The 57,671-nt window shown below is 66.3% G+C and carries 41 protein-coding genes and 1 tRNA gene (1 of these 42 running past the window's edge); 11 read left to right on the forward strand and 31 right to left on the reverse strand.

Going from position 1 to position 57,671, the window contains the following annotated elements; translation table 11 throughout:
* Positions 1 to 1,194: PIN domain-containing protein (locus ROZ37_RS10555; RefSeq protein WP_312659307.1), on the forward strand; the 1,194-nt coding region annotated here is incomplete at its 5' end.
* A gap of 102 nt (positions 1,195 to 1,296) precedes the next feature.
* On the opposite strand, the gene ROZ37_RS10560 is transcribed toward ROZ37_RS10555, so the two are convergent.
* The 7 genes from ROZ37_RS10560 to ROZ37_RS10590 all read right to left on the reverse strand — a co-directional run bounded on the left by ROZ37_RS10560 (position 1,297) and on the right by ROZ37_RS10590 (position 11,661).
* Positions 1,297 to 4,704: a DEAD/DEAH box helicase family protein gene (locus tag ROZ37_RS10560; protein WP_312659308.1), complete on the reverse strand. Its 3,408-nt coding sequence runs from the start codon at positions 4,702 to 4,704 to the stop codon at positions 1,297 to 1,299.
* Positions 4,701 to 6,425, reverse strand: coding sequence for a DUF262 domain-containing protein (locus tag ROZ37_RS10565; protein WP_312659310.1), 1,725 nt, complete (start codon positions 6,423 to 6,425; stop codon positions 4,701 to 4,703). Before ROZ37_RS10565 ends, ROZ37_RS10560 begins: the two co-directional genes overlap by 4 nt.
* Positions 6,426 to 6,427: 2 nt before the next feature.
* Complete coding sequence (locus tag ROZ37_RS10570; protein WP_312659311.1) at positions 6,428 to 7,582, reverse strand: restriction endonuclease subunit S; 1,155 nt, start codon at positions 7,580 to 7,582, stop codon at positions 6,428 to 6,430.
* Positions 7,579 to 9,117: a class I SAM-dependent DNA methyltransferase gene (locus ROZ37_RS10575; protein ID WP_312659312.1), complete on the reverse strand. Its 1,539-nt coding sequence runs from the start codon at positions 9,115 to 9,117 to the stop codon at positions 7,579 to 7,581. Before ROZ37_RS10575 ends, ROZ37_RS10570 begins: the two co-directional genes overlap by 4 nt.
* A gap of 152 nt (positions 9,118 to 9,269) precedes the next feature.
* Entirely contained in the window at positions 9,270 to 10,331 is a 1,062-nt protein-coding gene (trfA, locus tag ROZ37_RS10580) for a plasmid replication initiator TrfA (protein WP_312659313.1), read from the reverse strand.
* Positions 10,324 to 10,515, reverse strand: coding sequence for a hypothetical protein (locus ROZ37_RS10585; protein ID WP_312659315.1), 192 nt, complete (start codon positions 10,513 to 10,515; stop codon positions 10,324 to 10,326). Before ROZ37_RS10585 ends, trfA begins: the two co-directional genes overlap by 8 nt.
* Before the next feature lie 909 nt (positions 10,516 to 11,424).
* On the reverse strand, positions 11,425 to 11,661 hold the full coding sequence (locus tag ROZ37_RS10590; RefSeq protein WP_312659316.1) for a DUF6471 domain-containing protein: 237 nt from the start codon (positions 11,659 to 11,661) through the stop codon (positions 11,425 to 11,427).
* A 187-nt stretch (positions 11,662 to 11,848) separates the two neighbouring features.
* On the opposite strand from ROZ37_RS10590, the gene ROZ37_RS10595 reads away from it, so the two are divergent.
* From ROZ37_RS10595 to ROZ37_RS10605, 3 genes are read left to right on the forward strand one after another with little or no spacing between them, the layout of a single operon-like run.
* A complete protein-coding gene (locus ROZ37_RS10595; RefSeq protein ID WP_312659317.1) occupies positions 11,849 to 14,551 on the forward strand; it encodes a Mu transposase C-terminal domain-containing protein in 2,703 nt (900 codons plus the stop codon).
* A gap of 14 nt (positions 14,552 to 14,565) precedes the next feature.
* On the forward strand, positions 14,566 to 15,585 hold the full coding sequence (locus ROZ37_RS10600; protein ID WP_312659318.1) for an ATP-binding protein: 1,020 nt from the start codon (positions 14,566 to 14,568) through the stop codon (positions 15,583 to 15,585).
* Positions 15,582 to 16,859 carry a TniQ family protein gene (locus ROZ37_RS10605; protein ID WP_312659319.1) on the forward strand — a complete coding sequence of 426 codons (1,278 nt, stop codon included), beginning with the start codon at positions 15,582 to 15,584 and terminating at the stop codon, positions 16,857 to 16,859. The genes ROZ37_RS10600 and ROZ37_RS10605 overlap by 4 nt, the downstream gene beginning before the upstream one ends.
* 219 nt (positions 16,860 to 17,078) lie before the next feature.
* Here the strand turns inward: ROZ37_RS10605 and ROZ37_RS10610 are convergent.
* The 10 genes from ROZ37_RS10610 to ROZ37_RS10655 all read right to left on the reverse strand — a co-directional run bounded on the left by ROZ37_RS10610 (position 17,079) and on the right by ROZ37_RS10655 (position 27,213).
* Positions 17,079 to 17,154 (reverse strand) — tRNA-Ala (locus tag ROZ37_RS10610).
* A gap of 82 nt (positions 17,155 to 17,236) precedes the next feature.
* Positions 17,237 to 18,268: an L-threonylcarbamoyladenylate synthase gene (locus tag ROZ37_RS10615; RefSeq protein ID WP_312659469.1), complete on the reverse strand. Its 1,032-nt coding sequence runs from the start codon at positions 18,266 to 18,268 to the stop codon at positions 17,237 to 17,239.
* Positions 18,269 to 18,401: 133 nt separating this feature from the next.
* The gene (locus ROZ37_RS10620) at positions 18,402 to 19,589 is read right to left on the reverse strand and encodes a 5-(carboxyamino)imidazole ribonucleotide synthase (RefSeq protein WP_312659320.1); all 1,188 of its coding nucleotides are present in this window, start codon (positions 19,587 to 19,589) and stop codon (positions 18,402 to 18,404) included.
* Positions 19,590 to 19,925 carry an SMR family transporter gene (locus ROZ37_RS10625; RefSeq protein ID WP_312659321.1) on the reverse strand — a complete coding sequence of 112 codons (336 nt, stop codon included), beginning with the start codon at positions 19,923 to 19,925 and terminating at the stop codon, positions 19,590 to 19,592.
* A 17-nt stretch (positions 19,926 to 19,942) separates the two neighbouring features.
* A complete protein-coding gene (purE, locus tag ROZ37_RS10630; protein WP_312659322.1) occupies positions 19,943 to 20,440 on the reverse strand; it encodes a 5-(carboxyamino)imidazole ribonucleotide mutase in 498 nt (165 codons plus the stop codon).
* Between the two features lie 3 nt (positions 20,441 to 20,443).
* Positions 20,444 to 21,316, reverse strand: a complete 873-nt coding sequence (gene folD / locus ROZ37_RS10635; protein WP_312659323.1) for a bifunctional methylenetetrahydrofolate dehydrogenase/methenyltetrahydrofolate cyclohydrolase FolD — start codon at positions 21,314 to 21,316, stop codon at positions 20,444 to 20,446.
* Positions 21,317 to 21,451: 135 nt separating this feature from the next.
* Entirely contained in the window at positions 21,452 to 23,092 is a 1,641-nt protein-coding gene (locus ROZ37_RS10640) for a methyl-accepting chemotaxis protein (RefSeq protein ID WP_312659324.1), read from the reverse strand.
* 203 nt (positions 23,093 to 23,295) lie between these two features.
* Positions 23,296 to 23,895, reverse strand: coding sequence for a c-type cytochrome (locus ROZ37_RS10645; protein ID WP_312659325.1), 600 nt, complete (start codon positions 23,893 to 23,895; stop codon positions 23,296 to 23,298).
* Positions 23,892 to 24,527: a response regulator transcription factor gene (locus ROZ37_RS10650; protein WP_312659326.1), complete on the reverse strand. Its 636-nt coding sequence runs from the start codon at positions 24,525 to 24,527 to the stop codon at positions 23,892 to 23,894. The genes ROZ37_RS10645 and ROZ37_RS10650 overlap by 4 nt, the downstream gene beginning before the upstream one ends.
* Positions 24,502 to 27,213 carry a PAS domain S-box protein gene (locus ROZ37_RS10655; RefSeq protein ID WP_312659327.1) on the reverse strand — a complete coding sequence of 904 codons (2,712 nt, stop codon included), beginning with the start codon at positions 27,211 to 27,213 and terminating at the stop codon, positions 24,502 to 24,504. Before ROZ37_RS10655 ends, ROZ37_RS10650 begins: the two co-directional genes overlap by 26 nt.
* A 242-nt stretch (positions 27,214 to 27,455) precedes the next feature.
* Between ROZ37_RS10655 and ROZ37_RS10660 the strand changes: the two genes are divergently transcribed.
* The 6 genes from ROZ37_RS10660 (at position 27,456) to aceF (ROZ37_RS10685) (ending at position 39,747) form a co-directional block, all read left to right on the forward strand.
* Positions 27,456 to 28,634, forward strand: a complete 1,179-nt coding sequence (locus tag ROZ37_RS10660; protein WP_409449954.1) for an ABC transporter substrate-binding protein — start codon at positions 27,456 to 27,458, stop codon at positions 28,632 to 28,634.
* A 503-nt stretch (positions 28,635 to 29,137) separates the two neighbouring features.
* Positions 29,138 to 31,807 carry a pyruvate dehydrogenase (acetyl-transferring), homodimeric type gene (gene aceE, locus ROZ37_RS10665; RefSeq protein WP_312659329.1) on the forward strand — a complete coding sequence of 890 codons (2,670 nt, stop codon included), beginning with the start codon at positions 29,138 to 29,140 and terminating at the stop codon, positions 31,805 to 31,807.
* Between the two features lie 21 nt (positions 31,808 to 31,828).
* The gene (gene aceF, locus ROZ37_RS10670) at positions 31,829 to 33,553 is read left to right on the forward strand and encodes a dihydrolipoyllysine-residue acetyltransferase (protein ID WP_312659330.1); all 1,725 of its coding nucleotides are present in this window, start codon (positions 31,829 to 31,831) and stop codon (positions 33,551 to 33,553) included.
* Between the two features lie 12 nt (positions 33,554 to 33,565).
* Positions 33,566 to 35,377 carry a dihydrolipoyl dehydrogenase gene (lpdA, locus tag ROZ37_RS10675; RefSeq protein WP_312659331.1) on the forward strand — a complete coding sequence of 604 codons (1,812 nt, stop codon included), beginning with the start codon at positions 33,566 to 33,568 and terminating at the stop codon, positions 35,375 to 35,377.
* 145 nt (positions 35,378 to 35,522) lie between these two features.
* The gene (gene aceE, locus ROZ37_RS10680; RefSeq protein WP_312659332.1) at positions 35,523 to 38,213 is read left to right on the forward strand and encodes a pyruvate dehydrogenase (acetyl-transferring), homodimeric type; all 2,691 of its coding nucleotides are present in this window, start codon (positions 35,523 to 35,525) and stop codon (positions 38,211 to 38,213) included.
* 103 nt (positions 38,214 to 38,316) lie between these two features.
* Positions 38,317 to 39,747, forward strand: coding sequence for a dihydrolipoyllysine-residue acetyltransferase (gene aceF / locus ROZ37_RS10685; RefSeq protein WP_312659471.1), 1,431 nt, complete (start codon positions 38,317 to 38,319; stop codon positions 39,745 to 39,747).
* A 658-nt stretch (positions 39,748 to 40,405) separates the two neighbouring features.
* On the opposite strand, the gene ROZ37_RS10690 is transcribed toward aceF (ROZ37_RS10685), so the two are convergent.
* The gene (locus ROZ37_RS10690; RefSeq protein WP_312659333.1) at positions 40,406 to 41,689 is read right to left on the reverse strand and encodes a DcaP family trimeric outer membrane transporter; all 1,284 of its coding nucleotides are present in this window, start codon (positions 41,687 to 41,689) and stop codon (positions 40,406 to 40,408) included.
* A 361-nt stretch (positions 41,690 to 42,050) separates the two neighbouring features.
* Between ROZ37_RS10690 and ROZ37_RS10695 the strand changes: the two genes are divergently transcribed.
* Complete coding sequence (locus tag ROZ37_RS10695; RefSeq protein ID WP_312659334.1) at positions 42,051 to 43,067, forward strand: SGNH/GDSL hydrolase family protein; 1,017 nt, start codon at positions 42,051 to 42,053, stop codon at positions 43,065 to 43,067.
* Here the strand turns inward: ROZ37_RS10695 and ROZ37_RS10700 are convergent.
* The 13 genes from ROZ37_RS10700 to rlmB all read right to left on the reverse strand — a co-directional run.
* Complete coding sequence (locus ROZ37_RS10700) at positions 43,042 to 45,792, reverse strand: molybdopterin-dependent oxidoreductase (RefSeq protein WP_312659335.1); 2,751 nt, start codon at positions 45,790 to 45,792, stop codon at positions 43,042 to 43,044. The genes ROZ37_RS10695 and ROZ37_RS10700 overlap by 26 nt on opposite strands.
* A 28-nt stretch (positions 45,793 to 45,820) precedes the next feature.
* Positions 45,821 to 47,581, reverse strand: coding sequence for a protein kinase domain-containing protein (locus ROZ37_RS10705; protein ID WP_312659336.1), 1,761 nt, complete (start codon positions 47,579 to 47,581; stop codon positions 45,821 to 45,823).
* Positions 47,582 to 47,601: 20 nt separating this feature from the next.
* Positions 47,602 to 48,813, reverse strand: coding sequence for a nitrate/nitrite transporter (locus tag ROZ37_RS10710; protein WP_312659337.1), 1,212 nt, complete (start codon positions 48,811 to 48,813; stop codon positions 47,602 to 47,604).
* A gap of 184 nt (positions 48,814 to 48,997) precedes the next feature.
* Positions 48,998 to 49,342, reverse strand: coding sequence for a nitrite reductase small subunit NirD (nirD, locus tag ROZ37_RS10715; RefSeq protein ID WP_312659338.1), 345 nt, complete (start codon positions 49,340 to 49,342; stop codon positions 48,998 to 49,000).
* A gap of 11 nt (positions 49,343 to 49,353) precedes the next feature.
* Positions 49,354 to 51,828, reverse strand: coding sequence for a nitrite reductase large subunit NirB (gene nirB / locus ROZ37_RS10720; protein WP_312659339.1), 2,475 nt, complete (start codon positions 51,826 to 51,828; stop codon positions 49,354 to 49,356).
* A 527-nt stretch (positions 51,829 to 52,355) separates the two neighbouring features.
* The gene (locus tag ROZ37_RS10725) at positions 52,356 to 52,772 is read right to left on the reverse strand and encodes an HD domain-containing protein (RefSeq protein ID WP_312659340.1); all 417 of its coding nucleotides are present in this window, start codon (positions 52,770 to 52,772) and stop codon (positions 52,356 to 52,358) included.
* 15 nt (positions 52,773 to 52,787) lie between these two features.
* The gene (locus tag ROZ37_RS10730) at positions 52,788 to 53,630 is read right to left on the reverse strand and encodes a dihydroorotate dehydrogenase (protein ID WP_312659341.1); all 843 of its coding nucleotides are present in this window, start codon (positions 53,628 to 53,630) and stop codon (positions 52,788 to 52,790) included.
* Positions 53,630 to 54,745 carry a 3-phosphoserine/phosphohydroxythreonine transaminase gene (gene serC, locus ROZ37_RS10735; protein ID WP_312659342.1) on the reverse strand — a complete coding sequence of 372 codons (1,116 nt, stop codon included), beginning with the start codon at positions 54,743 to 54,745 and terminating at the stop codon, positions 53,630 to 53,632. Before serC ends, ROZ37_RS10730 begins: the two co-directional genes overlap by 1 nt.
* Entirely contained in the window at positions 54,723 to 55,229 is a 507-nt protein-coding gene (locus tag ROZ37_RS10740; RefSeq protein ID WP_312659343.1) for a hypothetical protein, read from the reverse strand. The genes serC and ROZ37_RS10740 overlap by 23 nt, the downstream gene beginning before the upstream one ends.
* A gap of 96 nt (positions 55,230 to 55,325) precedes the next feature.
* Positions 55,326 to 56,483: a pyrroloquinoline quinone biosynthesis protein PqqE gene (pqqE, locus tag ROZ37_RS10745; protein ID WP_312659344.1), complete on the reverse strand. Its 1,158-nt coding sequence runs from the start codon at positions 56,481 to 56,483 to the stop codon at positions 55,326 to 55,328.
* A complete protein-coding gene (pqqD, locus tag ROZ37_RS10750; protein ID WP_312659345.1) occupies positions 56,452 to 56,742 on the reverse strand; it encodes a pyrroloquinoline quinone biosynthesis peptide chaperone PqqD in 291 nt (96 codons plus the stop codon). The genes pqqE and pqqD overlap by 32 nt, the downstream gene beginning before the upstream one ends.
* A gap of 62 nt (positions 56,743 to 56,804) precedes the next feature.
* Positions 56,805 to 56,879: a pyrroloquinoline quinone precursor peptide PqqA gene (pqqA, locus tag ROZ37_RS22105; protein ID WP_409449956.1), complete on the reverse strand. Its 75-nt coding sequence runs from the start codon at positions 56,877 to 56,879 to the stop codon at positions 56,805 to 56,807.
* Positions 56,880 to 57,372: 493 nt separating this feature from the next.
* Positions 57,373 to 57,671 carry the final stretch of a 23S rRNA (guanosine(2251)-2'-O)-methyltransferase RlmB gene (gene rlmB, locus ROZ37_RS10755; protein ID WP_312659472.1) on the reverse strand. 424 nt of this gene lie beyond the right edge of the window, so the window shows 299 of its 723 coding nt (coding positions 425-723); the start codon falls outside the window, past its right edge; its stop codon occupies positions 57,373 to 57,375.

The following is a 57,671-nucleotide window of genomic DNA, read 5'->3' on the forward strand; positions in this document are numbered from 1 at the left end:
CCAATTGCCGTTGCACAATCGGCTGAAAAAGCAGCTGGAATCGTCATCAGGGCGGCTCAGGTCGGATCTTTTCAGCATCGATTTTTTTCCAGGCGGCCGGAAACCGAAGGTGAAGGCGGAATTTTCAACACCCTGCTAGGGCACTTGGAGGTACTCACGCATCTTCCGAGGGTCCTTGTCGCTACGGCGACGAGGGATGCGGTTGCGCGTAAGCTTGAAGAGACCTCCATTTTCAGAAAATCTGGAACCATGTTCACCGAAGCGGGGCAGCTCGGATTCCAAGAAAATACGGAGGAAGATTGGCGCCGCGAGCAAAATCTCCTCCACACGATGGCCCAAGCTATATCCGACTACTGCACGGTTATGCCCGCCTATGGGCCCGAAGTCGTCGAGCCTAATCTGTTCCGAATGAGCAAGGTACTCAGTGCAGAGGAATACTCGGTGGTGCTGCTCTGTTTAGAAGAAAAAGCCAGCCTGCTGACACTCGACGACCGTTTCCGGAAGGTGGCCTCCCTATTCGGCCTGAAGTCGGCTTGGCCGCAAGAGCTCCTCTTCTACATGGCATCCAACGAGAAAATTCGTCATCTCGATTACTCGTTGGCCATCCTCAAGATGCTTTTCTGGCGACGGACGTTCGTGTCACTCAGCGTACACGAGCTGACGGCCATGATGGACCAAGGCAACTCCTGGCTGAGCGTTGGCGTCAACACTTTGCGGGACTATCTTTGCGACCCCACGGTCGACTTCAAATCCGCAGCTCCTGTAGTCCTGAACTTCATCGGTTGGTTTTATCAACGCGGAAACTGCGAGCTTGGGGTTGCCCTTGAACTCGTGGAGTACCTCGTTGAGCCTTTACTTCGTCACAAGGATTGCCCCCGTGGGTGGCTGCGCGTTTGCACATCTCACCTCTGGCACACGCTTGGATTCGCATCAGACCAACAAGAAGAGTGCCGTTATGTGGCGCACTTTGTCTATCGTGCAGCGGAGCGAGTTGAGCATCCGATGAAACGCGTGGCCGTGAAGGCCACCGTACTATATGGCATGACAACACCACGGTTTGTTGCCGGTGTGCTTGATGAAGAAGCACCGCCTTCGAAGGAGCAGGTTCAGGACGATAAACGTAGGAGCACACTTGACGACGTTTCTGTTACCTCCGCCGCAGAAGACCCGAACCCTGGGCTTCCCCCGCTCTAGCTCTTTCGCGGGTGCAGCAGCTACTTTGCCGCCCGAGCGTGCCGCTTCGCGTACTGCCGAGCGCTCGTAATAAGGTCTTGAGCCATAGTCTCATTATTAGAGTTAAGCGACCGCGCGCTCCCGAATCCCCTCCAACACCTGCACAATCTGCGTAACCGTCGCCGGCGGAAAAATCCCCAACGGCCCTTGCGCATTGATATCGGTAAACGGCGACTGGAACAGGCGGTCCGGCTCCATCACGCCGTTTTGGGTCAGTTCCTGAACGATGAGATTGATGAACTCAATCTGGTTCGGCGTCGTCGTGGTGCCTTGAATGAACTCGCTGAAAGCCTGCATGGCGGCCTCCTGGTCCAGGCCGACCAGGGAACGGATAAAAATTCCCAGCCCGTGGCTCTTGTGCTTCGCCTCGCTGATGAGCTCCGCCGAGCCGCCGGCCTGCAGCAGCATCCTTTCGAGTTCATCCAGGTCGGTCGGCGTCAGGGGCTGATTGCGGCGGAGGCGCTGGAGTGACAGGTGCGATTCGTGGGCTTTGAGGAAGGCCCGCGCCTTGTCCTTGAATTTGGCCATGTTCAGCCCAGCCGTCACCTGCGGGAGGTCTATGGTCGCTGTTTCTCCGAGTTCGTCCTCAAAATTCGTGTAGACGATGTACTTCTCGCCCTTCGGAATCAGCTTCACCAATGCGCGCAGGCGACGACGGACGGTTTCCAGCATGGGGACGGTGACGTCCTCCCACCACTCCTCGCTCACGACCGCCTGAATGAGCACCATCTCGGCCTTGATGGCCGGAATTGCCGCCTGCTCCTCCAGCGCGCTCGCGACCGTCTGGATGCGTTCCTTCAGGGCTGCGAAATCGGGAAGGGCCTGCAGGACTGCGAGCTGAGTGCGCAGCACCAGCATGTCGAACCGCTTCGCTTCCTCGTCCTCATCGACCAGTTCCGTCGGCAAGCCCGCGACCTTGGTCGTCAGCTCATGGTGTTCGTCCGGGCCCAGCTGCTTCCAGGCGTCGCCTTGCGCGTACTTCTCCACGTAGCGGCGCTGCGGGCGAACGATGAAGTTATCCACCTTCATCGCCGCGACGTTCTGGTGCAGAAGCCCGGCGGTTTCTTGGCGCAGTTGAGCGTCCGTGAGATGGCCGCCATACAACGGAGGCGGCTGCTCGCCGGTTGTCGTACCCTGCGCGAGCTTGCTGTCGAGCGCGCCAATCAGCTGCAAGCGCGCCTTGAACAGCCTCGTGCTGAGCGGCTCGCTCGCCGAACCCTCCGAGCCCTTCGGGTTCTGGCTGAAAAACTCCAGGTTCTGGCAGAAATCGAAGATGAAGAAGTTCTTCTTGTCGTCGCCGGGCCCGAACAGGTCCTTACACAACCGCGTGCCACGTCCCAGCATCTGCCAGAACTTGGTCTTCGAGCGGACAATCTTGAAGAAGACAAGATTCACCACCTCAGGCACATCGATACCGGTATCGAGCATGTCGACCGAGATGGCGATGTGCGGCATCTTGTCCTTGGCGGAGAAGTCGTCGATAAGGCTCTGGGCGTATTCGGTCTTGTAGGTCACGACCCTCGCGAAGTGCCCCGCGTAATGCGCGTAGTTCGCGTCGAAACGCTTGGCGATGAAGTCGGCGTGGTCGTTGTTCTTGGCGAAGATAATGGTTTTTCCGAGCCGGTCGCCGCCTGCTACCTTCTGCCCCTTCGTCATCAGGGTTTCGAGGACCTTGTCGACCGTGTCCTCATTGAACAGCCACTTGTTGACCGCCTCGGCGTTCACCTCCTCGGGCACCGTGCCGTCCTCGTTCCACTCGAGGGCGTCCCATTCCTCCTTCTCCTCCTCGGAGAGGTCCTCGTACTTGATACCCTGCCGCTGGAACTTCAACGGCACGGAGATTGCGACCGGCGGCACCAAGTGTCCGTCGGCGACGGCCTCGTCGAGACCGTAGGCGTCGGTCGGCACGCCGGTTTCGAGCTCGAACAGGCCGTAGGTGTTGTGGTCGATTTCGTCCTTCGGCGTGGCGGTTAGCCCCACAAGCAGGGAATCGAAATAGTCGAAGATGGCGCGGTACTTCTGGTACACCGACCGGTGAGCCTCGTCGATGATGATGAGGTCGAAGTGCCCGACGCCGAAGCGCCGCTGACCGTCGAAGGCCTCATCGATGAGGCCCATCATCGTCGGATAGGTGGAGACGTACACGCGCCCCTCCGTCACCTTCTCGGTGACCAGATTGACCGGTGCGGCGTCGGGCAGGTGCGCCTTGAACGCATTCACCGCCTGATTGACCAGCGCCACGCGGTCGGCCAGGAAAAGGACGCGCTTCACCCAGTTGCAGCGCATCAGCACGTCGGCCAGTGCGATGACCGTTCGCGTCTTGCCGGCCCCCGTCGCCATCACCAGCAGGGCCTTGCGCAGCTTGTCGACTTCGAAGCTTTCGCCAACCCGGCGCACGGCACGAGTCTGGTAGTAACGCTCGATGATGCTGCCGTTGATGACTGCCTCGGCGAGCTTCTTGCGGCTGGCGCGGCGCTGGATGACGAGTTCGAGTTCGGGCTTCTTGTAGAAGCCCTGCACGGCCCGCGGGGGATAGTGGATGTCGTCCCATAGCCAGTGCTCGTAGCCGTTGGAATAGAAGATGACCGGCCGCCGGCCGTATTGCTTTTCCAGGCAGTCCGCGTAGAGCTTGGCCTGCTGCTGGCCGACGCTGGAACTCTTGGTCGTGCGCTTGGCCTCGATGAGCGCCAAGGGTTTCCCGTCGTCGCCCCACAGCACGTAATCGACGTAGCCCTTGTTCTCCGCGTTGGGCATGCCGGTGACTTCGACCTCGAAGTTCTTCGCTGGCTCCAGGTTCCAGCCCGCCTCCTTCAGGAGGGTATCGATGAAGAGCTTGCGGGTCTCGGCTTCTGAGTAGTCGTGGGTATCCGGATGGGCCGCATTGGCTTGCTTCGCGGCCGCGACCGCTTCGCGCAGCTTCTTCAGTTCCTCGCTAAGGGCCGTCTTGTCGGCCAGCAGCGCGGAGAGGCGCTCATCCTTGGCGCGAAGGTCCTCCGCCAGCTTCTCGAGTTGCTCAGCGGTCTGAGCAGGTAGCGTCGAAGCCGTCGGCAGCAGCTTGATGTCGAAACGCTGGCTCGGGTCCGGACGGGATGTCCGGCCGTAGGTCCGGGCCATCCAGTAGCAGACGTGGAACAACTCGCGGGTGGCATTGATGGCATCGGTCGGCGCGATTTTCTTCGCGCTGTGCACGGCCATGTTGCCCAGGTCCTTGATGAGCCGGGCCTTCGTGAAGAGTGCATCGCCAATGGTCTGCCGGAAGGTCGGCTCATGTATCAGTGCGCTGAGGTTGTCCTGGTAGGGCAGCTTCAGCGACTTGTCGTGCTTGTACAGCCAGGCCACACCCAGTTCCAGGGTCCGCCGGGCGTAGAAGCAAGATGCCCGGGCATCACTGTTCGCCAATTCCTCCGCCTTCGAGGCCGACTCGAAGAGGAAGGACCACTCGGGAAGGCTGAGGAAGGCGAAGTTGCTCATAGCTTGGCTTTCTCCCGGATAAAGCTGTTCATCCGCTCCGCCAGCGCGACCCGACGCTGTTGAAGGAAATCGCGGTAACGCACCGTCGCCCAGAGCTCAGGGTCGGTGGGTACACACTGACTGGTCAGCGCCTCCGCACCCTGCTTGTCGACGATGGTGGCCAAGTAATCGGTCGCCTCCTTGTTGCTGATGCGCCGGTTGGTCTGGCCAGTGATGAAGGCCATGTTGGCGATTTCGTTGATTTCGCCGGTCTCGTACTGGGCCTTGAGCAGGGACTTGGGGATGATGTGGTGCCACTGGATGAAGTGCAGCTTGCCCTGATGGGTGAGCGACAGCCCCAGTCCGCTATACCAATCCTTCGCACCCGAGGCCTTCAATGCGAGATAGGCGAGCGAGAACAGCGGGCTGTTCACCCCGCGGCCTGCCAGGTCGCCCGGCTCGACATGCAGGCGGCCGAACTGGCGCTTGACGGGGTCCATCAACTTGCCCACATCCTGGTCGCGGAAGACGATGGCGAGGTCTTCGTTGAGCAGGGTCTCGGTCGAGCCGCGCGAATAGCGGCCGCGCGCATTGGCCACCAGCAACCAGTGCAGCAGCTTGTTCTGCTCGTCAGCGGTGAGCTTGTTGTCCTTCACCCGGCTCACGGCGGCCAGCGTGTGGATGAACATCGGCGAGGACAGCAGCGACTCGTCCTCGATGCCGACATTGGTACGCAGGAAGTTGATGGCGTAGCGCAGCCCTTCCTTTGCCTGCTCCCAGCCGGCCTTGAGCTTATCCACCGGGGTGCTCGCCACCGAGCGGAACAAACACTGCTGCGTGGCGAAGACGACGATGGCCCGCACGAGATGGCCGAGTTCAATCGTGAACCAGCTCTGTTCGCATTCCTCCTGGAAGGCCTCCAGCTCCTTCAGCAGGTTCGGCCAGCGCGAGGTCATCTGCGCCAGGGCCAGGTCGGACGAGCGCAGCTTTGCGCCCAGGGAATTCACTCGCACGAAGATTTCCGTGACCTCTTCGTAGCTCATCGCGCGTTCGAGGACATGGACGACGTAGTGGTAGTCCTTGATGGCGCGCAGCTTCTTCAGGCGGTCGGAATACTTCTGGAATTTCGGGTCCTTGAAGGACTCGATGCCGGCCTTCTCCAGGATTTCCGCATCGTTCGCGGTACGAAAAATGTGGCTCACCGACACCCAGTTGGGCTGCGACAGCAGGTTCTTGCTCGCCACGACGAAGGTGCGGCGGTTGAGCTTTTCCTGCAGGCCCTGCTCGGCTTCCTCGGTGTCCTCCGCCTCATCGCTCACCTCATCGTCGGGGGTGAGCGGGGAAGGTTCATCGCTTTCGACCTCGGTATCGTCGGTGGGCGGACCGTCTGGGTGCTCGAGGTTAAATAGGATGTCGATGGGGCGCTTGCGGCCACGCACCGACACCTGCTCACCGCCCAACACCGCCGTGAGCGAAGTCAGGCGCTGCTGACCGTCGAGCAGCAGCTTGCGGCCGGCAAAGGCGTTACTCTCCTGCGCGATGGCGAAATCGCGCGTCGGCACCGGCTCGTCGGTCTCCCACATCAAGATGGAGCCACTGGGGTAGCCCCGGTAGAGCGAATCGAGCAGGTCGCGGACGCGGGTCGCCTGCCAGACGTAGTGGCGCTGGATTTCCGGAAGGCGCAGTTCGCCGCGCTTGTACATGTCCACCAGGGTGTCGATGGGGATGTTCTGCTGCTGCACTGTCAGAGTTCTCCCCGGAAGGCTCGGTGCTGGAGTGAAGCGAGAAGACTGTCAATGCCTTCCACTGCCGCCCGGTGTTGTTCCCGGATTCTCTCCAGTTCTGCAATTGCCTCGTAAAACTTAATACGAGCATCGAGCGGGGGCAAAGGAACTTCCAGGCTGCGGAGGATAGCGAGGTTGATATTCTTCTGCGCCGACTCTGGAGCAGAATCCTCAAGCGCCTTTTGAAGGAAGGACAACCAGATGCGAATAAATTCGACGGTAGCGAGTTCGTCCGCTGTAAATCCAACAACGCTATCAGGAAAACAGGCGTCGAATTTTAAGATACCCGTCTTCGCGATGTTTGCCGCGATAGTGATGCACAACGTGCCCGCTGGCCACAATCTGCTTTGCTTTAAGCCAGCTTCGGAATACGTGGCGCTAAAGTTACGTATGTAGCCGCCGGAGTTCGCCACGTCTCCGGTCTGGACGAGTGGGTAGTCTCCGCCCAGCAGTTGAGGAGCATTTCGCGGGCGATGTTTGGAAACCCCTCTTTCCAACCGTCCGACCTCACCGAGCGGAACACGCTCCCAACCCTTCGGATTCGTGACTGGGTCCCCGAACATCGCGATGAAAATCCCCCGCTGCAGCTCATCCAGCAGCGCCAAGGCTTCCCTCCGCTTCGCACGCAACGCATCAGCTTGGTCGAGGATGGCGGCGATGCGACGTTGTTCGGGGAGGGATGGAACCGGAATTTGGATTTTTGCGACTTGCGCCGGCCTCGCACGAAGCAAAGAGCCACCGACGCCCGATACCGTCTGCATGAACTGTGAGTGAAACGGGTCGCTAACCAAGACGTGCCGCAGGTAGCCAGGGTCTGCTTTCTCGCTACGAAAAACAATCCATTCACCCGAGGCAATCAATCGGCGTCCGTTGTTCTGACCGACCACCCAAGAGCGTCGGATGTGGGGAACAATTTTTGAAAGCAAGACGTCGTTGGGCTGAACAATTTGCTTGGCTGAGCCGATGCTCGAACCAATCACGACTTCATGGCACCCTTTGTCGAAAGCTGGGATGCTGTATAGGTCAAACTGTTCGTCCGGGAATTTTGATGGGTCGACCGAGCCACGCCGCGTGGCCATCAACTCGCCCAGCGCGAGCAACGGTACTCCACTCATTCGAGCATTCCCTCAAGCGCTTTCATCCCCGCGTGAATTTCCTCCTCTAGCTTTGCCAACTTCGCGAGAATCTCCTTCGGCGGTAGATGGTCGACCGCCTCATGCACGACTTCCTTGTAGCGGTTGATGGAGAGGTCGTAGCCCTGGGCTGCAATGTCGGCCTTGGGCACGCAGAAACTCTGCTCGGTACGCAAGCGCTGCCGTTCGGCCCCGTCCCGCTGCTGCCAGCGTGCCAGCGCATCTGGCAGGTTGTTCTTTACGTGCTCGGCCTCGGTGAGCGGCTCTGACGGCGTAACTCCGAGCTTGTCCTCGGGCAGCAGGGGTTGGCGCTTGTCGTCCAGACTCCAGCCGTCCGCGTCCATGTCGTAGAACCAGACGTGGTCGGTGCCGCCCGAATTGGTCTTGGTGAACACCAGAATCGCCGTCGACACCCCGGCGTACGGTTTGAAACAGCCGGAGGGCAGGGAGATGACCGCGTCGAGCTTCTGCTCTTCCACAATCATCCGGCGCAGCTCCTTGTGCGCCTTGCTGGAGCCGAAGAGCACGCCGTCCGGCACGATGACCGCCGCCCGCCCGCCTGGCTTCAAGAGCCGCAGGAAGAGCGCGAGAAACAGCAACTCGGTCTTTTTCGTCTTGACCAGCGCCAGCAGGTCCTTGGCGGTATTTTCGTAGTCCAGCGAACCCGCGAACGGTGGATTGGCGAGGATGAGGGAGTATTTCTCCTCGTCGCCCGCGTGGTCCTGCGCAAGGGAGTCCTTGTAGCGGATGTCCGGGTTATCGACTCCGTGCAGCGCCATGTTCATGCTGCCGATGCGCAGCATGGTGTTGTCGAAATCGTAGCCGTGAAACATGCCGTGGTGGAAGTGCTCACGGGCCGTGGCATCGTTGAACAGCGCCGGATGCTTCTCGCGCAGGTATTCCCCCGCCGCGACCAGGAAGCCACAGGTTCCGCTGGCCGGGTCGCAGATGACGTCCTTGGGCGTCGGCGCGGTGAGCTCCACCATCAGCTTGATGATGTGACGCGGCGTACGGAACTGCCCGTTCTGGCCGGCCGCGGCAATCTTGCCGAGCATGTACTCGTAGAGGTCGCCCTTCGTGTCGCGGTCCTCCATCGGGACGTGGTCGAGCATGTCCACGACCTTGGCCAGTAAACCCGCGGTCGGGATGGTGAAGCGGGCGTCTTTCATGTGATGGCTGTAGGTCGAGCCGTCGCCGCCCATGGTGCGCAGGAAGGGGAAGACATGCTCGCCGACCACCGTGAACATCTCGGCCGGCGCGAAATTCTTGAAGCGCGACCAGCGCAGGTCATCGAAGTCGCGCCCCTTGCCGTCCTTGCCCTCCGGGAAGATGCGATTCTCCATCGGCCGCTTGAGGAGCAAGGCCTTGCTCTCCTCCAGCGTATGCGCGTCGTCCAGCCTGCGGATGAAGAGGAGGTAGGTAATCTGCTCCAGGACCTCCATCGGGTTCGAGATACCGCCCGACCAGAAGGCGTTCCATACGGCATCAATTTGGCTTCGAATCTCGCCAGTCAGCATCGAATATTTCCTGTATTTCGTGTCCGTCCGCCTGCGTCCGGCGTCCGGGTAAAAAAACATTTCGGGCCATGCTATCCGCCCAACGTATGTCAATCAACTTCTGCGCCGTCAAAGCGCACCTCCCGGACATCGTGGCTCGCCCTCTTGCTGCGCTAAGCCGCCTCAATCCAGCGGACAAGGGTGACGGTGACGTGTTTCTCCTCCAACTCGGACGCCGCCACCCTGACGTCGGGCGATACATCTTCGGCCTGCAGGTGCCCGAGCGCCCGTTTGAGCCGACGGCGGAATTCCCTGAGGTCGCAGACCACGCCGCTCATGCGATACAGGTCCGCGATTTTTACCGCATACGGCTCGGCGTGCGAACTGTAGAAACCCGCAAGCCAGGACGGCAGGCCGGAATGGTCGTGCAGGGCGGCCTTGCTGACCGCGCTCCAGTCCTCCGGCCCGAAGAGATTCGCCATTGTCTCCTGCACGCGGAACGAAATCAGGTCGCTCCCGCGCAGGAGGCGGTCCGGTGTATCCGCCCCCTTGTAACCGTCGTCGAAGACGACGTCCATGAGGCGGGGCATCGGAATGTCGACCGATTTCACCCGGATGCGAAGATGGGCTGCGTTGAGGCGAATCAGGCTGTCGCGGATGGCTCTGTGCACGTTTGCCCCGTAGGCCACCTGCAAGTCCTTGGCGAGTTGCCAGAACGTAACTTTCACCCAACGAGGCTGGTCGCGGCTGTCCAGCGGTCGGTCGCCGCGATAGTAGTCGAGGCATGCCGCAAAGACCCGGCGGTCGTAATCCCCGAGGGGATGCCCCGTCATCGTGATGGAAGCATCGCCTCTCGAGGCAATCTCGGCATTCATCAGCGGTTTGCTGCTGACCTCGGCTGCCGCGAACAGGGCCGAACGCAGAAACACGTTTGGGATACCGACCGCAGCGTCCCGCCAAGACGGAAGAAACACGTCCTCGCCCCGCCGGACCGCGCGACGCAACCGCGCCTCGCGCATCTCATTGGTCGAGGCGTTGTCCGGCAGAACGAGCACCGCCTGCTTGTCCGCATTCAGGCGACGCTTCTGATAGCGGGCCATGGACTCGATGGTTGCTGCCGCCGCATAGGTGAGGTCCTGCGTCAGGAAATCACCCACACATTCGGCTGCCCGGCGCGTGCCTTCCGCTTGGGCCTCGAGCTGGGCGACCTGCTCGGCGCTGGGCCGCCTACCCATGCTGCCTGCTCGACGAACGTGCGACGTACGCTGCCACAAGCCCGCGCAGCACAGCCGACGCGCTGACCCCTTGCGTTGCACAGACTGAAGCGAAGTTGTTCTTCAGGTCGGCCGATAGCCAGACCTTCATTTGCACCGAGCCGGCGCGGTGGCGGTCGTTGCTCACCGGGACGTGTACTGCCATTTTGAGTCTCCAGGGGCGGCGAATGGGGCCCCACGTGGAGGTATAGCGCCGACGGTGCGGGATGCGAGATGGACCTTGATGCCGCGCCCGACCAGTTGACCTGAAGACACGCGTTGCTTGACCTGAAACCACGCCCCCCTCGCCGTGGCCCCACACGCTACTTGACTCCGAAACACGTCCCTCTCCTGCCGGCATCGAAAATCCCCCGGGAATGCAGGAGTTTCGTGTGGATACCTCCGTAATCACGTAATCAAGTAATTCCCACCCTCGGGCGCGAAGCTCGCTCCCCCGCTGCCCCCGATGCCTCGTCCGAGTGCTGTCCGATAGCGCAGTTTTCCTTGGCCGGTGCCGCGGCCCTGCGGCGCGGTCCTGTACGTATAGCGCGCCCCCCCCTCCCGAGACACCTTGGTAGAACGAACACACACCGACCCGCACATCGTCCCTGGTGGTCCTGATGCACGTGCAGCAGAACGTGGTGACCGCCGGCGACCAGAGCGCAAGAGCGCCGACCAGGGGGCGGGCGCGTGAGCAGACGGCTGCGGAACACCTCCCGCGCCCAGCCCAAGATGCGAATGGCAGCCGACCTCGAGAACATCACCCCCATTACATGAAAATCCCACCAGGAAATCGCCAACGCATTGAAGCAACGGCATTTTCAACGGCGCTGAATTGCGTTAGGGTCGACACGGGCAACTGACCCGTCGACGCGTTTGGCATAGATTCATGGGGCAACAACGCTCCAGGCCCCCATTTTGTGAACGAACCACAAAATGGGGCCGGCTCATGGATGCGCTCACCCGCTCGACCAAGGAATGCCGCTCGAAGCGAATATTCCCTTTTACATCAGTCGTTTGCAAAGCATTTCAAGAGCCCGGACCGTTTCGTTCGGTATGTCATAGCCTGCGCTTGCTACGACGAGGAAGGCCTTCGGCAGTCCGGGCCCCTCACCTCAAACTCGCACCCCATCGCCTGCAGGCAGGCGAGCAGGAATCCCGCGCTGAAGTTGCCGCGGTTGATGCGCCGGTTGATGGCCGCGGCGCTCCGCCGCATGCCTTGTGTCTTCAGCGCGTCGGCAAGCTCACTGTAGCCCCACCCCTTTTTCGTCAGCGCGAGTTTGATGAGCTCGCCCGCCTCGAGCCCCCACATCTCGACAGCCTCCGACTCGGTCGGCACAACGGGCGGCCTGGTGGAAAGCGAAATCGGCCTGCCTGGACGGTTCATTTTGTCGGTTCAATCGATGACGATTCGTCGGGACGATACCAATTAAAGTCAGTTTTGGCACACGTCGCGTCCGCCTTTCTATACCTCCATCCAACCACCTTGGAGGACAGAAATGCTTGATACCCCCGGACGCGAGCGATTGCTCGACCGGCTCGGACTACCAGCTGCCGGTAGGCGGCTGGTACTCGACGCCGCGAAGTACGCGCCGGTGCGAAAGGTCGCCTCCCGCGGTGGCGGCAACGTCATCACGCCCTATCAGAGCCTGAAGATGCAGCGGACCGTCGAAACGGAAAGCCGCCATCTCGAGTTCCCTGCGGCGGTCGGCCACGAGCACGACCCGAAGGTCCTGGAGTATTTTCCGCAACCCTGCCGGCTGACGTTCGAGGTCGTCGATGCGGACGGAGAAATCCATGCTGTCGACCACACGCCCGACTTCCTGGTCGTCACGGAGCGCGAGGTCTGGTTCGAAGAATGGAAGCCGTGGACGAAGCTCGAACGCCTCGCGCAGCGCAAGCCCTGGCGCTATCAGCTGGACGCGGACGACCGCTGGCGGTCAGACGGTATTGAGCAGTGGCTCGCCGAACGCGGACTCGGCTACCGAATCCTCACGGACCACGACATCCCCCAGCGCCGCGTCGAGAACACGCTCTTCCTCGAGGACTATCTCGACCCTGCGGCACCGACTTGCCCGGTCGAGGTCGAGCTTAGCGTCAAGAACGCGCTCGCGCAGGACGCCACGTTATATCTGGTCGAACTGTACGAGCGCCTGGAGTGCCGACCCGACGACATCTTCAAACTGATTGCCGATGGTCTGGTTGTCGCGGATGTCGACCATGCGGCACTGAGCGAACCGACGCGGTGCCGCGTGTTTCGCGATACCGCAGTCCGCGATTTCGAACACGCACGCCGGGCACCCGCCCCGTTCGCACCCCTCGGCACGGTGGAGATTGCCGTCGGTGCTCGCCTGATGTACGACCAGCAGCCGTACACGGTCCTGATGGTCGGGGGAAACAAGGCCGTCCTCCAGTCCGACGACCACAAATCGGTTGAGGTTGCCCTCGAGACCTTGGAGAAGCTTGCCCTCGCCGAAGACGTCCTGATGGTCGGCCAAGGCTCCGGGACCGAAGCGCCTGTTCGCCTATCCGACTTCACGGAGAACGAACTGCGGATGGCGCTCAAGCGCAGCACCGAACTCGAAAACGTCACGAAGCCGAACCGGACCCAGAGGCGGCTACTGAAGGCGCTTGCCATTGCGAAGCTGATGGGCACGGATGAACTCGTCGCACTGGTTCCCCGCCTGCGCGACCGCGGCAACCGTAAACCCCGTCTGAGTTCCGAGCAGGAAGCGGCGATGGACGAGGTCATCCGGACGGAGTTCGAAAAAAGCCACGCCCCGAACCCCAAGCATTGTCACGCCCAGCTCAAGACGCTCTGCGCGACCCGCGGCATACGCACCCCGTCCTACCCCACGCTCATCGCCCGTATCAAAGCGCGCCCCCGCCAGCAACAGGACCGGGCGCGGCACGGCAAACGGGTCGCGTACCAGAATGCTGAGTTCGTGAACGTGCTCTACGCCGATACGCCGGTGCACGGGTCGCGCGCGCTCCAGTACGTGCACATGGACCACACGGAACTCGATATCGAACTGGTCTCAGTGAAGACCGGCAAGTCTCTCGGTCGGCCGTGGCTGTCGCTGGCCATCGACGCATTCACGCGGCGAATCGTGGGCATCTATCTCTCGTTCGACCCGCCGTCCTACCGCTCGAACATGATGCTCCTGCGCGACATCGTTCGTCGCCACCGCCGCCTGCCGCAGTTCATCGTCGTCGACAATGGGGCCGATTTCCGCAGCGAGGATTTCAAGCGCTTCGCCGAACTGATGCGTATTCACGTCCGCTACCGTCCCGCCGGCAATCCGCGCCACGGTTCGGTCATGGAGCGCATCTTCGGCCGCATCCACACCGAGTACGTCCACAACCTGGCGGGCAACACGAAGGCGCTGAAGGATGTACGGCAAACCACCGGCAAGTTTCTGCCCTCACGGCTTGCCGAATGGACGCTGGAGTCCCTCTACCACGGCATCGAATACTGGGCGTTCACGTATTACGACAACGCCGAACATTCGGCGCTGGGCCTGAGCCCTTGCGAGGCCTTCAATCGCAGCGTCGTATCGTCCGGTGTTCGCGCGCATCGCATCGTCACTCTGACCAAGGATTTCCTCATCCTGACCTGTCCCACCGTGGGCAGGCTGGGGCAACGCAAGGTCGACCGCCAGCGCGGCATCAAAGTCCACTCGAACTACCACTACTGGTGCCCCGAGTTTCGCGACCCGAAGCTGCACGGCCGCAGCCTTCCCGTGCGCTACGACCCGTGGGACAGCGCGACCGTCTATGTGCAAATCGACAAGCGCTGGGTGGCGGCGCAATGCAAATCGCTCACCGCGCTGGGTCAGCTCACGGAGAAGGAGCGGGAACTGTTCTCGACGGAGATGCGCAGCCATTTCCGCCTGCGTGACGAGGACGAACTCTCAACGCAACAGCTTTCCGAGTTCCTGCGCGTCTTCACGCCGAAAGGGGCGCTGGAGGTGGCCCTCGAGCGCCAGCAGGAAAACCGGCATCTCTATCAAGGCATTGGGATTGGGGCCATCGCGCCGCCGAGCGCCGCACCGGGCATTTCGCAGGCGAGCCACCGAATCATTTCAGGCGCGCCCGCGAAGACCGCACCCATGGCAGTCGCCTTGCCGCCCGCCCCACTGGTCGAGCGCTCACCAATCGCCTTCAGCCATTCCGACACCCCCGACTTCGACACATTCTGATTTGGACCATGAACATGAACTCACAGACCACTACCGCCCACGCAGCACACACCGCCTCTCCCATGAGCGGCCAACGCATCCGCCACCCGCGCATTGCCACTACCATCGATGAGTGCCGACTGATGCTCGACGCCGGCGACAACGCCAATCTGCTGGTCCTGTGCGGCCCCACCGGCGTCGGCAAATCGACCCTGGGCGACTTCCTGGTTGAAGCGGAATTGAGGAACCAAGCCGCCTTCATGACGGAGAACCCGGGCTGCATCCCGGCCATTCGCCTCGAGGCGCCCGCGTCCGGAGAACGCGATTTTTCCTGGCGTCTTTTTTACCAGCGCATGCTCAGCGCGCTCGAGGGCGAGCTTGACGCACCGCGAACGGCCTACGGCGTTGACCCGGAAACCGGGAAGGTTGTGCGCCCGGTGGGTCCGCAAACCAATCGTCTGTCCGGTCTGCGCACGGCGGTCGAGCGCTCGCTGCGAAACCGTGGCACACGATTCGTCGTGGTCGATGAAGCGGCACACATGATGCGCCAGTGTCATCCGAATCGGCTCGAGGAACAGTTCAATACGCTCAAGTCGCTTTCGAACGAGTATCACGTGCAGTGGATTCTCCTGGGGTCGTACGACCTCTTCGAACTCGTCTCGCTCAGTGCCCAGCTTGCCCGCCGCAGCCATATCATCCATTTCGGCCGCTACCGCGAAGATGCCCCCGACGATGTCCGCTCCTTCCGTGGGTGTCTGAAGAAGCTCGGGGAATGCATGCCGGCGTTGAAGGACCACGACCTGTTGCGCTACGCCGAGGCGTTTCACCAGAACACCTTGGGGTGTGTCGGCACCCTGCGCACGGTGCTTGTGCGCCTGAACCTGTTGGTTGCCGAGCAGGGATGGTCGGAGGACGTGCTCCGCAAGGCATTGCTCACCGACGCTCAGGTCACACAAATCATGCGGGAAATCATCGAGGGCGAGGAACGCATCGCACCCGGGCTCACACGCCATCTGCTGGCACCGTCGACGCGCACCGGCCGGAGGGTCGCATGATGAGCAAGCTGAACAACCCGCGTTCCACCCTGCACGCGCTCGAACCCATGGGGCGAGGCACTCCGGAGGTCGAAAGCCTGACGAGCTACTTCTGCCGTCTGGCGTACTCCCACGGGATGACTGCCCAGAAACTGGCCGACTGGGTCCTCGACCACTTCGAACAGTCCGTGTGCGAAAAGTACGGCTGGCACCAGCGTAGCTTCTCCAGCATGTCGCCTGAGAGCGAGCAATGGGCGGCATGGCTGGCCGAACTCACAGGGGTGGCATCGCTGGACCGTCACACCCTGGCCCCTTGGCGCTCGGTGTTGGGTGTTCCGGGCCTGGCGCCGAAGTCGGACCGTTGGTGCCCGTGCTGCCTGGCCGAGGACAAGGCCAGCAACGCCGAACCCTACCTGCGGCTGACCTGGGACGTCGCCCCGGTTACCGCCTGCCTGCGTCACAAGGTGCAGTTGGTAGCGACCTGTCCGCACTGCCACCGCAGCAACGTCCGGAGTCGTTCGGCCGTAGTCGTGCCCGGTTATTCCACGTCATGCGGCGGGTTTCTCGGCGACGCTAAAACCGAACCCGCCTCACCGGAAGCACTCTGGGTAGCCCGGCAAGTGGGGCAGATGCTGCAGGAGCCGCCGAAGGTCGCGTCCACTGGACTGGTCCCACTGCTGGAGACGGTCATCGAGCGCATGGCCGACGGGCGGCCGAGTACCTTTGCGAGTCGGTATGGCTTCTCGAAGAGCGGCATCTCGCACTGGCTCAACAAAGGGGGAATCCCGGCCCTGAAAGCCTGGCTGACCATCGCCCTGCATGGCAGGATTGGCCTCGACAAGCTGTTCGCAGGCGATGTCGAAGGCTGGGAACCTCCTCTCGTGCCTGTACAGATGCCCATCGAGCTCCCCGAGTCGCCGCGAGCCGGCATCAAATCGAGGGAACTGGACTGGGACGCCATCCGTGCTCAGTTGCGCGCAATGCTGGAGGAGCCGCAGCCGGTGTCCGTCAATGAAGCGAGCGAACGAGTGGGAGTGGACCGCAAGAGCCTCTACCTGCAGGCCAATGCAGAAGCCCGCGCCATTGCCGACCGCTACCTCCGCCATCGTGCCGCCCGCGGCGAGCAACGGCAGACCCGCCTGCAATCGCAGATTGGGGAGGTGCTCGACGAGCGCCTGGCAGCAGGCTACGAGGGAATGAGCGCGCGGGACATCTGGAGTCGGCTCTATACCGAGGCGCAATCCGTGCCAGGCATCTTTCGCCACATCACCGCGGTGATGGACAGCCGCCGCTAGCCCCCAGCGCCACCTGAAATGAAAAACGGGACCTAACGGTCCCGTTTTTTTGACTCTTCTACTCCGGCGCGGACACACTCCGCGCAAGCAAACCAGCAAGACTACTATGCCGCACCCGATAAACCAAAATATGGCCAATCGTGAAATAAAGCATAACTTGGCCTGGTGGCCACTTTATGCTTAACGGCACAACCAGAGCAACGTCTGGCCTTTTGGAATTGGTGGACCGAAAGGGGATCGAACCCTCGACCTCTGCATTGCGAACGCAGCGCTCTCCCAGCTGAGCTATCGGCCCTCAAGAGCTGCGCATTATAGAGGTGCCATTTCTTCCTCGCAAGTCCCGACTGAAAATTTTCAGATCAGACTCGGAATTCCAGTCAGGTCTCGTCCGCTTCGCCGGAGCCGACCGCGGCGCGACCGAGGCGGTCGCGAATGGGTTGCCACTCGGCTCGCTCGGGCAGCGCTTCGACGACGATGAAGTCGGCTCCGCTGGCGTCGAGATCGCGGAGGTTCGCGTAGAGTTCGTGTGCGTAGCCGACCGGGTCGGCGGGCGCGGCGCGCCACAGCAGGCGGGCGTCGCGAGGATCGGCGCAGCCGTGCGCGAGGACCGCGACGCGGCTGCCTTCGCCGGCTAGCGTGGCGGCGATTTCGGCGAGTTGCGCGGTCGGCGCGAGCTGCAAGGGCGTACGTGGCGCATAGTGCGCGGCGAGGGAACCGGACACGCGGGGCCGGTCGACGGACTCCGCTTTGTCCTCTTTGTCGCCGGACGTTTCGTCGATGATGCACCGCACTTGCGGCTCGCGGCCGATGACGTGGGCGATGTCTTCGGCGGAAATCGCTCCGGGGCGCAGGATCACCGGCGCATCGCGCGAAAGATCGAGAATCGTCGATTCGATGCCGACCTCGCAGGCACCACCGTCGAGGATGAGGGCGACGCGGTCGCCGAGTTCGTCGGCCACGTGCGCGGCTGTCGTCGGGCTGATGCGGCCGAAGCGGTTCGCGGACGGCGCAGCTATGCCGGAGTCGAACGCCAGCAGCAAGGCCAGCGCGACGGGATGATCGGGTACGCGCAAGCCGACCGTGTCCTGTCCGCCGGTCACCGCATCGGGGACGCCGTCCTCGCGCTTCAGGATCAGCGTCAGCGGTCCGGGCCAGAACGCGCGCGCGAGAACGATCGCTTCCTTCGGAATGGCGCGCGCCCAGCGCGACATATGTTCGGCGTCGGGCAAATGCACGATCAGCGGGTGATCGGCGGGCCGGCCTTTGGCGGCGAAAATCTTGTTGACCGCGGCGACGTTCAGCGCATCCGCTGCGAGGCCGTACACCGTTTCGGTCGGCATGCCGATCAGCTCGCCGGCGCGGAGCAGGTCGACGGCGCGTCCGATCTGCTGTGCGCCGGCGGGGACGATGACGTGTGCCGCCGCCGAGGGGGTGGCCGGGGGTGCGGCGGTGCCGGCGGCGCGTGCGCTCCCGGTGCTGCCGCTAGCGAAAGGCTTCACATCGTCGACCGGCCGACGCGCCCCGGCACTGTGTCCGTCGCCGTTACTGTGCGTCACCGCGAATCCCGATGGCGCTGCGGGCGGCCAGCGCGACGCCCAGCGCTTTCGCGACGTCGTCCGCGACGACCGTGAAGTGCCCCATCTTGCGACCGGGGCGCGCGTGATGCTTCGCGTAGAGGTGCAGCCTGAGGTTCGGCACCGCGTGCAACACCGACCAGTCGGGTTCGCGATATGCGCCGTCGCCGTCCCCGCCTTCGTACCAGAGCTCGCCGAGCAAATTCACCATCACCGCGGTGCTGTGCGCACGGGGTTCGCCGAGCGGCAGGCCGCACACCGCCCTGACCTGCTGTTCGTACTGGCTGGTGACGCAGGCGTCGATCGTGTGGTGGCCGCTGTTGTGCGGACGCGGGGCCATCTCGTTCACGTAGAGCTCGCCATCGCAGACGAAAAATTCGACGCCGAGCGTGCCGACGTAGCCGAGCTCTTCCGCGATCCGCCGGGCCGCTTCGCGTGCGCGCTCGGCAAGCACCGAGCCGATCGATGCGGGTGCGATCGTGACGTCGAGGATGCCATTGCGATGGCGGTTCTCGGCCGGGTCGAAGGTCTGCACGCTGCCCGACTCGTCGCGCGCGAGCACGACCGAGACTTCGCAGTCGAGGGTCAGCATCTTCTCGAGCACGCACACTTCGCCGTTGAAGCCGTGAAACGCATGCAAGGCTTCCTCGCGATTCGCGACACGCGCCTGGCCTTTGCCGTCGTAGCCGAAGCGCGCGATCTTCAATACCGCCGGAAACAGGTCGACAGGCGCCTCACGCACGTCATCTTCGGAGCGAATCACCGCGAACGGTCCGTGCGGCAAGCCATGCTCCGCAAGAAACGTCTTTTCGGCGACACGGTTCTGGCATACCGCAACCGCCGCCGCAGACGGGTGCACCGGGACGAACTTCGCGAGGTAGTCGAGGGTCGCGGCGGGCACGTTCTCGAACTCGGTCGTCACCGCGGCGCAAGCTGCCGACATCTCGTCGAGCGCCGCGAGGTCGTCGAATGCGGCGACGAGGTGGCGGTCGGCGATCAGGCCCGCCGGGCTGTGCGCGTCCGGATCGAGCACCCACACCTTGTAGCCCAGTTCGTGGGCCGCGGAAACGAAAAAGCGGCCGAGCTGGCCGCCGCCGAGCATGCCGAGCGTCGCGGGCGGCAGGATCGGAGGCACGGGAGACGACGTGACGGGCATTTAGTGGGCGGAAACGTCCGAAAACAGGTTGATCACCAGCACGCCGGCGAGGATCAGGCCGATGCCGAGCAGCGCCGGAAGGTCGAGACGCTGCCCGAAAAGCACGAGGCCGGCGAGGCTGATCAGGACCACGCCGACACCCGACCAGACCGCGTAGGCGATACCGACTGGGATCGAGCGCAGCGTCAGAGACAGAAAATAGAATGCGATCGCGTAACCGGTGACGACGATCACCGACGGCAGCGGGCGGCTGAAGCCCCGCGACGCGGTCAGCGCCGAAGTCGCGACGACTTCGGCGACGATTGCGACCAGCAGGTACAGCCACGCCGGGTTCATGACAGATACGGCAGCCGTCAGGCCGGCGGCGGCAGTTCCATCGCGAGCACGGCCTGCGTCTGGCTGGCGCGGAACGCCGCGAGCTTTCCGCCGAGCACGGCATCCTCGTTGGCGAGCAGTGCGACGGCGAAGAGAGCGGCGTTCGCGGCGCCGGCCTCGCCGATCGCGAAAGTGGCAACCGGGATGCCCTTGGGCATCTGCACGATCGACAGCAGCGAATCCTGCCCCGACAGCGCCTTCGACTGTACCGGCACGCCGAGCACCGGCACGACCGTTTTCGCAGCGACCATGCCGGGCAAGTGGGCGGCCCCGCCGGCCCCGGCGATGATCGCCTTCAGGCCGCGGTCGCGCGCCGTCTCGGCGTACTCGAACATCAGGTCGGGCGTGCGATGCGCGGACACCACTTTCGCCTCGTACGGCACCCCGAACTCGGTGAGCATCTTCGCCGCGGCCTGCATCGTGGGCCAATCGGAATTCGAGCCCATGATGATGCCGACGACCGCTTTCTCGCTCATCGCTCAGCCCTTCCGGCGCGCGACGCGCTCGGCCGATTCGACCGTGTTCGCGAGCAGCATCGTGATCGTCATCGGACCGACGCCACCGGGGACGGGCGTGATCAGCGACGCGACCTCCTTCGCCGACGCGAATTCGACGTCGCCGCACAGCTTGCCCGCCTCTGCGCCTTCGGTCAGCCGATTGATGCCGACGTCGATGACGACCGCGCCCGGCTTGATCATGTCGGCGGTGACGAAACGCGGCTTGCCGATCGCGGCGACGAGGATGTCGGCGCGCCGCGTGTGGAACGCGAGGTCGCGCGTTTTCGAGTGCGTCACGGTGACCGTGGCGCCGGCATTGGTGAGCAGCATCGCCATCGGCTTGCCGACGATGTTGGAGCGTCCGATGACGACGGCCTCCGCTCCCTGGACCGGGACATTCTCGGCCTCGAGCATCTTCATGACCCCGTGCGGCGTGCACGGCAGGAAAGCTTCCTGGCCCTGCGACAGGCGTCCGACGTTCTCCGCGTGGAAGCCGTCGACGTCCTTCTCGACGCGAATCGCTTCGAGCACCGCCGCCTCGTCGAATTGTTTCGGCAGCGGCAATTGCACGAGGATGCCGTGGACCGACGGGTCGTCGTTGAGCTCGGCGATTTTCGCCATCACCTCAGCGGCATCGACGGCGGCGTCGAAATCGAGCCGCAGCGAGCGGATGCCGGCCTTCTCGCACGCGCTCACCTTGTTGCGCACATAGACGGCCGAGGCCGGGTTGTCGCCGACGAGGATCACAGCGAGACAGGGCTGCACGCCCTCGGCGCTCAGTTTCGCCGCGCGCTCCGCGAGTTCACCGCGAACGCGGGCCGAGAGGGCATTACCGTCGAGAATGCGAGCCGTCATGGTCGGGGGCCCCAAAAAAGCCGGTTATTTTACAGCAGGATCCTGAGCCTGTGCGGTTCGGTCGCAGACGCATGGCACGGCGGAGCCAGCTTCGCGCAGCGTGTGTCCGCGCGAACAGGCCCGCGGCCTCCGACGTCAACCGACGCGGAAGCCCGCCGTCAGCGCTTCCAGCGCCTCGGCGCTGTGCTTGAGCTTTTCGCTGGACTCGGCGCTGCTGCGGATCTCGTCGCTGCTGCGCTCGGCCATTTCGGCGACCTCCTGCATGTTCGTCGCCACGCTGTTGCTCGCCGATGAAAGCTCCTTCATCGACATCACGACTTCTTCGAGGCGGACCAGCGTGTCGCGCGCGCCTTCGCGGATTTCGCGCAGCGCATCGGCCGCCTGCTTCGACAGATGCGCGCCCGAATCGACCTTCGGCACGATCTGCTCGATGCTCGCGACCGCGCTTTCAGTCTCGGCCTTCACCGACACGATGACCTGCGAAATCTGCGCGGTCGCCGCGCCGGTGCGTTCGGCGAGCTTGCGAACCTCGTCGGCGACAACCGCGAATCCCCTGCCCTGCTCCCCGGCACGCGCCGCCTCGATCGCGGCGTTGAGCGCGAGGAGATTCGTCTGGTCCGAGATTTCCCGGATCACGTCGGCGATCTCGCCGATTTCGCCGGAGCGATCGCGCAGGATCTGGATCTGCTTCGCCGCGCGCGTCACGGTATCGGAAATCTGCGCGATCCCGTCCGACGCTTCGCGCGCCAGATCCTCGCCGCGTTGCGCGATGTCCACCGTGCGCTGTGAGTTGCCGCGCGCCTCGTCGGTGTTCTCAGACACGTGCACGATACTGACGGCCATCTGCTCGAGGGCCGCCGCGGTGCTGCCGGCGACTTCGGTCTGGCGCATCGAGGCGCCGTGGATCGAGCGCCCGGCTTCGGCCGCTTCGCGGACCGCGTCGGTCACGTCATGCGCGTTGTCGCGCACACGGCGAATGACCTCCGCAAGACGCGACTGCATCTGCTCCATCGCGTAGGTGACGCTGCGCGTGTCGCCCGTCAAAACCTTCACTTGCGAGGTGAGGTCGCGCTCGGCGATCTGGCCGGCGACGCGCTGCAGGTCGGACGGCTCGCCGCCGAGCTGGCGCAGGATGCCACGGCTGATGCGCCACGACAGCAGAACCACCAGCGCGATCGAGATCGCGCCGAGCAGAAGCGTATTCCTCGTGTTGTGCCAGAACGTGTCATCGACATCGTTCACATACACGCCGGTGCCGATCACCCAGTTCCACGGCGCAAACGCTTTCACGTACGAGATTTTCGGCTGCGGCTCGGCCGAGCCGGGCTTCGGCCACATGTAATCGACGAAACCGGCGCCGGCGCCGCGGGCGACTGTCGCGAATTCGACGAACAGGTGCTTGCCGTTCGGATCCGCGACATCGCTCATGTCCTTGCCGTCGAGTTCCGGGCGGATCGGGTGCATCACGGTGCGCGGATGGGTATCGGTAACGAAGAAATATTCCCCGTCGCCGTACCGCAACACTCGTACGGCGGCCAGCGCGGCCGCTTGGGCGTCCTCACGCGACAGCTCGTTGGCCAACTCACGGGCGTGGAAGTGCTGCAGCACGCCGTGTGCGGATTCGAGCGCATTCCGCACGCTCGTCTTGCGCTCTTCGAGCATCACGTCGCCGAGGGAACTGACGGCGCGCCACAGCACGAGAACGAACAGGCCGAAGGCGATCACGACGATGAGGCGCAAGCGCGCGCCGACGCTCAGCTGGTACAGGTTAAGCAACGGAGTCTCCCGGATTCTTATGACAGGAACGCTTGCGCGTCGGTGCATGTACGGCCGCGAACCGGGAAACTTGAGCGACAGTGGCTGGATCGACGGCGGAAAATCGCGGTGTGCGTGGCCAGCTCGCCGTCGGACCGCGGGAAAACCACGGCAACGAGGCTGCCCGGGATGCGAACGCCGCTCGGCGCAGCGTCGTGCGACCCTTATTTCATGCCGCTGAGAAACTGCGCGACGGCGACGATCCCGGCGTCGGAAACGTTCTCGATCACGGTATGCATCACCATGTCCGGGGCGACGCGGGACTGGTCCCGGAACGCATGCAACTGCGCGACGAGGTATTTCGCGTGCTGCCCGGCGAGCCGCGGCAGGTACATCGCGCCCCGACCCTCGGGCCCGTGGCAGGTGATGCAGGCGGTGACGCCGTTTTCCGGGTCGCCCGAAAAATAGAGCGCCATGCCGATCGCCGCCTCCCCGCGTGCCGCGACCGGCTCCGGACCGATCTCCTTCGCGCTTAAATACAGCGCCAGGGCCCGCATCTCGCCGCCCGTCAGGTGCGCGACCTCCTGCTGCATCGGGTCGCTCGTGCGCACGCCGGTCTTGAAGTTCGCGAGCTGTCGCGTGAGATAGTCGGCGTTCTGGCCCGCGAGTTTCGGGAAGTCGGGATTGCTGCTGCGGCCCTCGGGTCCATGGCACTTGCAGCAGCGCTCGGCGACGATCTGCTCGGGCGCCCGGTCTGTCGCGCCGACTCCCGACGAGAACGCCGCGACGAGGATCGCGGCGGCGACGCTCTTCTGCGGCCTCAATGCAATGCCCCCGGCTCCGCGGCGATCACCTGCTGCACGAGCTCGGCCAGCGAGTTCGCGCCCATCTTTTCCATCACGCGCGCGCGGTGCACCTCGACGGTCTTGATGCTGATGCCGAGCACGTCGGCAATCTGCTTGTTGAGCTTGCCGCCGATGATGAGGTCGAGCACTTCGCGCTCGCGATGCGTGAGGTGCGCGAGGCGCCGCGTGACTTCCGCCTCGAGCTGGCGCTTGCCGCGGCTTTCACGCTCGGCGGCGAGACACTGCTCGATCAGCGTCAGCATGTCGCGGTCGCCGAAAGGCTTTTCGATGAAATCGACCGCGCCCTTCTTCACCGCGGACACCGCCATCGGCACGTCGCCGTGGCCGGTGATGAAGATCACCGGGAGCGGCGAGCGACGAGCTTTCAACTCCTCGAACAGTTCGAGGCCGCTCATGCCGGGCATGCGGACGTCGAGCACGAGACAGCCGGTCAGCGAAGCGTCGTAGAAATCGAGAAAGGACTCGGCCGATTCGTACGATGCGACAGCGTATCCGTTAGATTCGAGCAGCCAGACGAGCGAGTCGCGCAAGGCCTCGTCGTCATCGACGATATAGATCTTCTGGTCAGGCACTCCGGGCGACCCGCTCACTCGCAAACTCCGTCGGCAGCGTAAAGGAGAAGATGGTACCGCCTTCCGGGTTCGCATCCACGATCAATCTACCGTCATGAAATTCGATGATCGAACGGCAGATGTTGAGCCCCATTCCCATGCCTTCGGTCTTGGTCGTGTAGAACGGCGTGAAGAGGCGCGCGCGCTCCTCGTCGCCGATGCCGTGCCCGCGGTCGATGACCGACACTTCGACGGCCCGCGGGCCGAGCGCGCGGGCGCGCACCTCGAGCACACGCTCGGTCGACGGCATGCCGGACATGGCTTCGATGCCGTTCTTGACGAGGTTCAGCAAGACCTGCTCGATCATGATGCGGTCGGCGAAGACCGCAGGCAGATCGGTCTCGACCTCGGAAACGATGCGCGTGCTCATCCGCCGCGCGTCGATTTCGGCGAAGCCGATCGCGTCGTCGAGCAGCTCGACGATCTGCACCGCGCTGCGCCGCGGCTCGCTCTTCTTCACGAACTCGCGCACCCGCCGGATAATCTTGCCGGCGCGCTCGGCCTGGAAGCTCGCCTTCTGCATCGCCGCGAGGATGTCCTCGTTGCGGAAGCTGCCCGACTGGATGCGCGTCACCGAACCCATGCAGTAATTCGCGATCGCCGACAGCGGCTGGTTGAGCTCGTGCGCGAGCGTCGAGGCCATTTCGCCCATCGTGATCAGGCGCGACGTGCGCTGCAGCCGCTCGGCCTGCTGACGAGAAATTTCCGCCATCTGCTTGCGTTCGGTGATGTCGGTCGCAATCCCCATCCGCACGACTCGCCCGTCGACCCAGCGCGTCGCGCGTTCGCGGACGTGGTACCAGCGCCCCGACAGCGGATGCTGCAGCTCGCCGTCGAAAAGCTCGCGCGGCAAGTCGGCCGCGGTCAGCCCGCGCGGGTCGACGCCGTAGTCGCTGCGCTCGGGCTGCGGGACGGAGACGCCGCGCACGGTGCGTCCGACGGCGTCAAAGCCGTGGATGTTCTTGAACGCGCGGTTCGCGAACAGGATCTCGTCGGTGCCGGCGTCGGCGACGAACACCGCGGCTTCGAGCCCGTCGAGCACCGCGACGAAACGCTCGTGCGCGGCTTCGAGCGCCGCGCGGATGCGCTTCGGTTCGGTAATGTCGGTCACCGATGCCATCCAGCCGGTCTGCGTGCCGCTGCTGTCGATCAGCGGCGACAGGTAGAAGCGCGCGTCGATGCGGTCGCCGTTCTTGCGGCGGATGCGCATCTCGAATCCGGTCGGCGGCGCGCGCCCGAGCAGCGTCAGATCGAGGTTGTCGCTGCACGTTTTCGCGTCTTCCACCGGCCAGTACGGGAACGGCCGGCGCGCGCCGATCAGCTCGTCCTGATCGAATCCGACCATGCGGCAGAACGCCGCATTCACGTACGTGATGCGCCCTTCGAGATCGATCGCGCGCATTCCGGTGAGGACCGACTCCTCCATCGCCTTGCGGAACGTGGATTCGGCCCGCAGCGCGTCTTCGCCGGCCTTGCGCCCGGTGATGTCGTGCGCGACCGCGTAGACGAGCTTCTCCTCGCGCACCGGGTTGATGCTCCACGCGAGCCATTTGAACGACCCGTCCTCGCAGCGGCAGCGGTTTTCGAAGCTCGCGGGTTCGCCGCCGGCGAGGCGCCGCATCTGCGTCACCGTCTCGGCGACGTCGTCGGGATGGACGAGGTCGAGCAGGGCGCGCCCCGGGAGGTCGTCCGGCCGGTAGCCCAGGATGCGTTCGAACGCCGGGTTTGCGCGGCGGAACGCGCCGTCGAGACCGAGGATGCACAGCAGGTCGAGCGACAGGTTGAACAGCCGGTCGCGCTCCTTCTCGACCTGCACGCGGCGCTGCACATGGGCGCGCAGCAGCCACAGCGTCCACAACACGAGCACCGACAGGCCGACGATCATCATCGTCGGCAACGCCTGCGACAGCGGCGTCGCGGTCCGGAACGCGACCGCACGCAGCCGCAGCCCGTTGCCCGGCGGGTCGAGCGGAATTTCGTACGACACGCTCTCGTCGAGGTCGCGGACGCTGGAATTGACCGCGAGGCTCTCGCCCTTGCCGCTGATCAGCGCGAGCCGGTATTTCTCGGCGAACCAGCTCGGCACGAGGTGGCGAACGATACGGTCGATCGAATAGACGCCGACGACCGCGCCGAGGAATTCGCGGCCCCGCCGCACCGGCACATAGACCTCGACGACGACCGTGCCGCGCGGGTTCGCATAGGCCTCCGCGTAGGTCGGCCGTCCGAGGTCGCGGGCGTGATGGAACGCGGTGGTCTGCAGGCCGGTGAGCGGGTCGCCGACCAGCCAGTCGATCGTGTCGAACGGCGCCGACCAGCGCACCGCTTCTTCCGGGCCGACCCAGACGACATTGACGAGCTCGCCGTTGTTCGCGATGTGCTGATTCGCCCGCAGCTGGAACCCATCCGCGTCGAGCGCTTCCGCTGCGAGGTCGCGCGCGAGCTGGCCGAGAAACTCCTCGGTGCCCTGCATGTGGACCCGCATCGTCTGCTCGGCCCATTGCACGTCACGCGCGACCGCGTTGCGCTGGCTGTCGGCTTCGCGGTCCTGCAGCAGCCAGACGACCGCGAGCATCGTCAGCGCGAAGATCCCCACGGCGAGGTACGGAGCCCTCCAATACCACTGGATCTGGGCGATGCTGGCGGCGTCGTGATTTCGGTTCATGGGGGCGGGCGCAGTGCGATTGCGGAGCAGGGCCGCAGGAGAAAGGCTCCGACGCGCCTGGGAATTGCCGGGCATTCTTGCCGCACCCGGCGCCGGACGGAATCCGGTTTTTCCCTAGCACGCGGAGGGTTGCTTGCGGCTCGGCATGACATCCTGCTCCGCCCGCGGGTTTTCGCCAATTCTGCGTGCGCGCACCCCCCGGTAGATTTGCGGCTGGTTTTTCGTCATCGGGTGTCTGCCGGGTGCTGCGACTCCTTCTTGCGCTCTTCTGCCTCACCGTCCTCACCGCCCAGGCACAGGATCCGGTGAGAATCGGCGTTTCCGGCCCGTTCACCGGCGGATCGAGCCCGATGGGCATCTCGATGCGCGAAGGCATCCGCATCGCCGCGGCGAGGATCAACGCCGAAGGCGGCGTGCTCGGGCGGCCGATCGTGCTCGTCGAACGCGACGACGAGGCAAGCAACGAGCGCGGCGCGCAGGTCGCGCAGGCGCTGATCGACAAGGAGCACGTCGTCGCCAGCGTCGGCATCGTCAACACCGGCGTGGCGCTCGCGAGCCAGCGCTTCTACCAGCACGCGCGCATCCCGGTCATCACGTCGGTCGCGACCGGTTCGCTGATCACGAAGCAATTCGTCCCCCCTCGATATCCCGACAACTTCGTGTTTCGGATCTCGGCCAACGACACGCTGCAGGCGGCGATGATCGTCGTCGAGGCGGTCGACCGCCGCGGGTTCAAGCGCGTCGCCATCTTTCACGACGCGACGAACTACGGCCAGCTGGGGCGCGAAGACCTCGAACGCGCGCTCATCGCGCACGACATCCGGCCCGTCGCCGTCGAACGCTTCGAGCTGCGCGAAGCGGACATGACCGCACAGCTTCGCCGGGCGCGGGACGCCGGCGCCCAAGCGGTCCTCACCTACGGCATCGGCCCCGAGCTCGCGCAGATCGCCAACGGCATGGCCCGGCTGAACTGGCGCGTGCCGCTGATCGGGAGCTGGACGCTCGCGATGTCGAATTTCATCGACAATGCCGGGCCGAACGCGGAAGGCGCGCGTATGCCACAGACCTTCATCGCCGAGCCGACCAGCGCGCGACGACGAGATTTTCTCGACGCGTGGAAAAAATCCAGCGGCAGCGCACGTATTCCGGTGCCCCCGGCGGCGGCTCAAGGGTATGATTCCGTGCTTCTTCTTGCAGCGGCGATGCGGCAGGCCGGCAGCACCGATGGCGACCGGATCCGCGAGGCGCTGGAAGACCTGCGAGTAAATGTGGACGGCGTGATCATGACGTACGACCGCCCGTTCTCGAAGGACAACCACGAGGCGATCACCGACGCCGGCGACATCTTCATCGGCGAGGTACGGGACGGACAGGTCGTGTTCGCCTACGACGAGGATCGTCGCCGCGCGATCCGGCCATAGGTCGCGTTCCGGGTTTTGCTCATCGGCCGGGGGATCTCTCCCTCCCTCCCTCTCCCCCGGCCGATTTTTTTCCTTCTGTAACGCTTTTCCGGCTACGCCGCCGTTCGCGCCTTCGCCGGCATTCTTTCCTCAAAAAAACCGTCATACGTTCCCGGCATCGACACGGAAGGACGGGCGTCGCCATTCGTTCTCCTTTGCTTCACCCCGCCGGGGCGCGGGGATAGGACCCGCCTGCCACGGGCGTTTCCGACCTCCGACAACCCGGCTCTGCTGCCGCTTGTCGACGGCATCGACACCGCTCGACAGCCCGGATTTGCGGCGCGCGCGGGGTGCCTTCCTGCTCCGGAAGCGTTCCGGTCGCCGTCCCGTTAAATTGCGCATCACGAAACATCGTTTTAGAATGTGAAAGGCGCCGGCAGCTATCCCTGCTTGCGTCCAGAATTCAGACTCGACCGCTTCGCAAACAGCGAAATCCGACAAGCTCACCGCAAGAGGAGACGCGCATGGCCGCTACACCCAATGTGATCCTGCAAGCCGACCAGGACAGCCAGGAAACCCAGGAATGGCTCGACGCCCTTGAAGGGGTCATCGCCAGCGAAGGCCCCGAACGGGCCCATTTCCTGATCGAGAAAATGATCGAAGCAGGCCGTGCGGAAGGCATCGACATCCCCTACTCCGCGACGACGCAGTACATCAACACGATCCCCGCCGGGCAGCAGCCGAAGTACCCGGGCAACCCGGACATGGAGATCAAGCTGCACTCCTACATCCGCTGGAACGCGATGGCGATGGTCGTGCGTGCGAACAAGCACACCAACGTCGGCGGCCACATCGCGTCGTTCGCATCCGCGGCGGCGCTCTACGACGTCGGCTTCTCGCATTTCTGGCGTGCGCCGACCAAGGAGCACGGCGGCGACCTGATCTTCTTCCAGGGCCATTCGGTGCCGGGCGTCTATGCGCGCGCGTTCATGCTCGGGCGGCTCACTGAAGAGCAGATGGACAACTTCCGTCAGGAAGTCGACGGGCACGGCATCTCGTCGTATCCGCACCCGTGGCTGATGCCGGACTTCTGGCAGTTCCCGACGGTGTCGATGGGCCTCGGGCCGCTGTGCGCGATCTACGCGGCGCGCTTCATGAAGTACATGGATTCGCGCGGCATGATCGAGGCGAAGGACCGCAAGGTATGGGCCTTCCTCGGCGACGGCGAGACCGACGAGGTCGAGTCGCTCGGCGCGATCGGCATGGCCGCGCGCGAGAAGCTCGACAACCTGATCTTCGTCATCAACTGCAACCTGCAGCGTCTCGACGGGCCGGTGCGCGGCAACGGCAAGATCATCCAGGAACTCGAAGCCGAATTCCGCGGCGCCGGCTGGAACGTCATCAAGGTCATCTGGGGCACGCACTGGGATTCGCTCCTTGCGCGCGACACGAAGGGCCTGCTGAAGAAGCGGATGATGGAAGCGGTCGACGGCGAATATCAGACCTTCAAGGCGAAGAACGGCGCGTATGTGCGCGAGCACTTCTTCAACACGCCCGAACTGAAGGAGATGGTCGCCGACTGGACCGACGACGAGATCTGGCGCCTGAACCGCGGCGGCCACGACCTCTTCAAGATCTTCTCCGCGTACAAGGCGGCGAGCGAGCACAAGGGCCAGCCGACGCTGATCCTCGCGAAGACGATCAAGGGCTTCGGCATGGGCCAGGCCGGCGAAGCGATGAACATCTCGCACCAGCAGAAGAAGATGGACACCGAAGCGGTCCGCCGCTTCCGCGACCGCTTCGACCTGCCGGTGCCGGACGACAAGCTCGCCGACGTGCCGTACGTGCGCTTCGCCGAGGATTCGCCCGAGCACAAGTACATGATGGAGCATCGCATGGCGCTCGGCGGCTTCTTGCCGGCGCGCCGGCGCAAGGCGGACCCGCTGCCGGTGCCGGGCCTCGAGACGTTCGCCGCGCTGCTGAAGGCGTCCGGCGAAGGCCGCGAGCTGTCGACGACGATGGCGCTGGTGCGCATCATGAACACGCTGATGAAGGACAAGCAGCTCGGCCGCCACGTCGTGCCGATCGTCCCGGACGAGTCGCGCACCTTCGGCATGGAAGGCATGTTCCGCCAGTACGGCATCTGGAACCAGCAGGGCCAGAACTACGTGCCGGAAGACCATGACCAGCTGATGTTCTACAAGGAATCGAAGACCGGCCAGGTGTTGCAGGAAGGCATCAACGAGGCGGGCGCGATGGCCGACTGGATCGCCGCCGGCACCGCCTACTCGGTGCATGGCGTGCAGATGATGCCGTTCTACATCTTCTATTCGATGTTCGGCCTGCAGCGCACGATGGACCTGTGCTGGGCGGCGGGCGACCAGAGGACGCGCGGCTTCCTGATCGGCGGCACCGCCGGGCGCACGACGCTGAACGGCGAAGGCCTGCAGCACGAGGACGGCCACAGCCTGCTGCTGGCGAACATGATCCCGAACTGCGTCAGCTACGACCCGACCTTCCAGTATGAAGTCGCGGTGATCGTACAGGACGGCATGCGCCGGATGTTCGCCGAGCAGCAGGACGTCTATTACTACGTCACGGTGATGAACGAGAACTACGAGCATCCCGAGATGCCCGCCGGCGCCGAGCACGACATCATCAAGGGGATGTACGCGTTCCGCAAAGGCGGAGAAGGCAAGCTGCGCGTGCAGCTGCTCGGCTCCGGCACGATCTTCCGCGAAGTCATCGCCGCGGCCGACCTGCTGAAGAACGACTGGGGCGTCGAAGCCGACATCTGGGGTTGCCCGAGCTTCAATGAGCTCGCGCGCGACGGCCAGGACGCCGATCGCTTCAACATGCTGCATCCGGTGGAAGCGCCGCGCCTGTCCCACGTCGAGAAATGCCTCGAGGACACCGCCGGCCCGGTCGTCGCCGCGACCGACTACATCAGGATGTTCGCCGAGCAGATCCGTCCGTTCGTCAAGCGCACCTACGTCACCCTCGGCACCGATGGTTTCGGTCGTTCGGACACGCGCGAGAAGCTGCGCCACTTCTTCGAGGTCGACCGTCGCTGGGTCACGGTCGCCGCGCTGAAGGCGCTCGCCGATGACGGCCTGATCGAGCGCGACAAGGTCGCCGCCGCGCTGCTGAAGTACCAGCTCGATCCGAACAAGCCGAACCCGATGACCGTCTGAGCGCCGCAGGGAGACAACAACATGAGCCAACTCATCGAAGTGAAAGTCCCGGACATCGGCGATTACGCCGATGTGCCGGTCATCGAACTGTTCGTCAAGGTCGGCGACACGATCGCCGTCGACGACGCGATCGCGACGCTCGAATCCGACAAGGCGACGATGGACGTGCCGTCGTCGGCCGCCGGCGTCGTCCGCGAAGTGCTGATCAAGGTCGGCGACAAGGTTGCCGAAGGCACGGTGCTGATCAAGGTCGAAGCCGCCGCCGCGGCCCAAGCTCCCGCGAGCGCCGCTGCACAGTCGACGCCCGCGGCGTCGGCAGCCGCGTTCGAACAATCGAAGGCGGACGCGCCCGCTGCGACGCCGGTAGCGGCCCCTGCCCCTGCCGCAGCAGCGGGTGGCGGCGGGAACGTCGAAGTGAAGGTCCCGGACATCGGCGACTTCTCGGACGTCCCGGTCATCGAACTCTTCGTGAAGCCGGGGGACACGATCAAGGTCGACGATGCGATCGCGACGCTCGAATCCGACAAGGCGACGATGGATGTGCCGTCGTCGGCCGCCGGCATCGTCAAGGAAGTGCTGGTCAAGGTCGGCGACCGCGTCGGCGAAGGCTCGGTGCTGCTCGTCGTCGAAACGACCGGCGGCGCTCCCGCTGCGGCGCCCGTCCCGACCCCGGCGCCCGCCCCCGCTCCCGCGGCTGCGAAGATCGCCGCGGCAGACGCAACCCCGGCCGATTCGCCCGCCGCGTTCGAGCAGTCGAAACTGTCCGCTCCCGCGTCGGCCCTGGCGGCGGGCGCGCCCTCCGGCGTCACGCTCGGCGGCAAGGTGCACGCCAGCCCGTCGGTGCGCGCCTATGCGCGCGAACTCGGCGTCGACCTCACGCAGGTCCGCGCGACCGGGCCGAAGGGGCGCATCGTCAGGGAAGACGTCACAGCGTTCGTCAAGAGCGCAATGCAGACCGGCGTCGTCCCGGGCAAGGCCGCGGCGGCCGGCGCGGGCGTGAGCCTCGGCGGCGGGCTCGATCTCTTGCCGTGGCCGAAGGTCGATTTCTCGAAGTTCGGCGAGATCGAGACCAAGCCGCTGTCGCGCATCAAGAAGATCTCGGCGCAGAACCTCTCGCGCAACTGGGTGATGATCCCGGCGGTGACCTATCACGAGGACGCCGACATCACCGATCTCGAAGCCTTCCGTGTCGCGGTGAACAAGGAAAACGAGAAGTCCGGCAAGAAGCTGACGATGCTCGCCTTCATCATCAAGGCATCGGTGCGCGCGCTGCAGGAGTTCCCGGAGTTCAACTCCTCGCTCGACGGCGACAATCTCGTCCTGAAGAAATACTTCAACATCGGCTTCGCGGCCGACACGCCGAACGGCCTCGTCGTGCCGGTCGTGAAGAACGCCGACAAGAAGAGCGTGTTCGACATCGCAGCCGAAACCGCCGAGCTCGCGAAGAAGGCGCGCGACGGCAAGCTCGGCCCGGCCGACATGTCGGGTGCGTGCTTCACGATCTCGTCGCTCGGCGGCATCGGCGGCACCTACTTCGCGCCGATCGTAAACGCTCCCGAAGTCGCGATCCTCGGCGTCAACAAGTCGGCCATGAAGCCGGTGTGGGACGGCAAGCAATTCGCGCCGCGCCTGACGCTGCCGATGTCGCTGACCGCCGACCACCGCGTGATCGACGGCGCGCTCGCGACGCGCTTCAACGTCTATCTCGCGCAACTCCTGGCGGACTTCCGCCGGGTGATGCTGTAAGGAGGCCGCGACATGAGCCAAATCGTTGAAGTGAAAGTGCCCGACATCGGCGATTTCTCCGACGTGCCGGTGATCGAGCTGTTCGTGAAGGCGGGCGATTCGATCCAGGTCGACGAGTCGATCTGCACGCTCGAATCCGACAAGGCGACGATGGACGTGCCGTCGTCGGCGGCGGGTGTGATCAAGGAGGTGCTGGTCAAGGTCGGCGACCGCGTCGGCGAAGGCGCGGTGCTGCTGAAGGTCGAGGCCGAAGGCGCCGGGGCAGCACCCGCGGGTGCCGGTGAAGCGAAGGCCGTTCCGGCCGCTGCCGCGCCTGCGCCTTCGGCCGCTCCGGCTCCAACTGCCGCGAAGCACGCGGGCGGCGCCGACATCGAGTGCGACATGCTCGTGCTCGGCGCCGGCCCCGGCGGCTACTCGGCGGCGTTTCGCGCGGCCGACCTCGGCCTGAAGACCGTCATCGTCGAGCGCTATGCGACGCTCGGCGGCGTGTGCCTCAACGTCGGCTGCATCCCGTCGAAGGCGCTGCTGCACGTCGCGGCCGTCATCGACGAAGCCGAGCACATGGCCGCGGCCGGCATCAAGTTCGCGAAGCCCGAAGTCGACATCGACGCGCTGCGCGCGCACAAGGACAAGGTCGTCGGCAAGCTGACGACCGGCCTCGCCGGCATGGCGAAGGGCCGCAAGGTCGAGGTCGTGCGCGGTTTCGGCACCTTCCTCGACCCGAACCATGTCGAGGTCGAGCTCACGACCGGCAGCGGCCAGGACAAGACCGGCGAGAAGAAGATCGTCAAGTTCCGTCAGTGCATCATCGCCGCCGGTTCGTCGGCGGTGCATCTGCCCTTCATCCCGCAGGACCCGCGCATCGTCGATTCGACCGGCGCGCTGGAACTTCGCTTCGTCCCTTCGAGGATGCTCGTCATCGGCGGCGGCATCATCGGCCTCGAGATGGCGACGGTGTACTCGACGCTCGGCACCCGCGTCGATGTCGTCGAGATGCTCGACCGCCTGATGCAGGGCCCGGACGCGGACGCGGTGAAGGTGTGGGAGAAGCAGAACGCGCACCGCTTCGACAACGTGATGCTGAAGACCAAGACCGTCGCGGTCGAGGCGAAGGACGATGGTCTGTGGGTCAAGTTCGAAGGTGAGAAAGTGCCCGCCGAACCGCAGCGCTACGACATGATCCTGCAGGCGGCCGGCCGCTCGCCCAACGGCAAGAAGATCGGCGCGGACCGCGCGGGCGTCGCCGTCAACGGCCGCAGCTTCATCGAGGTCGATGCGCAGATGCGCACGAACGTGCCGCACATCTTCGCGATCGGCGACGTCAATGGGAATCCGATGCTCGCGCACAAGGCGGTGCATGAGGCGCACGTCGCGGCCGAAGTCGCGGCGGGCGAGGCACAAGGCAAGTCGGAGCTTGCCCGGTCGGCCTTCGACGCGACGGTGATCCCGAGCGTCGCCTACACGCACCCGGAAGTCGCGTGGGTCGGCTACACCGAGGACCAGGCGAAGCAGGAAGGCCGCAAGGTCGAGACCGCGAAGTTCCCGTGGGCGGCTTCCGGCCGCGCGATCACGAACGGCGCCGACTACGGCTTCACGAAGCTCGTCTTCGACGCCGAGACGCATCGCGTCATCGGCGGCGCGATCGTCGGGCCGTCGGCCGGCGACATGATCGGCGAAGTGTGCCTGGCGATCGAGATGGGCGCCGACGCGGTCGACATCGGCAAGACGATCCACCCGCACCCGACGCTCGGCGAGACGATCGGCATGGCCGCCGAAGTCGCGCACGGCAGCTGCACCGACATCCCGCCGGTGCGGAAGAAGTGACAGCAGGCGAAAAGCGTCCGAGGACACCGTCCGCGGTGTCCTAGGGCATTCGAAGCGGCGTATCGCCCCGCCTACACTCGAATCACACCCGACGATGCGAACGGCTCGCGCGCAACCCGGGCCGTTTCCAATAGGAGTCTGCGCCATGACAACCAATCCGCCGCCCATGAACCTCAACTTCGCCCCCGACAACGACGCCGACGAAACCCGCGACTGGCTCGACAGCCTCTCGGAAGTCATCGAGCGCGACGGCCTCGGCCGCGCCGAATACCTCGTCGACCGCCTGATCGAGAGCGGTCGCCGCGCCGGCGGACGCTTCCATACGCGCCACACGACGCCGTACCGCAACACCATCCCGGTCGACGCGCAGCCGCAATACCCCGGCGACCTCGACCTGGAGACGCGCATCACCGCGATCCACCGCTGGAACTCGCTCGCGATGGTGTCGCGCGCGAACAAGGCGCATCCGGAGCTCGGCGGCCACATCGCGACCTACGCGTCGATCGCCGATCTCTTCGAAGTCGGCTTCCACCACTTCTTCCGCGCGCCGAGCGACGCGCACCCCGGCGACCTGATCTACTATCAGCCGCACGCGGCGCCCGGCGTGTATGCGCGCGCCTTCCTCGAAGGCCGGCTCGACGCCGACAAGCTCAACTACTTCCGCCGCGAAGTCTCGGGCGGCATCGGCCGCGGCCTGTCGTCCTACCCGCATCCGACGCTGATGCCGGACTTCTGGCAGTTTCCGACCGGCTCGATGGGGCTCGGCCTGCTGAGCGCGATCTACCAGGCGCGCTTCCAGCGCTACCAGCAGAATCGCGGCATCGCACCGCAGAGCGACCGCCGCGTGTGGTCCTTCGTCGGCGACGGCGAGATGGATGAGCCCGAATCGCTCGCCGGCATCTCGCTCGCCGCGCGCGAGCAGCTCGACAACCTCGTGCTGGTCGTGAACTGCAACCTGCAGCGCCTCGACGGCCCGGTGCGCGGCAACGGCAACATCGTGCAGGAGCTGGAGACGCTGTTCGCCGGCGCCGGCTGGAACGTCGTCAAGTGCCTGTGGGGCTCGAACTGGGACGTGCTGTTCGCGCGCGACCGCGACGGCTGGATCCTGAAGCGCATGGCCGAGGCGGTCGACGGCGAATTCCAGAAGCTCTCGGCGACCGACGGTCACTACAACCGCGAGCACTTCTTCTCGCGCTACCCGGAGCTCGCGGCGCTGGTCGCGAACATGTCCGACCACGACATCGACGCACTGCGCCGCGGCGGCCACGACCCGATCAAGATCTACGCGGCCTATGCCGCGGCGGTCGCGCACCGCGGCCAGCCGACCGTGATCCTCGCGCAGACGACGAAGGGCTACGGCATGGGCGCGTCCGGCCAGGGCACGAACAACGCGCACCAGACTAAGAAGCTCGCGCGCGACGACCTGCAGCGCTTCCGCGAACGCTTCGAGCTGCCGCTGACGGACACGGATCTCGAAGAGCTGAACTACTACCACCCCGGCGAGGACAGCCGCGAAGTGCGCTACCTCAAGGAACGCCGCGCCGCGCTCGGCGGCTTCGTCCCGGCGCGCCGCCGCGACGCGAAGCCGCTCACGCTCGCGCAGCCCGACATCTACGGCCCGTTCCACGGCGATTCGGGCGGCCGCGAGCTGTCGACGACGATGAGCTTCGTGCGCCTGCTCGGCAAGCTGATGGCCGACAAGGGGCTCGGCCGCCGCGTCGTGCCGGTCGTCGCCGACGAGGCGCGCACCTTCGGCATGCAGGCGATGTTCCGCCAGTTCGGCATCTACTCGCCGTGGGGCCAGCGCTACACGCCGCAGGACAGCGAGCAGCTCGCGTTCTATCGCGAGGACGTCAAGGGCCAGATCCTCGAGGAAGGCATCTCGGAAGCCGGCTCGATGGCGTCGTGGATCGCCGCCGGCACCGCGTACTCGCACAGCGACGAGCCGATGCTGCCGTTCTACATCTTCTACTCGATGTTCGGCTTCCAGCGCGTCGCCGACCTGATCTGGAACGCCGCTGACAGCCAGGCGCGCGGCTTCCTGCTCGGCGCGACCGCCGGGCGCACGACGCTGTCCGGCGAAGGCCTGCAGCACGAGGACGGCCAGAGCCACGTCTATGCCGCGACGATCCCGGCCTGCCGCGCCTACGACCCGGCCTTCGGCTACGAGGTCGCGGTGATCGTCGAGGACGGCGTGCGCCGGATGACGAGCGAGAACGAAAACGGCTTCTACTACATCACGCTGTACAACGAGAACTACGCGCATCCGGCGATGCCGGAAGGCGCCGAGGAAGGCATCCGCCGCGGCCTCTACCTGCTGCGCGCGAGCCCCCTCGACGGCAAGCCGCGCGTGCAGCTGATGGGTTGCGGCACGATCCTGCGCGAAGTGCTCGCCGCCGCCGAGCGGCTCGAGACCGAGTTCGGCGTCGCCGCCGACGTCTGGAGCGCGACGAGCTTCGGCGAACTGCGCAAGGACGGCCTCGCGTGCGACCGCTGGAACCTGCTGCATCCGACCGAAGCGCCCCGCGAGCCGTGGGTTGCGCAGCAGCTCGCGGGCCGCGGCCCGGTCGTCGCGGCGAGCGACTTCATGCGCTCGTACCCCGACCTGATCCGCAACTGGGTGCCCGCACGCTATACCGTGCTCGGCACCGACGGCTTCGGCCGCTCGGACACGCGCGTCGCGCTGCGCGACTTCTTCGAGGTCGACGCCCGCTACGTGACGCTCGCCGCGCTGCGCAGCCTCGTCGCCGAGGGCGCGTTGCCGCTGGCGACGCTCGACGGTATCGCGGCGCGTCTCGGCATCGACACCGAGAAGCCCAGCCCGCTCGCAATCTGAACCCGGCCCCCGCGGCGGCCGAGCTTCGCATCGCCGCGCCCCGAATCGAACAACCGGCAAGAAAATACCGTTCGCGCCGCGCTCGTCGAAGCCCGCCAGGGCTCTGCGACAAGCTCGGCGCGAACGGAGGCATTCGATTGCCGCCCGTACAAATGGTGAAGATATGACCCGACTGATAGACGTGACGGTGCCGGACATCGGCGACTACAAGGACGTGCCGGTGATCGAGCTGCTCGTGCAGCCCGGCGACAGTGTCGCGGCGGACGACCCGATCGTGACGCTCGAATCCGACAAGGCGACGATGGACGTTCCTGCGCCGGTCGCCGGCATCGTGCGCGAGCTGCTCGCGAAAGTCGGCGACCGCGTATCGCAAGGCAGCCTCGTGCTGAAGATCGAGGCCGTGGCCGGCGCGGCGGCAGCCGCCGATGCTGCGCCGGCCGAAGTCGCCTCGGCGGCTGCCGCGGCCGCTGCCGCGCCGGCTACTGCTGCCCCCGCTGCCGCGGTGGCCCCGGCGGCCGAAAAGCCCGCTGCCTCGGCACCGGCCCCGATCGCCGTGACCGTCGCTGCCCCGCCCCCCGCCCCGCCCCCCGCCGCGCTGCCGCCCGGCGCGAAGGCGCATGCGAGCCCGTCGGTGCGCGGCTACGCACGCGAGTTGGGCGTCGATCTCGCGCACGTAACCGCGAGCGACCGCAACGGGCGGATCACGCGCGAGGACATCACCGCGCACGTCAAGTCGGCGATGAGTTCGGGCAGCGTGCCCGGCAAGACGCCGGCGCCCGCCGCGTCCGGCGTCGGGCTCGACCTGCTGCCGTGGCCGAAGATCGATTTCGCGAAGTTTGGCCCGATCGAATCGCAGCCGCTGTCGCGCATCAAGAAGATCTCCGGCGCGAACCTCACGCGCAACGCGGTCGTGATCCCGCACGTGACGAACTTCGACGAGGCCGACATCACCGACCTCGAAGCCTTCCGCGTCGCGCTGAACAAGGAGAACGACAAGAGCGGCAGGAAGCTCACGATGCTCGCGTTCCTGATCAAGGCCTGCGTGTCGGCGCTGCGCAAGTTTCCCGAGTTCAACGCGAGCCTCGACGGCGAGAATCTCGTCCTCAAGAAGTACTTCCACATCGCGTTCGCCGCCGACACGCCGAACGGGCTCGTCGTCCCGGTGATCCGCGACGCGGACCGCAAGGGTCTCTTCGACATCGCGGCCGAGGCCGGCGAGCTGGCGAAGAAGGCGCGCGACGGCAAGCTCGGCCCGGCTGACATGAGCGGCGGCTGCTTCACGGTGTCGAGCCTCGGCGGCATCGGCGGCACGTCCTTCACGCCGATCATCAACGCGCCCGAAGTCGCGATCCTCGGCGTCACCCGCGCGCAGACGAAACCGGTGTGGGACGGCAAGCAGTTCGAGCCGCGGCTGATCCTGCCGCTGTGCCTGTCGTGGGACCACCGCGTCGTCGACGGCGTCCTCGCCGCGCGCTTCCTCGTGCATCTGCAAAGCCTGCTCGGGGACTTTCGCCGCATCAGCCTCGAAGGCTGAGCCTTCGCGGCGCGGGCCGGCGATCCGTGCAAGCGGACGCCGGCCCGCATTGCAGCATTTCCTCCCCCCCAATTCCCAACGGCCGAATGCACTGTGCTTTCAGCTCCGCCGACACCGCGCTCTGGCTGCATCGTTCTACTGGTTCTGCGGGACGCGGGCCGGCGATCGTGGTTGCGGACGCGGCTCGTGCCGCAGCCCTCCCTCAGTCTGTCGGACTGAGCGAAGCGATGTCCGACGTCCTGGGCGTCCAGAGCCGTCCGCGTCGGCCTTCGCCTGCGGCTCACGCCGACCTACGCCGGATTCGTCCGCCGGTTTCAACTTTTCCCCGCTTACCGTTTTCCGGCTTTTCCGGCTTTTCCGGCAGCCCCGCGGGCAGATGAGCCGAGAGGCGTAATCCGCCGCATGCGTCGCTCTGAAGCATGCACGGCGGAAGCCGCTGCGCTTTTGGCTTCGCCGAAACTCCGTCTTGGTTGCGCCAAGACTCCGGTTTCCGCCCTACGGTTCGTGGCAACCCACGCTTTGTGTCACTCCCGTACGGCGGATGAGCTGAAGGCGCTATCCGCCGGATGCTTGGTCCGCTATCACATGGTGGTGAACGGCAAACGCCGCCACGGAATGCGGCGGCGTTCGGCGGGGGCGCGCCCCGGGGGGCGCACAATCAGAACGCGTACTTCGCAGATGCCTGGAAGCGCAGCGCGTCGGCCGAGTCGCCGTCCTGCGTTTCCTTTTCTGCGCGCGCGATCTCGAAGCCGAGCGTGACCGGGTCGGAGACCTGGTAGAAGTGGCTGAAGTGGATGCTCTCGAGCTTGCGCGTCGAGGTCGGGAACAGGTTCGACGGGCGGTCGCCGCGTGCCTGGCCGTAGGACAGCGACGAGCGGAAACGCTTCGTCCATTGATGCAGCAGCGCGACGTTGAAGCCGCGCGTCTTGATCGCCTCGAGCTTGCCGTCGGCGTCGATGTACGCTTCGCCGATACCGGCGGTGCCGTCGGACGAGCCGCTCGCCGAATACACGTAACGCCCGATGCCGTCGCCCCAGATCACGCCGCCCATCAGCCGCGTCGCATCGCCGAGCGCGACGTTGCCGGCGAGCATCAGGCCGTAGCCGGTCGCCGTATCGTCATTCGTGCCGTCGTCGTAGGCGAGCCGACGCAGCAGCGCGCCCGCTTCGAGCGCCGCGGTCTTGCCCGTCCAGCTGTAGCGCGCGGTGAGGTCGGGCGACGAGTCCTTCTCGTTGGCGAAACCGGTCGCTTCCGGGTTCTCGGCCGCGACCGAGAGGCTGCCGGGGCCGACCGGCAAGGTGTAGCGCACCTGCGCCTGGCGCAGGAAGGTCACGCCGACCGGGCCGTCGAAATCGACGGTCTCCGGGTAGCCCGCGAAATGCATGAAGTTCGACCACGTCTGGCCGGCGAGAAAGCCGCCGAGTTCGCCGTACGCGTGGCGGATGCGGAAGCTGCGCGAGTTCGAGAACACTTCGTCCCCGCCGCCGCCGAAGAAGTCCGCCTCCAGATGCGTGCGCAGCAGCCCGAGGTCGGTCGGCGTCGAGGTCTTGAAAAACAGGCGCGACTCGCGCGCGTGCAGCCGGAAGTGTCCTTCCCGTTGCGCGCCGGACGTCGACAGGCCGTCGACGAACAGCGTGTCGCCAAGGTCCTGGTCGCGGTCGTAGATCGCGTCGAGCTTCAGGTAGCCGCCGATCTGCACCGAGGTGTTCGAGCCGGGGAGCTTGAAACTGCCCGGCGTATCGCCGCCGGTGACGACGTTGGCGGGCATCGTCTGCGCTGCTGCGGCAGGCGCGGCGGGTGCGGCGGCGCGTTCCTTCTCGAGTTGATCGAGGCGCGCCTGCAGGCGACCGAGTTGCTCGCGCAGCGCATCGATCGAATTGTCCTGGGCGAACGCGGGGGCCGCGGCGAGCGCGGCGGCCACGCCGGCGAGTGCGAATCTCATGTCTTCTGCCTCACTCCGTTATTGGTGTGCGACGCCCTTCCAGGGCGTCGTCATGAGACAGACGCACGCATCCAAGCCGCTGAAATTGCGGCGGTTTCGACGTCGTGGCGGCTGTCGTGCCTCAGAGTACAAAGCCGCCTCTCGCGATCGAATATCCTAGGACGCGATATTTGCCGCGCCGGCACACTCGGCCCATGCGCGGGCTCGGCGCCCGGTCGTTCCGACCGACCCGCGTTGGCTCTGCGGTTTGTGCGGGCGCCCGCAAGCTCGGGCTTCCCGGAATCAAACGCTTACGAAACACCGGAACCGCTCTCGACGCCGCCATCTACGCTTCAGGCATATCGCTCGCGAGGATTGCCCGATGTCCCGATCGCTTTTCGCAGGCTTCGCAGTCGTGCTCGCCACCGTCTCCGCACCCGTGACCGCGGCGCCCTTCGGCAACATCTATTTTTTCGGCGACAGCCTGTCCGACACCGGCAACGACTTCATCCTCAGCAGCACGGTCCACGCGAGCGATCCCGGCTTTCCGATCGTTCCGGCTCCGGCCGGCTATAGCAACGGCCGGTTCTCGAACGGCCCGGTCTATTCGGAACAGCTCGCGGCCCGTCTCGGCCTGGACCTGCGGCCGTCGCTGGCCGGAGACACGAACTACGCGTACGGCGGTGCACGCAGCGGTTCGGTCGTCGTGCCCGGATCGCTGAGTTTCGCGCAGCAAGTGGAGCAATACGTCACCGCGGCGCCCGCAGCCGACGCCAGCGCACTGTATGTGCTCTTCGTCGGCTCGAACGACATCGAGGACATCCTCGGGGGCGCCGCGCCGGGCCAGACCATCGCGAACGCGATCGGCAGGATCGGCACCGCGATCGAGATGCTCGCGGCCGAGGGCGCGGCGCACTTCCTGATTCCGAACGTCCCCGACCTGGGCATCGTTCCGGGTACGACCGGCGACGGCGCGGTTCCCCGCGCCCCGCTCGCGACCGCCGCGAGCGCCGCCTTCAACGCCGCGCTCGCGGCGCTGCTGGACAGCTTCGGCACGCTCGACATCACGGCCTTCGACACCTTCGCGCTACTGAACGACGCGGTTGCGAACCCCACGCGCTACGGGCTGACCGACGTGCAGCACCGATGCCAGCGCGAGAGCGGGATCGGCCCGAACGGGCAGGTGCAGTACGAAATACTGTGCAGTGAAGCCGAGGCCGCAACCCGGCTGTTCTGGGACGGATTCCACCCGACCACGGCCGGCCATCGCGCACTCGCAAACGCGCTGTTCGCGGCGCTCGAAGTGCCCGAGCCCGACACGCTCGCGCTCCTCGTCGGCGCAATCCTGATTCTCGTCGGGATTTCCCGCCGCACTACGCCCGCGCAACTAGCCGCCTGATTTCCGGCACGCAGGCGCCGCAACCGGTGCCGCAGCCGAGCTTCGCCTGCAGCGCATCGAATCCGGCGCCACCGGCGACAGCCGCCTCGATGTCGCGCTGGGAGACGTCGAGGCAGTTGCAGAGGATGCGGCCGCGCGGCGTCGCGCCGGCGGGCGGCGACGCGAGCGGCGCGAGGATCCAGCGCCGCAAGTCGGTCGTCGGCTGACGCTCGACCAGCACGTCGCGCAGCCACGCGGCAGCGACGGTCTCGCCGGTCAGCCGCAGGCCGACGAGCAGGCCGTTCTCGATCCGCGCGCGCTTCGTGATGCCTCGGCGCGCATCGCTGTAGGTCACGCAGTGCGCGTCGTCGAGCCCGAGCAGCACGTCGAGCTCGGCGAGCCACCCGGGCGGAATCGGCTGGTCGTGCGCGATGCGTAGCACGACCGCGGGATGGTCGCGGCCGGCGAGCGCGAGCGACGCATACGCGAAGCGCCCGAGCCACGGCGCAAGCGCGGCCGCACGCTCGAGCGCGACACCGGTGGCGCCCGCGCCGGCCTCTTCATCCGTTCGTTCTCCCGCGCCGGGTTCGCCGCGCAGGATCAGCGCCTGGAACGGCAGCACCACCTTCTCGACCTGCACCGTCGCGTGCTTCAGTTCCGGCTGCTTCGAGAACGGGTCGAACGCGCGCAGCGTCAGCGCGTTGGCGCCGGGCGAATTCAGCGCGTTCGTGCCCCAATGCATCGCGACGAAGGCCTGACCGGAGCGAATCTCGGCCGACGCCTCCGCGCGCAGGATCACGTCGCCGCGCCGGCTTTTCACGCGGACGAGCTCGCCGCTCTTGATCCCGCGCAACGCGAGGTCGTCGGCGTGCATGTCGATCCGCGCCTCGTCGACGTGGTTGTAGAGCTGCGCGACCTTGCCGCTGCGGCTCATGCCGTGCCACTGGTCTCGCAGTCGCCCGGTCGTCAGCGCCAGCGGGTAGCGCGCATCGGTACGCTCGGCGGTCAGCGCCCCGGTGGGCACGACGAAGCGCGCGCGGCCGTTCGCTGTCGGAAAGCGGTTGTCGGCGTACAGGCGCGCACGGCTAGCGGCGTCCCTCGCATCGGCCCCTTCGGGGAACGGCCACTGCTGCGGCCCGGCGGCGTCGAGTACGTCGTACGAGAGCCCGCCGATGTCGAGATCGCGCCCGCGCGTCGTCGCGACATGCTCGGCGAATATTTCGGCCGGCGACGCGTACGGGAAAAGCTTCGCCGCGTCCTTGCCGATGCGCGGCCCGAGCGCGAGCGCGAAATCGCACGCGATGCGCCAGTCGGCCTTCGCCTCGCCCGGCGGCGGAACCGCGCGCCGCACATGCGTGATGCGCCGTTCCGAGTTCGTCACCGTGCCCTCCTTCTCGCCCCAGCTCGCGGCCGGCAGCAAGAGGTCGGCGAACGGCGCCGTCTCGGTATTGCGGTAAGCCTCCTGCAGCACGACGAAGTCGCAGCGCGCGAGCGCCTCGCGCAGCCGCTCCTGCTCCGGCAGCGACTGCGCCGGGTTCGTGCAGGCGATCCACAGCGCCTTGATGCGGCCGTCGTGCGCGGCGTCGAAGAGTTCGATCGCGGTGAGCCCCGGCTTCGCGGGCACGTCGTCGACGCCCCACAGCTTCGCGATTTCCGCGCGGTGCACGGCGTTCGCGAGGTCGCGGTGGCCGCTCATCAGGTTCGCCATGCCGCCGACTTCGCGTCCGCCCATCGCGTTCGGCTGACCGGTCAGCGAGAACGGACCGCAGCCGGGGCGGCCGATCTTGCCGGTCGCGAGCGACAGCGCGATCAGCGCAGTGCCGTTATGCGTGCCGTGCGTCGACTGGTTCAGCCCCTGGCACCACAGCGACATCGCCGCCTTCGCCTCGCCCCACCAGCGCGCGGCGGTGACGATGTCGTCGGCGCCGCGCTTGCCGAGGCCGCAGACTTCGGCCGCGACCGCCGGCGTGACGTCACGCACGTGGTCGCGCAGCGCCGCGAAGCCGTCGGTGTGCTCGCGCACGAAGGCGTAATCGACGAGCCCCTCCCACAGCAGCACGTTGAGCATCGCCTTGTAGAGCCAGATGTCCGTGCCCGGCAGGATCGGCAAGTGGAGATCGGCGGTCGCCGCGGTGTCGGTGCGCCGCGGGTCGACGACGATGATCTTCATGTCCGGCCGCGCGGCCTTCGCATCCTCGATGCGGCGGAACGCGATCGGGTGCGCGTACGCCGGATTCGCGCCGGCGATCAGCACGCAGTCGGTCAGCGCAAAGTCCTCGTACGCACACGGCGGCGCGTCGGCGCCGAGCGTCTGCTTGTACGCAGCGACCGCGCTCGACATGCACAGGCGCGAGTTCGAGTCGAGGTTGTTCGTGCCGACGAGCCCCTTCACGAGCTTGTTGAAGACGTAGTAGTCCTCGGTCAGCAGCTGCCCGGAGATGTAGAAGCCGACCGAATCGGGCCCGTGCTCGCGGATCGCCGCCGCGAAGCGCTCGGCGGCGATCGCCAGCGCGCTGTCCCAGCTCACGCGCTCGCGCGGGAGTCCGCGCGCCGTGCGCAGCTCGGGATGCAGCAGGCGGGATTCGGGCCGCGCGCTCAGGTGCAGCGTCGAGCCCTTGGTGCACAGCCGGCCGAAGTTCGCGGGGTGATCGGAGTCGCCGGCGACGCCGGTGATCTTGCGTCCGTCGTGCTCGATCAGCACGCCGCAGCCGACGCCGCAGTAGGGGCAGGTCGCTTTCGTCTTCATCGGGGCTCCGCGGGAGAGGCTCGCCGGTCTAGTGCCGGCTGAGCAGGAACAGCAGGATCAGGTTCATCAGCAGGGACGCCGCAACGACGAGCTTCAGCGCGAGGCCGGGATTGCGCGCGACGAGCGGCGTACGGCGCGGCTTCGCGAGCGGGCGATGCGCACCGCGCTCGAGCGCGAGGAGGAATTCCTCCGCGGTCTCGAAGCGCTCCTTCGCGTCACGCGCACAGGCTTTCAGCAGCACCGCTTCGAGCCAGGCCGGCGTGTCGGGGCGGTAGCGCGTCGGTGGCACCGGCTCGCCGAAGCGCGGACGCTGAAACGGCTCGACCTCACCGTACGGGTACTTGCGCGTCAGGAGCTCGTACAGCGTGACTCCGCAAGCGTAGAGATCCGACGACGCGCTCGCCGCTTCGCCTCTGATGAGCTGTGGCGCCATATACGACGGCGTGCCGGGGTTGTTGATCTCGCGCCGGTCGTCGGCATCCGACGCGGCGACGCCGAAGTCGAGCAGCCGCAAGCGGCCCCAGCGGTCGACATGCACGTTGTCCGGCTTCACGTCGCGATGCACGATGCCGAGCCGGTGCAAGCTCGCGAGCGCGCGCAACAGCGCGACGCCGATCGCGACGAGCTCGTGCAAGGCAATGCAATGGCCGTGCGCGAGCTTCGCCTTCAGCGTCTCGCCTTCGTGCCAGCTCATCAGGTAGTACAGGCAGCTGCGGCCGACGGCGTCGACGACCGTCGGAAAAGCCTGCGAGGGCGCGCGGCGCGCGAGCCATTCCTCGCGCAGCAGCGCGGCGACCGCCTCATCGTCGTCGGCTCCCGGCCGCAAGGTTTTCATCACCAGCGCTTCGCCCGTCGCTTCCCGGGTCACCCGGTACAGCAAGGTCACCCGCGACTCGTGCAGCAGCGCGTCGACGTGCAGGCCATCGAGCACGTCGCCCGCCTTCAGCGGCGGCGGCAGCGGCAGGCGACGGGCGCCCGCGAGCCGGTCGCGCAGCGTGTCGGCCGGCACTGCGACGACGTTCGTGACGAGCGCCGTGCAGTTGTCGGTCGCGCCGCGCGCGAGCGCTTCGAGCGTCAGGATGTCGGCAACGTCCTCGGCGTTCGCGTTGTACGCAAGCAGTTCCGCGATGCCACCGTCGCCGAGCGCGCCCCAGACGCCGTCGGTGACGAGCACGAAGCGATCGCCCGCCATCAGTTCGCCGTCATCGAAGTCGACCGTGAGCTGCGCGTCCAACCCCACCGCGCGCCGCAGCACGTTGTCGAACTCCGGGTGATCCCAGGTGTGGTCCTCGGTCAGCCGGCGCAGTTCACCGCCGCGATAGAGATAGGCGCGCGAGTCGCCGACGTGCGCGACGTGGTAGCGCCGGCCGCGCAGCACGAACGCGGTCAGCGTCGTCGCCATGCCGGCGTACTCGCGCGATTTCGCCGACTGCGCGAGCAGCCAGCGGTTCAGCGCGCCGATCACCGTGTCGAGCGACTTCTCGACGCTCCAGGTGTCGGGCGTCGAAAAGTAGTCGGCGAGCAGCCCGCGCACCGAGTATTCGGCCGCCTCCCGCCCGCGCGCATGGCCGCCGACGCCATCGGCGATCGCGAGCAGCAGCCCCTTGGAGTCGAGCAGCGCCCCGTCCGGCGTGACCGCGCCGACGAAGTCCTCGTTCGCCGGTCGCAGCCCTTGCTGCGACGCGTGGCCGAGCGTGATCTGGAGGGCCGCCCCGGTCGCCCCCGTCGCAGCCGGTGCGGCTGGCCCCGGCGCCTTGAAGCGCGTAATCGCGTCGATGATGGTTGCCACGCCGCTTCTCCGCCCGAGCTTCAAATCTTCGCCGACGTCAGGTGCGCCGCGCCCCAGGTCGTGCGCCAGCGCGTCTTCACCGACGACAGCCCGGCGAGCGCCGCGAGCGCGAGCGCCGCGAAGATCAGAAAGCCGGGCTGATAGCTGCCGGTCGCCTGCTTCGCGTAGCCGAGCGACGACGCGAGGTAGAAGCCGCCGACGCCGCCCGCCATGCCGACCAGACCCGTCATCACGCCGATCTCCCTGCGAAAGCGCTGCGGCACGAGCTGGAACACGGCGCCGTTGCCGAGGCCGAGCGCGAGCATCGCGGCGACGAAGGTCGCGAGTGCCATCCACGCCGCCGGTAGCCCGACGCTGACGATGCCGAGGAACAGCGCCGCCGCGACATACACGACCGACAGACTGCGGATGCCGCCGATGCGATCCGCGATTGCGCCGCCGAGCGGCCGCACAAGCGAGCCGGCGAACACGCACGCGGCGGTGAAATAGCCCGCCGTCTTCGCGTCGAGCCCGTACTGCGTATTGAAGTAGATCGCCAGCGACGACGCGAGGCCGACGAAGCCGCCGAAGGTCACCGCGTAGAAGAACATGAACCACCACGCGTCCTTGTCCTTCAGCACCTTGAAATATTCGGTGAGCGGCTTCGCCGGCGGGCACTCCGGCGCGTCCTTCGCGACCGCGAGGTAGAACGCGAACACGGCGACGAGCGGGACCAGCGCCAGCCCGAACACGTTCGTCCATCCATACGCGGCCGCAAGCGCCGGTGCGACAAGGGCGGCGATCGCGGTGCCGGAGTTGCCGGCGCCGGCGATGCCGAGGGCGGTGCCCTGATGCTCGGGCGGATACCAGCGCGACGCGAGCGGCAGCGCGACCGCGAACGACGCGCCGGCGACGCCGAGGAAGACGCCCAGCAGCAGCGTCTGCTCGAAGCTGTCGATGCCGACTCGCCACGCGACCGCGAGCGCCGCGATGACGACGACCTGGCCGATCGCGCCGGCCACCTTCGGCTTCAGGTGATCGACGAGCACGCCCATGACGATGCGCAGCACCGCGCCGGCGAGCACCGGGACCGCCACCATCAGCCCCTTCTGCGCGTGGTCGAGCCCAAGGTCGGCGGCGATCTGCACGCCGAGCGGACCGAGCATGACCCACACCATGAAAGCGAGGTCGAAGTACAGGAACGCCGCGAGCAGCGTCGGCGGATGGCCCGCCTTGAAGAAGGCTCTGTTCATTTTTCGGTTCTCCGTTGGCAATTGGGGTAAGTGCCGTTCAGTCCCGTAGGGCGCATGAGCCACAGGCGTAATTCGCCGAAGGCGCCGGCACGCGGGCATCGCACGGCGGAATGGGCTACGCGTTTGGCGTCGCCGAAACTCCGTCTTGCCTGCGCCAAGACTCCGTTTTCCGCCCTACGGGTTCTCAAGCCTTCAGCAGCACGAGGCCGTCGACGAGCTTCACTTCGAACGGCTTCGTGCAGCCGACGTCGGGCGCGAGCGCGTCGCCGCTCGCGAGCGCGATCTTCCAGCCGTGCAGCGGGCAGGTGACTTCGCGGCCGTGCACGATGCCCTGCGACAGCGGGCCGCCCTTGTGCGGACATTTGTCGTGCACCGCGAACACCTCATCGTCGGCGCTGCGGAAGATCGCGATGTCGCCGCTCGCGGACGACACCACGCGGGCGCCGAGTTTCGGGATGTCGTCGAGCGCACAGACCGTCGTCCAGCCCGGTTCGACAGCGACGGGATTGATCGGCGTCAGGGTCGTCATCGTCGTCGTCCTCACGCTTCCAGCGGCTGCATCGGCTGCAGCAGCTCGTACTCGCGCTTCGCCGGCACCGCGGCGTCCGGCTTGTAGCGCTCGGCCCACGGGTCCTCGTAGTCCTGCACCGCGTACAGCAGCCGCTCGTACAGCGCACGGCGGTTGGCCGCGTCGTCGACGACCTGCTTCTTCACGTGCTCGAGGCCGATGCGATGCACGTAATGCACCGTGCGTTCGAGGTAGAAGCCCTCCTCGCGGTAGAGCTGCAGGAAGGCCGCGGAGGTCTCGAGCACCTCCTCGCGCGTCGCGACCTTGCACAGGAACTGCGCGACCTCGGTCTTGATGCCGCCGTTGCCGGCCACATACAGCTCCCAGCCGGAATCGACGCCGATCACGCCGATGTCCTTGATGCCGGCCTCGGCGCAGTTGCGTGGGCAGCCGGACACCGCGAGCTTGACCTTGTGCGGGCTCCACATCCCGAACAGCATGCGTTCGAGATCGACGCCCATCGCCATCGAGCGCTGCGTGCCGAAGCGGCAGTGCTCGGCGCCGACGCAGGTCTTCACGGTGCGGATGCTCTTGCCGTAGGCGTGACCGCTCGTCATGCCGAGGTCCTTCCAGACCTTCGGCAGATCGTCCTTCTTGATGCCGAGGAGGTCGATGCGCTGGCCGCCGGTGACCTTAACGGTCGGCACGTTGTACTTCTCGGCGACGTCGGCGATACGGCGCAGCTCGGCCGGCGTCGTCAGTCCGCCGAGCATCCGCGGCACGACCGAATACGTGCCGTCCTTCTGGATGTTCGCGTGCGCGCGCTCGTTTATGAAGCGGCTCTGCGGGTCGTCCTTCGCCTCGTGCGGCCAGGTCGAGATCAGGTAGTAGTTCAGCGCCGGCCGGCAGGTCGCGCAGCCGTTCGGCGTCTTCCACGCCATCATGTCCATCGCGTCGGGAATCGACAGCAGCTTGTGGTCGCGGATCGCGCGGCGGACATCGCCGTGCGACAACTCGGTGCAGCCGCACACCGGCTTGTCATGCGCGCTGACCGCCTGGTAGGCACCGCCGACCGTCGACGCGAGGATCTGCTCGACGAGGCCGGTGCAGGAGCCGCAACTCGATGCCGCCTTCGTATGCTTCTTGACCTCGTCGAGCGTGAAGAGCCCCTTCTCCTTGATCGCCTTGACGATGGAGCCCTTGCACACGCCGTTGCAGCCGCACACTTCGGCGGTTTCCGGCATCGCCGCGGCCTTGTTCTCGCCCTTGTGGCCGGCATCGCCCAAATGGTTCTGGCCGAACATCAGGTGGTCGCGGATCGCGCCGATGTCCTGGCCGTCTTTCATCAGCTGGAAGTACCACGCGCCGTCCGCGGTGTCGCCGTACAGCACCGAGCCGACGATGCGGTCGTTCTTGACCACGATGCGCTTGTAGATGCCGCCCTGCTTGTCGTGCAGCACGATCTCCTCGGTGTCCGCGCCGCCCGAGAAGTCGCCCGCCGAGAACACGTCGATGCCGGTCACCTTCAGCTTCGTCGAGGTGACCGAGCCTTCGTAGCGGCCGATGCCGAAGTTCGCGAGGTGGTTCGCGCACACCTTGCCCTGCTCGAACAGCGGTGCGACCAGCCCGTACGCAACGCCGCGATGCGCGACGCATTCGCCGACCGCGTAGATGCGCGGGTCCGTGATCGTCTGCATCGTGTCGGAGACGACGATGCCGCGCACCCGGCCTTCGCCACAGTGGAGCCCGGCGGACTCGGCGAGCGCGAAGTTCGGGCGGATGCCCGCGGCGACGACAACGAGGTCCGCGGGAATCTCGCCGCCATCCTTGAATCGCACCGCGCAGACGCGGCCGTCCTCGCCTGCGACAAGCGCCTCGGTCTGCTTCGGCATCGCGAACTTCATACCCTTCGCTTCGAGCGACGCCTGCAGCATGTCGGCGGCGGCGCGGTCGAGCTGGCGCTCCATGATCCAGTCCGCGAGATGCACGACGGTGACGTCCATGCCGCGCAGCATCAGGCCGTTCGCCGCTTCGAGCCCGAGCAGGCCCGCGCCGATGACGGCGGCGTGCTGGTAGCGGCTGGCCGCGTCGATCATCGCCTCGGTGTCGGCGATGTCGCGGTACGCGAGCACGCCGGGCAGCTCCTTGCCGGGAAACGGCGGGATGAACGGCGTCGAGCCGGTCGCGAGCAGCAGCCGGTCGTATTCCGCCTCCGTGCCGTCGTTCGCGATCACGCGCCGGCGCACGCGGTCGATCTTCGTGACCATCTTCCCCGCATGCAGCGTGATGCCGTTGTCGCGATACCAGTCGAGATCGTTGAGCATGATCTCCGGCAGCGTCATCTCGCCGGCGAGCACCGGCGACAGCAGGATGCGGTTGTAATTGCCGTGCGGTTCGGCGCCGAACACGGTGACCTCGTAAAGGTCGGGCGCGAGTTTCAGCAGCTCCTCGAGCGTGCGTACGCCGGCCATGCCGTTGCCGACCATCACGAGCTTCATCTTCTTCATGTCGATCTCTCCTGCGGGTTCATCCGGGCGGCGGCGAACGCGCCCCTGCGGTGGCCGACAGCGAAGGCGAAAAGAGGCTTCGAGCGACTCCAGGGGAACGTTCCCCGGAAACCCCGGACGCTGCCGTCACGATGTCTGGCACCGCACGGGAGCACCGTTGTTTCCGGCCTGCGCGCTGTCTATCGCAAGGCGGATGCCAGTTGCGAGCAGCGCTTGCAAACCATTGAAAACGCGGGAAGATCGACTGAAAAGCGGGGAACAGGACAGAGTCGCGCCGGGATGACGGAGCACCAGCCCGGTGCAGCAAGCGCGTTGCTGCACCACAGCATGACGCGCAGCCGTGGCTGAAGACTCAGGACGCGCGGGGGCGGATCAGCAGGGATTCATCGAAATAGAAACGCGCGGGGCGACTACTGCAGTGGCCGGGCGGAGCCCCAACTTTGCCCTTCGACTTCGCTCCGGACGCGCTGGTGCGAAGCGCTGCACCGTGCCCCGACAAGCAGGCGCCAGCGCGTCCGAGTACCGGTTCAACGATTGCGATCGTTCGGTGCGCGGTAGTGCGACTCGACGAGTTCGAGCGCCGCCGCCCACAGCGTCGAGGCACCGCGCTCGATCGGCGGGCCGCAGCGGGACTTGACCTGTTCGAGCGACACGCTGCTCTCGACCCCGGTCCCGCCGCCGGTCGCGGCGTTGTGCAGCACCGGCTGAAAGCGGTCGAGCGCCTTCGCGAACTGCGCATCGCCGGTCTCGCCGGCCTCGAATTCGAACCACAGCGCCCGAAGCTCGGTCGTCAGCCCTGCGGGCAGCAGGCCGAAAATGCGTTCTGCCGCCGCGCGTTCGCGCTGCGCCTGCCCCGCCGGATCCGTCGCCTCATGAAGCGGCATGTCGCCGGCGTCGATCTCGACGATGTCGTGGATGAGCAGCATCTTGATGACGCGCAGCACGACTTTGCGGGCGGGTCAGCGGCTGCGCGTTCGGCGCCCCAACGCTCGGATCAGACGCGGGTCGTGCGCGAGCAGCGCGCGATGGATCTGCACGAGCGTCGCGCCAGCAGCGAGCCGGGCCTCCGCCTCGTCGACCGAGTCGATGCCGCCGACGCTGATGAGGCAGACGCGCGGGTCGAGAGCGTCCGCCAACATGCACAGCAACCGACAGGCGTTGCGCGCGGCACGCGCACCCTCGGTCGACACGAGCAGGCCGTCGATGCCCGCGGCGACGAAAGCGTCAGCGACGCCGATTGCCGACGCGGCGTCGCTGTCGAGCCATCGCGCCGGCAGCTTGGCCACCAGCGGCAGCGGTCGCCGGCGGCGGCGCGCGAGCCGGTCGCGCAGTTGCGCCGCGGCTGCGGCAAGCGCCGCGAAGCGCGCCGGCGACGGACAATCGCGACCGGGGTTGAGCGTCACGTAATCGGCGCCGGCGTGGAATGAGCGCAGCGCCCGCAAGCAGGCGTGCTCCGCATCGTCCCAATCGACATGACGCGGCTTGCCGATGCTGACCCCGAAACGCACGCCGCCCGCGACCGGCCGGACGAGCACCGGACGAGGGTCCGCGGGAGTGAGCGTGCCGATTTCGACGGCACCGAAACCGAGACGGTGCGCGCCTTCGAGCAGGCGGCCGCGCCGGTCGAAACCGGCGGCAAGGCCGATCGGCGACGCGAAGTGCAACCCCATCGCGCTGACGGGACCGAAGGGCGCCGTCGTGTCGCCCCCGCAGTCGATGCGAGTCGCGAGCCGCTGCAGGCGCGCGACCGCCCAACGGGCGCGCAACGCACGCGGCGTCAGCGGCGGTGCGACCGTCGGCATCACGCCGCGCACGGACCGCTGCCCCGGCGCGCGAACGCGCGCAGGAAGTCGACGAGTGCGTCGACCGCGGCGTCGGCGACCCCGTTGTAGAGACTCACACGCACGCCGCCGACTTCCGGATGCCCGCGGAGATCGTGCAGCCCGGCGGCGTCGGCCGCGTTCAGGAACAGCGCCGTGCGTGCCTCGTCGGCGAGACGGAAGCACGGATTGATGTGCGAGCGATGGGCGGAATCGACCGAGATCGCGTACGTGCCCTCGCCCTCCGCGAGCGCCGCGTACGCCGCGTCGCTGCGCCGCCGGGCGGCGTCGGCCATCGCCGACACACCGCCGTGCGCCTCGATCCACTGCAACATGTGGTGCGCGACGAAGATCGGGAACACCGGCGGCGTGCAGAGCCGCGAGTCGGCGCCTGCCTGCGCCCCGTAGTCCATCACGCGCGGCGTTTCGGGGCGTGCCCGGCCGAGGAGATGCTCGTCGACGATCACGAGCGTCAGCCCGGGCGTCCCGACCGTCTTCTGCGTCCCCGCATACACGAGCGACAGCCGCGTGAAGTCGAGCGGTCGCGTCAGCAGGTCCGACGTCATGTCGGCGACGAGCGGCACCGGCAGCGCGGGAAAATCGCGAAACTGGAGGCCGTCCGCGGTCTCGTTGCTCGTGACGTGGCAGTACGCCGCGCCCGGGTCGACCTGCCACTCGGCGGCGTCGGGAATGGCCGCGAGCGCCCGCGCGGCGATCGACACTTCAGCGTAGCGCCTCGCCTCCGCGATCGCGCGCCGCGACCAGCAGCCGCTGTCGACGTAGCTCGCGCGGCACGCCGTGCCGAGCAGATTCAGCGGCAGCAGCGCAAACTGCGCGCTCGCGCCCCCGGCGAGGAACAGCACGCGAAAACGGTCGGGGATATCGAGCAGGCGGCGCAGGCAGGCCTCGGTCTCTTCCTGCAGGCGACGGAAGGCCGGCGACGTGAAAGGCAGGCTCAGGATCGACGCCCGTCCAGGACGGCACGCCGCCGCCACGTCCGCAGCGACTTCATCCGGCAGCGGCCCCGCCGCGGCGGAAAAGCTGAAACCGCTTGCGCCCCCCGGCACCGCCGCTTCAGCCAAAGAGCGCGACGCCATGCGTGCCGGCCCCCATGAAGAACAGCACCGGTATCGACAGCATCGTGTTCACGCGCGCCGACAGGAAGGTCACGCGCGACGCGCGCAGGCGCTCGTCGATCGGCGCCGGCACGAAACCCAGCACCCGCTGCTGGTGCGGCCACAGCACGAACCACAGGTTGGCCACCATCAGCGTCGCGATCCACATCCCGAGCCCGAGCGGCGCAAGCGAGCCGGTCAGGCTCAGCGCGTCGCCGAGCCAGCCGCGATGCCACAGGATCAGCATGCCGCTGCCCCAGGTCACGAGCGATGCATAGCGGAATGCGCCGTGTTCGCGCTGCATCAGTACGCGCTGGCGCGGGCTGTCCGGATCCGAGAGATCGGCCGCCGTGAGCGGGACGTAGCGGGACCGCGTCACCGCGGTCGCGTAGTTGTGGCCGATCCACACCAGCGCGCCGAGAAAATGCAGCCAGCGGGCGACGACTTCGAACAGGACACCTTCCATCGCCCGCTCCTTCAGCCCGCGAACCGCAGCACGACGGCGAGCGCCGCCGTCAGCGCGACTCCGAGCAGCACCGTCACGATCGACGAATCCAGCAGCCTACGCATGTTCGCCGGCTCCCGACCGCTGCAGCCGCGCGTTGCTTGCGGTGCGCATCACCAGCGGCACGACCGTGCGGCCCGGCGACTGCGCGCGCTCGACCGCCTCGCCGATCAGGTGATGGTGCGGCGACCGGGAGCAGGCCGGATCGGTGTTCGCGGCGTCGCCGGTCAGCAGGAAGGCCTGGCAACGACAGCCGCCGAAGTCGGTCTCCTTGTCGCTGCACGAGCGGCACGGTTCGCGCATCCACTCGTCGCCGCGGAACTTGCGGAAGGTCGGCGATTGGTTCCACAGCCACGCGAGGCTCTTCTCGCGTACGGTCGGGAAATCGAGCCCTTCGATCGCGCGCGCTTCCTGGCACGGCATCGCGGCGCCGTCGGGCGCGATCGTCAGGTGGATCGCTCCCCAGCCGTTCATGCACGCCTTCGGCCGCCCCTCGTAGTAATCGGGGATCACGAAGTAGATCGTCATGCGGTCGCCGAGCCGCTCGCGGGCTGCCTGCACCGCGCGCTCGGCCGCTTCGATCTGCTCCCGCGTCGGCATCAGCTCGTCGCGATTCACCAGCGCCCAGTTGTAGTACTGGATGTTCGCGAACTCGAGGTAATCGACACCGATGTCCGCGGCGAGCTCGAGGATTTCCTCGACCTGCTCGATGTTGTGGCGGAACACCGGCACGTTGAGCACCATCGGAAAGCCGTGCGCCTTGATCATCCGCGCAACCTGCAGCTTGAGGTCGAACACGCGCGCGCCGACCAGCCGGTCCGTCAGCTCGCGCTCGTTCGACTGCAGCGACAGCTGGATCTGCTTCAGACCCGCTTCCTTCAGCTTCACGAGCCGCGGCTCGGTCAGCCCGACACCCGACGTGATCAGGTTCGTGTAGTAGCCGAGCGTGGTGGCGTCGGCGACGAGCTCCTCGATGTCGTCACGCAGCAGCGGCTCGCCGCCGGTGAAACCGAGCTGCAGGGCGCCCAGCTCCCGCCCCTCGCGCAACACCCGCTTCCATTCCGCGGTCGTCAGCTCCTCGCCCTTGCGCCGCGCGTAATCGACTGGATTGCTGCACCACGGACATTTCAGCGGACACTCGTACGTGAGCTCGAGCACCAGCCACAGCGGCTTGCCCTGCCCGTCAAGCCTGACGACGGATCCATCCTTTGGCACGGAACACCTCCAGAAACTTGTAGACGCCCGCGGCGACGCGCTCGTCGTCGCCGGGATAGCGGCCCTGCATCGCCGCGACGATCGCGGCGGCGCTGCGGCCGTCGCAGTGCTCGATGATGTCCGCCGCCGTGCGGTTCAGCTTCACGATGCCTTCCGGGTAGAGCAGGACGTGGGCGTCCTGCGTCGGCTCCCAGCGGAAGAGGTACATCGGGTTGAGGCTGAAGCGGTCTTCGGCGGCAGGCCGGCTCGACTCGTTCATGCGCAGGACTCCTCAGCGCGACCAGGGCGACACAGGGTGTGCATGTGTGCCGCCCCCGGGTGTCAGCGCACGTAGACGTAGGCCGTCACTTCGAAACCGAGACGGATATCGCAATACGCGGGATCGATCCACTCCATGGGCTGCCTCCTCGTTCATCGATTGAAGGATCGGCCGGACGACCGATCCGCAGCCATCATCGTCGCTCGGCCCTTGCAGCCGAATCGGATGGATCAGGAGGCGGGGATCGCCTCGATCATGAAACGAAGGTCGAGAAAATCATGAATTTCATCGCGCCGCCGCGCCACGTTGACGCACGTCAACGCGGGACATCGAGCGGTTGCGACGTGCGCCGGAGGGGTCGGGGCGCGCAGGGCGACGCGCGGGCCCCCTCGAGCCGGCGTCGATCGAGCCCCGCTTGCCTCGATCGACGCTGCCGGATCGGCCGCGAACGCGAACACCGGTTCCGCAGGGTGCCCGCCACGCGCGAGCGCCGCATGGGTCGGGCGCGGGCGAGCCGACGCGGAGCTCAACCGCCCGGAACGGGATCCACGGTGCCGAGCGTACGAGGCGAGGCGAACTCCACGGCGAGCTTTGCGCCGCCAGCCTCGTCCCAAACGGGCGCGAGCAGCCTCAGCCGCCGCGCTGGCGCCTCGCCTCGAACAGGCAGACGCCGCTCGCGACCGACACGTTGAGGCTTTCGACGGTGCCGAGCATCGGAATTTTCGCGAGCTCGTCGCAGGTTTCGCGCGTGAGCCGGCGCAGGCCGTCGCCTTCGGCGCCGAGCACCCAGGCAACCGGCCCCTTCTGGTCGATCTCGTACAGCGACTTCTCGGCTTCGCCGGCCGCGCCCACGACCCAGATGCCGGCTTCCTGCATCTCGCGCAGCGCGCGAGCGAGGTTCGTCACGGTGATGTAGGGCACGCTGTCGG

It is taken from the genome of Aromatoleum sp. (assembly GCF_032027225.1).
Lineage (GTDB): Bacteria > Pseudomonadota > Gammaproteobacteria > Burkholderiales > Rhodocyclaceae > Aromatoleum.

Bases quoted from the DNA above. Each gene is read 5' to 3' on its own strand.
- ROZ37_RS10560 (WP_312659308.1), bottom strand. From the start codon at position 4,704: ATGAGCAACTTCGCCTTCCTCAGCCTTCCCGAGTGGTCCTTCCTCTTC.
- ROZ37_RS10570 (WP_312659311.1), bottom strand. From the start codon at position 7,582: ATGAGTGGAGTACCGTTGCTCGCGCTGGGCGAGTTGATGGCCACGCGG.
- ROZ37_RS10575 (WP_312659312.1), bottom strand. From the start codon at position 9,117: ATGCTGACTGGCGAGATTCGAAGCCAAATTGATGCCGTATGGAACGCC.
- trfA (WP_312659313.1), bottom strand. From the start codon at position 10,331: ATGGGTAGGCGGCCCAGCGCCGAGCAGGTCGCCCAGCTCGAGGCCCAA.
- ROZ37_RS10585 (WP_312659315.1), bottom strand. From the start codon at position 10,515: ATGGCAGTACACGTCCCGGTGAGCAACGACCGCCACCGCGCCGGCTCG.
- ROZ37_RS10590 (WP_312659316.1), bottom strand. From the start codon at position 11,661: ATGTGGGGGCTCGAGGCGGGCGAGCTCATCAAACTCGCGCTGACGAAA.
- ROZ37_RS10595 (WP_312659317.1), top strand. From the start codon at position 11,849: ATGCTTGATACCCCCGGACGCGAGCGATTGCTCGACCGGCTCGGACTA.
- ROZ37_RS10600 (WP_312659318.1), top strand. From the start codon at position 14,566: ATGAACTCACAGACCACTACCGCCCACGCAGCACACACCGCCTCTCCC.
- ROZ37_RS10605 (WP_312659319.1), top strand. From the start codon at position 15,582: ATGATGAGCAAGCTGAACAACCCGCGTTCCACCCTGCACGCGCTCGAA.
- ROZ37_RS10620 (WP_312659320.1), bottom strand. From the start codon at position 19,589: ATGCCCGTCACGTCGTCTCCCGTGCCTCCGATCCTGCCGCCCGCGACG.
- ROZ37_RS10625 (WP_312659321.1), bottom strand. From the start codon at position 19,925: ATGAACCCGGCGTGGCTGTACCTGCTGGTCGCAATCGTCGCCGAAGTC.
- purE (WP_312659322.1), bottom strand. From the start codon at position 20,440: ATGAGCGAGAAAGCGGTCGTCGGCATCATCATGGGCTCGAATTCCGAT.
- folD (WP_312659323.1), bottom strand. From the start codon at position 21,316: ATGACGGCTCGCATTCTCGACGGTAATGCCCTCTCGGCCCGCGTTCGC.
- ROZ37_RS10655 (WP_312659327.1), bottom strand. From the start codon at position 27,213: ATGAACCGAAATCACGACGCCGCCAGCATCGCCCAGATCCAGTGGTAT.
- aceE (WP_312659329.1), top strand. From the start codon at position 29,138: ATGGCCGCTACACCCAATGTGATCCTGCAAGCCGACCAGGACAGCCAG.
- aceF (WP_312659330.1), top strand. From the start codon at position 31,829: ATGAGCCAACTCATCGAAGTGAAAGTCCCGGACATCGGCGATTACGCC.
- lpdA (WP_312659331.1), top strand. From the start codon at position 33,566: ATGAGCCAAATCGTTGAAGTGAAAGTGCCCGACATCGGCGATTTCTCC.
- aceE (WP_312659332.1), top strand. From the start codon at position 35,523: ATGACAACCAATCCGCCGCCCATGAACCTCAACTTCGCCCCCGACAAC.
- ROZ37_RS10690 (WP_312659333.1), bottom strand. From the start codon at position 41,689: ATGAGATTCGCACTCGCCGGCGTGGCCGCCGCGCTCGCCGCGGCCCCC.
- ROZ37_RS10695 (WP_312659334.1), top strand. From the start codon at position 42,051: ATGTCCCGATCGCTTTTCGCAGGCTTCGCAGTCGTGCTCGCCACCGTC.
- ROZ37_RS10700 (WP_312659335.1), bottom strand. From the start codon at position 45,792: ATGAAGACGAAAGCGACCTGCCCCTACTGCGGCGTCGGCTGCGGCGTG.
- ROZ37_RS10710 (WP_312659337.1), bottom strand. From the start codon at position 48,813: ATGAACAGAGCCTTCTTCAAGGCGGGCCATCCGCCGACGCTGCTCGCG.
- nirD (WP_312659338.1), bottom strand. From the start codon at position 49,342: ATGACGACCCTGACGCCGATCAATCCCGTCGCTGTCGAACCGGGCTGG.
- nirB (WP_312659339.1), bottom strand. From the start codon at position 51,828: ATGAAGAAGATGAAGCTCGTGATGGTCGGCAACGGCATGGCCGGCGTA.
- ROZ37_RS10730 (WP_312659341.1), bottom strand. From the start codon at position 53,630: ATGCCGACGGTCGCACCGCCGCTGACGCCGCGTGCGTTGCGCGCCCGT.
- serC (WP_312659342.1), bottom strand. From the start codon at position 54,745: ATGGCGTCGCGCTCTTTGGCTGAAGCGGCGGTGCCGGGGGGCGCAAGC.
- ROZ37_RS10740 (WP_312659343.1), bottom strand. From the start codon at position 55,229: ATGGAAGGTGTCCTGTTCGAAGTCGTCGCCCGCTGGCTGCATTTTCTC.
- pqqD (WP_312659345.1), bottom strand. From the start codon at position 56,742: ATGAACGAGTCGAGCCGGCCTGCCGCCGAAGACCGCTTCAGCCTCAAC.